Genomic DNA, 55894 nt, shown 5'->3' with positions numbered 1-55894 from the left:
CGAAGAAACTGCGGGACGAAGTCTGAAATTAGGCGCCTTCCAGCGCTTGAATGATTCCTGAGAAATCAGACGCTTTCAGGCTGGCCCCGCCTACAAGTGCGCCATCGACGTTGGAAACTGAAAATATGTCCGCCGCATTGTCGGGTTTTACCGAACCGCCATAAAGCAGGCGGACGGAACGGCCCACGCCTTCGCCAAAGCGGCGCTCTAGCCGGGCGCGCATGAAGTCGTGAACTTCCCCGATTTCTTCCAGGGTGGGAACTTTGCCGGTGCCAATTGCCCAGATCGGTTCATATGCGACGATCAGGTTCTCGCCGGTTGACTGATCCGGGATCGACCCGGACATCTGGCCGCCGATGATGTCGAGCGTATTGGCAGCTTCGCGCTGCTCAAGGCTTTCACCCACGCAAATGATCGCCTTCAGACCTGCATCCATCGCTGCGCGCGCCTTGGCCCGCACATCTTCATCATGTTCACCGTGGTCCACGCGGCGTTCGGAATGGCCCAGGATGACCGATGTTGCACCGGCATCCACCAGCATATCCGCACTGATATCTCCGGTATGCGCGCCTGATTTTGCGGCATGACAGTCCTGACCACCGACAGAGACAGCAGTGCCCTGAACGGCAATTGATGCGCGGCTGAGCAATGTTGCCGGTGGGCAAATCAGGATATCCACCGATGCCGCCGGGTGGATCTGAGACAGCGCCTTCAACTCGGTCAGCTCAGCGCCGGTCCCATTCATTTTCCAGTTTCCAGCCGCCAGCTTCTGCCGCATTTCGGTATCTCCCTGATCATCCGATGATTTTAGCATGCGGATAGCATTGTCGGCATCATCTTACAATTCTGCTCGCATGCTGATCCCGGACGGAAACATCGAAGATGGGTCCGCATGCGACGTTCAAATGAAAAGTGATGAGGCGGGCTTAGCCTTGTTGGGCGATGTTTTCGTCAAATTTGATCGACTCACCGCAGCCGCAGGCGTCGACGACGTTCGGGTTCTTGAATTTGAATCCGGATTCCAACAACGACACTTCGTAATCGATTTCGGTTCCAAACAGAAACATCTGGGCCATTGGCGCAATCATGATGCGCGCGCCGTCCTGTTCGACCACTTCGTCATGAGGATCTGCCTGATCGACATATTCCATGGTGTATTCCATGCCTGCACAGCCGCCTTTTTTGACGCCGATGCGCAAACCAGCGTGACCGCCCGAATTCATCAGGCGGGTAATCTGCTCTGCGGCTTTGGGCGTTATGGTCACAGCCTGTTTGCCGGGGATGCCGAACATGTAAATCTCCGTTGTCGCGCGTTACACCCAATCTAGGGGCCAAGGCTCTTTTGCTCAAGGCAATGTCGTGTAAAGAAATTGAATTCGCTGGAAAGCTTAGTGTTTCTGCGTCGCCGCTCTGCAAACTTGCTTTGATACGGGAGGCGGGGTTAGCATCAGTCTTATGAAGTTTTGGAACCCCGTCCGAATAGATGGCATGACATGAAGTGGTAAAAATATGAATTATTTAGAGTCGAAAGTTAAAGTAGCTTTACTTGCGGCCGCACTTTTTTCCGTAAGCGTGTGTGCGATGTCCGACGAAGCTTGGGCGGCCACGGGATCGGAACGGCACCCGGTGAATTGTGCAACGGCGGAAGGGGATCTGCGCGCAATTGCATCGGAAAAGAAACATGCGGAAGACAAACAACTGGAAAGCATTGCTGCCATAACACCTGCCGGGGCTCTGTTGGGGCTGGTCACGGGAACCGAGCAAAAAAGACTGCAAATGCTGTCAGGTGACTACGTCAAGCAACTGGGCGCCAGAGCGGCAGAGATCAAGGAAACCTGCAATCTGAATTGATCGTCGTTGTCGGAACAAAAAAGGACCGTTCTCGGGCAAGAACGGCCCATATTCTTGAGCTGGGAAGCGGGGGGCGGTCATGGCATACCCAGCCGAAGGCACCGAATACGCGAATGCCACCTTCGGGTGTTATCCGTCAGGAGTGTGACAGGGACTGCACGATAGGATGACAAAAACACCAAAGTTTCGTGACAGTCGGCTGGGGGCAAGTGCCTGATGGCTACATAAAGCCCAATTCCAGGCGCGCCTCATCTGACATCATCTCCATGCCCCAGGGCGGTTCCCAGGTCAGTTCGACATCGACTTCCTTGACGCCCGCAACAGGCTCTATGGCCTCGACAATCCAGCCGGGCATGTCGCCCGCGACCGGACATCCGGGTGCCGTCAGGGTCATGATTACCTTCACGGCGTTGTCCGGAGAAATGTCGATCGTATAAATCAGGCCCAGGTCATAGATGTTGACCGGAATTTCCGGGTCGTAAACCGTGCGGCACGCTTCGACGACTGCCTCGTACAGCGGGTGTTCAATCGTTGACGGCGCAATCAGCGGGGTGCCTTCAAACTGTTCGCTCGGGTGGGTCATCTTTGCCTCGGGTCAGTTGCCTGAGTGATTATATAGGGAATACCTGCAACAGCGTCCAGTAGGGGCGTGACGCTCGGGTGAGCGTCACTGTGTCTTAGTCATTGATGTCATGCGTGAAGGTTTTGACCTGACCATGCGGCAAGGCAAAAAGCCGGCGCAGGACAAGCCATGCGATCAACGAAAGAACCGCGAAGATCAGCGCAATCACATGCAATGACAATGTCAGACCGGGGATGGCGAGGATGAGACCGGTGATCGCGGCCCCGATTGCAAAGCCCAGAAAGATGAATCCGGGCAGAACGATTTCCAGGATCCCCAGAGCCAGCGCGGCGGCCAGCCAGATCCACCAGGTCAGCCAAAAGGGATCAGCCATCATCTACCTCCTTTGAGCATCTTGAACGCGTCACCAAAGGCTTCGAGCGCATTGGCAGGCACAACTATGGTCTGCTTGCCGGAACCGTTGCCCAGTGCATTAAGGGCTTCAACCTGTTTCAGCGCAACCTGATACTGCGCAGCCTCGATGCCATTGTCCTGAATGGCCTTGGCGACGACGCCTGTAGCGTAGGCCTCGGCCTCGGCCTGAATGCGTCGCGCCTTGGCGGTTTGCTCCGCTGCGTACAGCTCGGCATCGGCGTGCAGTTCGACGGCGCGTTTTTGGCCTTCGGCTTCGGTCACCTGCGCACGGCGGGCACGTTCCGCGTTCAGCTGTTGCAGCATGGCATCGCGGGTGGCCTGATCCAGATTCACATCCAGTATCTCGGCCCGGGTCACTTCGATTCCCCAATCATCCACTGCGGTTTCAACGCTTTCCTGAATGCGTGTGATCAACTGTGCACGGTTCGATTGCACTTCGTCCAGATCCATCTTGCCGATCTCGGCACGAACGATACCGGCAACCGTGGTGGCAATCGCTCCGTCAACGTCGCGGATACGATAGACCGTCTTTTCCGGTTCGAGAATGCGGTAGAAGACAGAGGTGTCGATTTGCACCAGCACGTTGTCCTTGGTGATCGCGTCCTGTGTCGCGTTCGGCAACTGGCGTTCAAGGATCGAGATCTTGTGGCGGGCAACGTCCAGAAACGGAACAATGAAATTGATGCCGGGGCCAAGCACCGAATGCAGTCTTCCAAACCGTTCAACCACGTATTTTTCGGATTGCGGAACGATCTTTATGCCCTTGAAAATAACGATAACCACCAGCACGGCGGCCAGCAGGTAAATGATGTTTGATGAAAGCAGTCCGATGATCTGATCTTCGGTCATTCTGTCCTCTTTTTATTGTGTACTATGGTATACATATGGGGATCGAGTCGCTCGATTTCAACTCTGGTATGGAGGGAAAGCTGGCGGATGCAAACGCCTCACTACGGGAATTCAGCATTGAGCCGAACTGCTGTGACTGCTTTGCATCCCGGCTTGTTTGCGGTATCGGGCGGGGATGAAATTGATAATCGATACAGACCCCGGCATCGACGATGCCATGGCGATTGCCTATGCCGCCGCCGCGCCTGAATTTGACCTGATCGGCCTGACCACGGTTTTCGGCAATACGCACGTTCATCAGTCCAGCCGCAATGCCCGTTTCCTGCTGGACAAGCTGGGCCTGGACCTTCCGGTGGCGGAAGGCGCGCCTTTCCCTCTGGGGGCTGACATGCACGTCCCATCGGACCATGTCCATGGTCCCGAAGGGTTTGGCGATCTGACCGAGATTCCCGAGATCGGACGGAACCATGATCTTCCCGCCGCAGAGTTTCTGGCCGAGATGGCCCGGATGCACAAAAACGAGTTGGTGGTATGTGCGGTCGGACCGCTGACCAACATTGCCAACGCCATGCGATTGGACCCGGAATTTGCCGGTAATCTCGGCCGTTTGGTGATCATGGGCGGTGCCGTCTACTGCAAGGGCAACGTCACCGACCATGCAGAAGCCAACGTCTATCACGATGCGGTTGCCGCGGATGCGGTCTTTTCCGCACCGCCCGAGACCGTGCTGGTTGGTTTGGACGTTACCCTGAAAACACTTTACGAGACCGCGGATTTCGACGCGCTGGCTCAAAAATCGCCCGGCATGGGATCTTTTCTGCGTGATATCTCTCGATTTTACCTGAAATTCTATAAAGAAATCGGCGGATTGGAAGGGTGCGGCCTGCATGATTCAACCGCAGTGATCGCCTGTTCGCACGGGGCCATGTTCGACATGGTCGAAACCGGGCTGCGTGTTGTGACGGAAGGCGACCGGATAGGTGCGACGCAACCTGACCGGGATCGTCCCGCAGTTCATGTTTGTCGTGATGTGGATGGGGCGGGTGTCGTGCGTCTGTTTACTGACCGCGTTGCATCCTTGCCCTGACGGGTTGCAAAGACCGATCGGATCGGGCAAATCCTGCCCGGTTCGGCGATCCGAGGCGATGACATGACCCAGCAATTCTCTTTCAAGCTCAAGGCCACAGACGGCAAGGCGCGCACCGGTGTCATAAGCACTCCGCGTGGCGAGGTGCGGACACCTGCCTTCATGCCGGTTGGTACCGCCGCGACGGTCAAGGCGATGATGCCGGAAAGCGTCCGGGCCACCGGGGCCGACATCCTGCTAGGCAACACCTATCACCTGATGCTGCGCCCCACGGCCGAGCGGATTGATCGCCTGGGCGGGTTGCACAAGTTCATGAACTGGGACCGACCGATCCTGACGGACTCGGGGGGGTTTCAGGTCATGTCGCTGGCCGGTTTGCGCAAGCTTACCGAAAAGGGTGTGACCTTCAAATCCCATATTGACGGATCGAAACACGAGCTGACGCCAGAAAGATCAATGGAAATTCAGCGCCTTCTGGGTTCCGACATTGTGATGTGCTTTGACGAATGCCCTGCATTGCCTGCAAATCGCGACCGGATCGCCGAGTCCATGCGTTTGTCGATGCGTTGGGCCGAGAGGTCCCGTAACGCATTCGGGGATCGTCCGGGGCATGCTCTGTTCGGAATCATGCAGGGCGGTCTCGAGCGGGACCTGCGGGAAGAAAGCGCCGAGGCGTTGAAGAAGGTTGGTTTCGAAGGCTACGCCGTTGGTGGTCTGGCAGTGGGTGAGGGGCAGGAAGCCATGTTCGACTGTCTCGATTACGCGCCTGATTTCCTGCCCATAGATAAGCCGCGTTACCTGATGGGCGTTGGCAAGCCGGATGACATAGTCGGAGCAGTGGCGCGCGGGATCGATATGATGGATTGCGTTCTGCCCTCGCGCTCGGGCCGTACCGGTCAGGTGTTCACGCGCCATGGCGTGGTGAACATCAAGAACGCGCGTCATGCGGATGATCCACGCCCGCTGGATGAAAACTGTTCTTGCCCGGCCTGTTCGAACTATTCACGTGCCTACCTGCACCATGTGTTCCGCGCCAACGAGATGATCTCGGGCATGTTGCTGACCTGGCACAACCTGCATTACTTTCAGGAAATCATGCAGGGCATGCGGGACGCGATCGCTGAAGGCTCATTCGAGGCGTGGCAGGCCGCGTTCCACGCGCAACGCGCACAGGGCGACATCGAACCCCTGTAACCTGTCCGTTCAGGTGACAATTGCGGGGTTTTCCGGTATTCTGAAACCACTTTGTTCAAAGTTGTTTTGTTTGTGACCCGGAGAATTTTTGATGTTCCGCTTTTTCCTCGGCGCAGTCATTTTTTGCGCATCCCCTGCCGTTGCTGACGTCTGGACCTTTGAGACCCCATCCGAAAACATTCAGTGTTCGGTGGGGGAAAGCGCCGAGACCTCGGACATTCGGTGTACGATCATAGAAAGATACGGCCCTCCGGCGTTGCCGCGCCCCGCGAACTGTCAATCTGACTGGGGGCATGATTTTCAGATGTTCGACACCGGTCCCGTGGAATTGCTGTGCCAGCCACTGAACCGGAGCCGGGACGGATTTGACCGTGCGGAATACGGTGTAACCGGTCGGTTCGGAGGATTTACCTGCACCTCCTCCACGAAAGGTCTGGAATGTCGCAACCTGGATGACCACGGTTTTTTTCTGTCCCGGGCAGTGCAGCAGGTGTTCTGACCCCGAAATTGCGCATTGCATATGCATGCTACACTAATTTCGGTGGATATGTTCCCGGGACATCTTGCAGTCCCGAAAACCTCGGTTCATGCTGCGACACGATACATGGCGATAAGGTTGAAAAAGGGCGATGAGGCCCCACCTTTATCGTCCAAGACAGGAGATGGCCGGATGTTGCCTCGATGAGGGACAAGCGCCATCTTGCCAACGATAAGGATAGAGCATGCAAGAGCCTCTGAATTCCTCATACCCCGTCCTGCCGCTGCGCGATATCGTGGTGTTCCCACATATGATCGTGCCGCTTTTCGTGGGCCGAGACAAATCGGTCCGCGCGCTGGAAGAGGTGATGCAGGATGACAAACAAATTCTGCTGTCCAGCCAGATTGACCCCAGCGTCGACGACCCGGATGAGAACGGTATTTACCAGTCCGGTGTTCTGGCCAATGTGTTGCAGCTGCTGAAACTGCCCGACGGCACCGTCAAGGTGCTTGTCGAAGGGCAGGCGCGCGTGCAGATCACCGAGTTTCTTGAAAACGAAGAGTTTTTCGAGGCGCGGGCGGAATATCTGACCGAAATCCCGGGTGACGTCACCACAACCGAAGCCCTGTTGCGCACCGTCGCGGACGAGTTCGAGCGCTATGCCAAGGTGCGCAAGAACATCCCCGAAGAAGCGCTGACGGCCGTGGGTGAAACCACCGAGCCGGCAAAGCTGGCCGACCTTGTGTCGGGCCATCTGGGCATCGAGGTCGAACAAAAGCAGGACCTGCTGGAAACACTCAGCGTCAGCGAGCGGCTTGAAAAAGTCTATGGCCTGATGCAGGGCGAAATGTCGGTTCTGCAGGTCGAGAAAAAGATAAAGACCCGCGTCAAATCCCAGATGGAGAAGACCCAGCGCGAGTATTATCTGAATGAGCAGATGAAGGCCATTCAGAAAGAGCTTGGCGATGGCGAGGACGGCGCGAACGAGATCGCCGAACTGGAAGCCAAGATCGCCGAGACCAAGCTGTCGAAGGAAGCGCGCGAGAAGGCGGAAGGCGAGCTGAAGAAGCTCAAGAACATGTCGCCCATGTCAGCCGAAGCAACCGTGGTGCGCAATTATCTGGACTGGATTCTGTCTTTGCCGTGGGGCACCAAATCCCGCGTCAAAAAGGATCTGGGTCGTGCGCAGGATATACTGGACGCCGATCACTATGGCCTTGAAAAGGTCAAGGAGCGGATCGTCGAATATCTCGCCGTTCAGCAGCGTTCGAAAAAGCTGAAAGGCCCGATCCTGTGCCTTGTCGGCCCTCCGGGCGTGGGCAAGACCAGCTTGGGTAAATCCGTCGCCAAGGCCACGGGGCGCGAGTTCATTCGCATTAGCTTGGGTGGGGTGCGCGACGAATCCGAGATCCGCGGCCACCGCCGGACCTATATCGGTTCGATGCCCGGCAAGATCATTCAGGCGCTGAAAAAGGCGAAAACCACGAACCCGCTCATCCTGCTCGATGAAATCGACAAGATGGGGCAGGACTTCCGTGGTGACCCGGCCTCGGCGATGCTCGAGGTGTTGGACCCGGAACAGAACAACACGTTCATGGATCACTATCTTGAGGTCGAATATGACCTGTCCAACGTGATGTTCCTGACCACGTCCAACAGCTATAACATGCCCGGGCCGTTGCTGGACCGGATGGAGATCATCCCACTGGCCGGCTATACCGAGGATGAAAAGCGCGAGATCGCCAAACAGCACCTGATCGCCAAGCAGGTCAAAAACCATGGTCTGAAAACCAAGGAATTTGAGCTGACCGATGACGCGCTGCAAAAGATAATCCGCACCTACACCCGCGAGGCCGGTGTGCGGAACCTCGAGCGCGAAATCGCCAAGGTGGCACGGAAGGCGCTGACCAAGATCATCAAGAAAGAGGCGGAAACCGTTACGGTCACGCCTGAAAACCTGGATGAATTCCTGGGCGTGCCAAAGTTCCGTTACGGTCTGGCCGAACAGGACGATCAGGTCGGTGTCGTGACCGGTTTGGCCTGGACCTCGGTCGGGGGCGATCTGCTGCAAATCGAGGCGCTGAAGCTTCCCGGCAAAGGTCGGATGAAGACGACAGGCAAGCTGGGCGATGTGATGAAAGAATCCATCGATGCGGCGTCGTCATATGTGCGGTCGATTTCTCCCAAGATCGGAGTCAAACCGCCTCAGTTCGACAAGATCGACATCCATGTGCACGTGCCGGATGGCGCAACGCCCAAGGATGGTCCGTCAGCGGGTCTGGCGATGGTGACATCGATCGTATCGGTTCTGACGGGCATTCCCGTACGCAAGGATATCGCCATGACGGGCGAGGTTTCGTTGCGCGGGAACGCAATGCCGATTGGCGGCTTGAAGGAGAAACTGCTGGCTGCGTTGCGCGGTGGTATCAAGACGGTCCTGATCCCAGAGGAAAACGAAAAGGACCTGGCGGATATCCCGGACAATGTGAAGGAAGGGCTGGAAATCATCCCGGTCAAGCACGTCTCGGAGGTTCTTGAGCATGCTCTCGTTCGTACACCGGAGCCGGTTGAATGGGACGAAGCCGCCGAGGAGGCCGCCGCAGCCGCAGCAGCCTCGTCAGAGGCGACGGGGCCATCGGCCACGGCACACTAAGTAGATTGAGCGAATGAAAAAGGCGGGGCGAATGCCCTGCCTTTTTTACAATCCAATGACGGGTTGCTTTGGATCAAGTATTTCTTCTTCGGCTATGTATTCATTGAATTTTTTTTCTGGCAGCGCTGAGCGGACGGCAAGAACGAAAATGATCGACGAAAACAGGAAGCAAAGCAGAAGGTCCCAGCCAAACGGGATCTGCTTCAACGATCCGGCTCCGAATTGCCCAAGGAATGAGATCAGCCCAAGACCTGAGAAATAAGGCACAAGCCACAGGGCCTCGGTAACGTCCATTTCGTCCAAACGTCCCCGGAACCGGATCAGCAACAGAATTTTCCCGACAATCAGCGCGATGCCAAGCCGCCAGACCGTGTCCCATCCGCTCCAATAGACGATCATCGTGGCGATGGCGAAGGCCGTCAGCGCGACAAGTCGCACGGCCGGTATTCGGATCGATCTGGGATGATCTGGCATAAGGTTTCGCAGGCAAACCACGGCTATGGGCCCGACGGCAAATGACAAAACGATGGCCGCACCGTTCAGGGCAATGACGGTGGTAAAGGGTACTGTCAGCAGGAAAACCGTTCCGATCAGAAAGTTCAGCCCCAGCGCCCACAGCGGAACCCCGAATGACGACAAAACCTGCAACCGTTTGGGCAGAAAACCGTTTTTTGAAAGGGCGAGGGCGATACGGGCGTTTGACCCGGTTGCGACCAGCCCGTTTCCAAAGGGGCCTATCACGGATCCGACATTCAGCAGGCTCAGAAACCAGACCAGCCCGACAGACATGATGATGGCGTCCAGTGGTCCTTCGCCACCAAAGCTCAATTGTGCCCATCCTTTGGACAGCATGGATGGGTCCAGCGCACCGATGAAGGCCACTTGCAAGCCAAGGTAGATGACGGCGCAAAGAACAATCGACAACACCAATGCGGCCGGAATTGCAAATTTTGGATTTCGAACTTCGCCAGCCATATCAACCACATGGCGAAAGCCGATGAATGAAAAAATAACGCCCCCGGTGGAAACGGCGGCCATGATACCCTGCGCGCCGTAGGGCGCAAAACCATCCGGTTGGGTGAAGTTTTCGAAGTTGAACCGGCTTGCGACAAGCAGAATGGACAGGACAACTGGTATGGCGATCTTGGCCCAGGTCAGCGCAGCATTGACGCGCGTGAAGAACTTGACCCCAAGCGCATTCACCGCGACGAACAGCAGCATGAAAACCAGCGCAACGAAAATACCCGCCCCGGTCAAATCACCTGTCTCGGCCGTATGCAACCAAGGCGCATACGGCGCCAGGTATTTCAGCATGGCCTCGACTTCGATGGGCGCCGTGGTGTTGTAGCCGATCCAGGCGGTCCATCCCATGGCCATCGAAACGATATTGCCATGCGAAAACTGAGGCACGCGCGCGATCCCTCCGGGAATGGGCAGCATGGCGGAAATCTCTGCGAAGGTGATGGCCAAAATGAACATGGCAACCGCGCCGATAATCCACGAGATCGTGGCCGCGGGCCCTGCATGCTGAACGGCCAGAAGGGGGCCGAATAACCAGCCCGAACCGATGATTCCTCCGACTGAAATGAAGGTCAGTCCCAGCAGGCCGATGTCGCGCTTTAACCCCGTCATGGTGACCTCAGCCTTAGTGTGTGGCCTTTAATCGGGCCAAATAGGGCACGATAGCCGCCGAACGCGCGACATGGCAAGCCCGCTGGCTCCAAGCGAAAATCCGGAAAGGGAGTGGTGGGTGATAAGAGATTTGAACTCCTGACATCTTCGATGTGAACGAAGCGCTCTACCACTGAGCTAATCACCCATGACACGCGGTCATATCTTCCCTGGCGGGGCGCTGCAAGCGAAATTGAACAATTCGCGAGGGCAAAAAACAGCGGGTAAACAAAAAACTGGATTCTGACAAAAAACTGCAAAACGCCGCTTGACGCTGCCCGACCGTGGCCATAATACACCCAAACGTTCAGCAATGAACATGCAGCGGGCGGTTGTAGCTCAGTTGGTTAGAGTACCGGCCTGTCACGCCGGGGGTCGCGGGTTCGAGCCCCGTCAACCGCGCCATCGCTGCCAACCTTGGTCCAGGATAAAGGCCATGAAATAGATGCGCGGTTGTAGCTCAGTTGGTTAGAGTACCGGCCTGTCACGCCGGGGGTCGCGGGTTCGAGCCCCGTCAACCGCGCCATTTTCTTCTCAAAATCATAAGTTCGCCAGATAGCCAGGCATTGAGCTGTTCGATTCCATGCCCATCGTTTGATTTGGTCGGCGAAAACCTGTACGTTCACTAAATGTTCTAACTTTTCTGTTGGAGACTCGGGCAAGCTCGCCTATCTCTAAACCACTTGTTTGTTGGGGGCCGAAAATGGCTGAGCTGAAGAATATAGAGGTGCGCGGCGCGCGCGAGCACAACCTCAAAGGCATCGATGTCGACATCCCTCGGGATCAGTTGGTGGTGATCACCGGGCTGTCCGGTTCGGGCAAGTCGTCGCTGGCGTTCGACACGATTTATGCCGAAGGTCAGCGCCGTTATGTCGAAAGCCTGTCCGCCTATGCGCGGCAGTTTCTCGACATGATGGAAAAGCCTGATGTCGACCATATCAGTGGACTGTCTCCGGCGATCTCCATTGAACAGAAAACGACCTCGAAGAACCCGCGTTCGACTGTGGGAACCGTCACCGAGATCTATGACTATCTGCGTCTGTTGTTCGCGCGCGCAGGTACGCCGTACAGCCCGGCCACCGGCCAGCCGATCGAGGCGCAACAGGTGCAGGACATGGTCGACCGCATCATGGCGATGGAGGAGGGCACGCGAGGTTATCTGCTGGCTCCGATCGTGCGCGACCGCAAAGGTGAGTACCGGAAGGAATTTCTGGAACTGCGCAAGCAGGGGTTCCAGCGCGTGAAGGTGGATGGTGAGTTCCATGAGCTGGATCAGCCCCCGACATTGGACAAGAAGTTCCGTCACGATATTGACGTTGTGGTCGACCGCCTGGTTGTTCGTGAAGGCATGGAAACGCGTTTGGCCGATAGCCTGCGCACCGCTCTGGATCTGGCGGACGGAATCGCGATTCTGGAAACCGCCCCACGAGAAGGAGAGCCGGAACGGATTACCTTCAGCGAGAATTTTGCCTGCCCGGTCAGCGGTTTCACAATCCCGGAGATCGAACCGCGCCTGTTTTCGTTCAATGCGCCATTCGGAGCTTGCCCGGATTGTGACGGCTTGGGGGTCGAGCTGTTCTTTGACGAGCGTCTCGTGGTGCCGGATCAGACGCTGAAACTGTATGACGGTGCCTTGGCGCCATGGAGGAAAGGCAAGTCGCCGTATTTCCTTCAGACCATCGAGGCCATCGCGCGTCATTATGAGTTTGACAAGAACACGCCTTGGAAAGACCTGCCCAGCAAAGTGCAGCAGGTGTTCCTGCGGGGCTCGGGCGATGAGGAAATCCAGTTCCGCTATGACGAGGGCGGAAGGGTGTACCAGGTGACACGCAGCTTCGAAGGCGTGATTCCGAATATGGAACGGCGTTATCGCGAAACGGATAGCGCGTGGATACGTGAGGAATTCGAACGGTACCAAAACAACCGCCCGTGCGGCACCTGCGAAGGGTATCGTCTGCGCGCCGAAGCCTTGGCCGTGAAGATCGCGGGGCTGCATGTCGGTCAGGTGGTGCAAATGTCCATCCGCGAAGCGCTTGCCTGGATCGAGGATGCTCCGAACCATCTGAGCGCTCAGAAGAACGAGATTGCCCGGGCCATTCTGAAGGAAATCCGCGAGCGGTTGGGTTTCCTGAATAATGTTGGTTTGGAATACCTTACGCTATCTCGTTCAAGTGGAACCCTGTCAGGCGGCGAAAGTCAGCGTATCCGTTTGGCAAGCCAGATCGGATCGGGCCTAACCGGGGTTCTTTATGTATTGGACGAGCCCTCGATCGGCTTGCACCAGCGTGACAATGACCGGTTGCTTGGTACACTCAAGAATCTGCGGGATCAGGGCAACACCGTGATCGTCGTCGAACATGACGAGGAAGCCATCCGCGAAGCCGATTATGTGTTCGACATTGGCCCCGGTGCGGGCGTGCATGGCGGGCAGGTGGTCAGCCACGGCACGCCCGAGCAGATCGCAGCGGATGCAGCCTCGATCACGGGGCAGTACCTGTCGGGCGTACGCGAGATTCCGGTGCCCGCCGAGCGGCGCAAGGGGAACAAGAAAAAGGTAGCGGTGGTAAAGGCTTCGGGCAACAACCTCAAGAACGTGACGGCCGAATTTCCTTTGGGCAAGTTTGTTTGTGTCACGGGTGTATCTGGCGGCGGTAAGTCGACCCTGACGATTGAGACGTTGTTCAAGACCGCCTCGATGCGCCTGAATGGCGCGCGGCAGACGCCTGCGCCGTGTGAGACAATCAAGGGTTTGGAGCATCTGGACAAGGTCATCGATATCGATCAACGCCCGATCGGGCGGACTCCGCGGTCGAATCCGGCAACCTATACCGGGGCCTTCACTCCGATCCGAGACTGGTTCGCCGGGCTGCCCGAGGCGAAAGCGCGAGGATACAAGCCGGGCCGTTTCAGCTTCAACGTGAAGGGCGGCCGCTGTGAGGCCTGTCAGGGGGACGGCGTCATCAAGATCGAGATGCACTTCCTTCCCGACGTCTATGTCACCTGCGAAACCTGCAAGGGCGCGCGGTACAATCGCGAGACGCTTGAGATCAAGTTCAAGGGCAAATCCATTGCGGATGTGCTTGATATGACGGTGGAAGACGCGCAGGAATTCTTCAAGGCCGTGCCATCGATCCGCGACAAGATGGATGCGCTGGCCCGCGTTGGTCTTGGCTATATCAAGGTGGGTCAACAGGCGACCACGCTGTCGGGTGGTGAGGCGCAGCGCGTGAAACTGTCCAAGGAACTGTCGAAACGATCAACCGGGCGGACGCTCTATATTCTGGACGAACCGACCACGGGTCTGCATTTCGAAGATGTACGCAAGCTGTTGGAAGTGCTGCATGAATTGGTCGATCAGGGCAATACCGTCGTGGTGATCGAACACAATCTGGACGTGGTGAAAACCGCCGACCATATCATCGACATCGGGCCTGAAGGCGGCGACGGCGGTGGTGAGATCGTAGCCGTCGGAGCACCCGAAGAGATCGCTCAAGTCGAACGCAGCCATACCGGTAGGTATCTGAAAACCATGCTCAACCCGGATCGGGTGGCGGCGGAGTAGGCGGCTTCAGGCTGCCTTCACTCCACCGCCTGCTCAATCTAGTTTTTCTTGGTTGGGCAGGTGCTGATGCCCAACACCGAGTATATCGGGCATGAATTCAGCAGACCGGTGACCAACGGCACGATGCCGATCCACATCCAGGTTCCGTATCCCAACAGAGCGCCCAGAATAAGCGCGGCGCCTATTGCAATCCGAAGCGTTTTGTCGAGCCCACCCATGTTTTTGGTCATCACGTAAGAATCCTTTCCAAAAGGTTGCACCCTTCGGATATCAAATATTCCGTGAGTGGAATATGACTTGGATCAACTTCGCCCACGCTTTTCAAACCGAGGCAGCATGGCGCTGAAATCGCGGCCCAGACCGTCCTCGTTTTCGACGAATTGCTCGTAAAGTGCAGTCGCGGCCTGTCCCATAGGTGTATCCGCATCCGCACTGGATGCGGCCTGTTGGCTGAGGCGCAGGTCCTTCAGCATCAACTCGGCTGCAAATCCAGGAGTATAGCCATTGTCGGCTGGGCTTTGCGGGCCAACGCCAGGGGCAGGGCAATAGGCGTTCATCGTCCAGCTGTACCCCGATGAGGTGCTGACCACATCGAACATCTTTTGGCGGTCCAGACCCAGTTTGTCGGCCAGGGCAAAGGCTTCGCACGTGGCGATCATGGTCACGCCGAGGATCATGTTGTTGCAGATCTTGGCGGCTTGGCCGGCTCCGGCTTCGCCGCAGTGTACCGCTTTCTGCCCCATGATGTCGAACAGAGGAGCAGCCTTTGCAAATGCGTCGTCTGACCCGCCGGCCATGAATGTCAGGGTGCCACCTGCCGCGCCGCCGACCCCCCCCGAAACCGGAGCGTCCACGAACAGCAGACCGGCGCCGCTGGCCCGTTCCGCGACTGCGCGTGCGCTGTCCACGTCAACTGTCGAGCAATCGATCAGCACGGCACCCTTCGCCATGGCGGGAATGATCTGATCTGCAACGGCCCGCAGGATGGCGCCATTCGGCAGCATGGTTATGACTGCATCGGCAGAGGCGACGGCTTCGGTCGCGGTTTCGGCTTGAGTCACCCCGTCAACGGCAACGCCGGCCGTGTCGAATCCGAGAACCTGATGGCCGGCCTTTGCCAGATTGGCCGCCATGGGCGCCCCCATGTTTCCCAGCCCTATGAACCCGATCTGCATCTCTCAGTCCTCCTCGAATGTCAGGGTGTCCGCACCCAATGGCTGCAACATTTTCGAGACGGCCACCAGGGGGACGTCCATATTGGAAAACTGCCAGTTCGGGTTGCGGTCTTTGTCTATGATCTGCGCGCGGATACCTTCCAGAAAGTCACCATGCTCCATCGCCCGGTGGGTAAAGCGGTATTCCATCTCCAACGCGCGCCGCATGGTAAGCGAGGGGCCACGCAGACGGTGCAGCATCTCAATCGTGCAGGCCACGGAAAGCGGTGCGTTTTTCGTTATTTTTTCCAGAGTTTTGTCTGCAAATTCCTGACCGTCATTGCGCAGGCTGATCAGGATGTCGCCCAGAGTTTCACCGGAAAAATGATTGTCGATGTCCGTCAGCGCCCCTGCCAATTCACCATTGGGTGGCGTTTCGGAATGTTCGGCCACCAGTTCGGCATTTCCAGACGCTTCCAGAATTTCGGTCAGGTCAGACCATTGCGACTGGGGGATGAAATGGTCGGCAAACCCCGCAAAGATCGCGTCCGCAGGCCCCATCCTGAGGCCCGTGGTCCCAAGGAATTCACCCAGTCGCCCCGGTGCAAGGGCCAGCATCAATGACCCGCCGACATCCGGAATCAAGCCAATCGAGCATTCGGGCATGGCAATCCTGGAGCTTTCTCCGACGACACGGTGGCTGCCATGGCAGCCGATGCCGACACCCCCGCCCATGGTAAAACCCTGAAGAAAACTGATGACTGGTTTGGGATATTCGAAGATCTGGGCATTCAGACGATATTCATCACGCCAGAACTTCTGACCATACGCATAATTGCCCTTGGTGCCCGTTTCATAAAGTTCGGCAATGTCACCCCCTGCACAAAAGGCTTTTTCTCCTTCAGCGTCCAGAACGATCAGGTCAACGGCATCGTCTTCCCGCCAGTTGCGCATCGCCGTGTCGATGGCCATGCACATGTCATAGCTCAGCGCGTTCAGGGCATGGGGACGGGTCAGGGTGATGCGACCGGCACGGCCTGTGGTGCGGATTTCAATGTCTGACATCGGGGCCTCAGCGATTGGCGAGCAGTTGGCGCGCGACGATCACGCGCATAATCTCGTTCGTGCCTTCCAAAATCTGATGCACGCGAAGATCGCGCACAAGCTTTTCGATGCCGTAATCCGCAAGATATCCGTACCCGCCATGCAGTTGCAGGCACTGATCCACCACCTTCGACCCGGTTTCGGTTACGAATTTCTTCGCCATCGCACAGAATTTCGTGGCATCGGGCGCGCCGTTGTCCAGTTTCCATGCCGCCTGACGCAGGAAGGTGCGTGCCGCCTGTAATTCGATCTCCATATCCGCCAGACGGAACTGAAGGGCCTGGAACTGATCGATGGATTGGCCGAACGCCTTGCGCTCGGACATGTATTGCAGGGTCATATCCAGCCCGGCCTGTGCAGCCCCAAGAGAACAGGCCGCGATATTGAGCCGCCCGCCATCGAGGCCCATCATCGCGTATTTGAAGCCGTCGCCTTCGGTGCCCACCAGGTTGCCTGCGGGAATTTTGCAGTCGTCGAACTGAACCTGCGCAGTGGGTTGGCTTTTCCAACCCATTTTCTGTTCCAGCGCCCCAAAGCTGAGCCCCGGCGTGCCGTCCTCGACATATACGGTCGAGATCCCCTTGGGCCCGTCCTGACCGGTGCGTACCATGCAAACATAGGCATCCGAATAGCCACCGCCTGAAATGAACGCCTTGGTACCGTTCAACGTATATCCTTCGTTGGTGCGTTCGGCGCGGGTTTTCAAGGCCGCCGCGTCAGAGCCGGAACCGGGTTCCGTCAGGCAATAGCTCAGAACCGTATTCAGGCTCAGAACATCCGGCATGATGCGCGCCTTTAGGTCATCATCTGCGAAATTGTCCAACATCTTGGCGCACATGTTGTGGATCGACAGGAAGGCGGCGACCGAGGGGCAGGCCATCGACAGCGCCTCGAAAACCAGCGTGGCATCCAAGCGGGTCAGATTTGACCCTCCGCTTTCTTCGGATACGTACAGCGCGCCGAAACCAAGCTCGCCTATCTGGGGCCACAGGGTTTTGGGAATGGTTCCGTCCGCTTCCCACTGGCGCGCAAAGGGGGCGATGTTTTCCTGCCCGAACGCGTGCGCCATGTCGAATATGGCTGTTTGCTCCTCGCTGAGTGCGAAATCCATGACGCTCCCTCCCGTCGGCAATGAATTGAACGGTTGTTTATTTCTGAATTCTTACAGAAATTTTGCAGGCGCAACAATGAGTCGGTTGAAACGGGTCACAAGCCGGAAACGTTCAGAGATCGGCGTGAAATTCCTCGATCAGGTGGCGCACGACGGCTTGGCCGGGATCATCACCGCGCGCTGATGCCTCGGCATGAATACGGCGTTGGCGCGTGGCGGAAGTGCCGTTTTCAGCAATCTGCCTGAGCCGTGCAAGCTCGGTCATCGTGCCAAGTGCTTCGGTGTCTTCTGCCAACAACCCCATGAGATCGCCGATCAGTTCGGACATGGGCTTGACCGAACGGTCGCCGAAATCGATCAGCCCTTCACCCACTCCGTAGCGCTGTGCGCGCCAGCGGTTTTCACCGATCAGGAAACGATCATATTGCCGCCAGCGCAGGTTGCGGTCTTTCAGACGGCACAGCATCCGGGTCAATGCCTGAACCAGTGCGGCCAACGACAAAGTGTGTTCCAGACGGGGTTGAACATCCATGATCCGCGTTTCCAAAGTTGGGAAACGATGTGAGGGGCGCAGATCCCACCAAATCTTGGTGGTGTCTTCGATGACCCCAAGCTCGACCAGAATGCCTGTGTTCCGTTCGTACTCGCCCCAACTGGCGAACACGGGTGGCAGCCCGGTGCGGGGCAGGTTGTCGAACACCGTCAACCGGTATGAAGACAGGCCGGTATCCTCGCCGTTCCAATAGGGCGAAGATGTGGACAACGCCAGAAGATGAGGAAGAAAGTATGACAGTTGCGGCATCAGATCGGCACGCAAGGCAGGGTCCTCGACCCCGACATGTACATGCATCCCGCAGATCAGCATCCGCCGGGCAACGCCGCCCAATGCATGTTGCAGCGCGTCATACCGTTCTTTCCGCGTGTGGTGTTGATCCTTCCAGTTGGCGAACGGGTGGCACGAGACGGCGATAGGGGACAGGTTGTATTCGGTGGCCCGTTTGGAAACGCATGACCGCAGCCGCTTCAGGTCTTCGCGCGCCGAAGCGACCGTGGCGTGTGGTCTGGTTCCAACCTCGATTTGACATTGCAGGAACTCGGGGCTGACCTGACCTTCGAAATCGCTTTGGCAGGCCGCCATCAGCGCTTCGGGGGCTTCGGACAATTGCAGGCTGTCACGATCCACCAACAGGTATTCTTCTTCGATCCCGAGTGTAAATTCCTGCTGCATTGGGCCCCTCGCAGTTGTCAGTTCCATCAGTGAATACGGAAATTTACGTTTTGCCAAGGGTTTGACAGGCTTGCCCTTGCAGAGAAACGGTTCGCAACGGTAAGGAACATTGCATCACAGATCGCGGAGCCAGCGCCTTGAAACCCAGAAAATTCCCGAAGATCAACGCGGCCCTTGAAGAATTGGGGGTGAAACTGGTCGACAGAGTTACGGAACAGGATGAACGGGCGCGGCTGGAAGCCTTCGAAGCGGCGGGAGGGTTGACGCGCCCCGCCTATGCGTTGTCGCCAGGGATGGAAGGGTTCGACATCTCTCAACTTGTGGCGGAATACGGGCGTCACAAAGCTGCCCTGGAGGCGCTGAAAGATTCCGCACGCAACCAGACCGGCTATCGTACCGGCAATGGTTACTATGACAGCCCGGATGCGGATGCGTTATATCTGATGATCCGACGCTTTCAGCCCAAACGTGTGATCGAGGTCGGTTGCGGCAATTCCACCCGTGTGACCCGTCAGGCAATCATCGATGGCAATCTGGATACCACCATTACCGCGGTTGATCCGTACCCACGCGCCGATATCGCCCATGTGGTCGACCGGTTCGAGCAGAAACGTCTTGAAGATACAGACCCGGCCCTGTTCGCAGAGCTGGAGGCCGGAGACATTCTGTTCATCGACTCCAGCCATGTTGTGCGGATGAGCAATGACGTCGCCCATCTGTTCTGCCGCATTATACCGTCGCTGAACCCCGGGGTGGTGATCCACGTTCACGATGTTTTTTTGCCCTACGAATATCCCAAGCGCTTCTTCTATGATTGCCCGGGCTGGGGAGAGCAGTACGTATTGCACAGCTTGCTGCAATCTGGCGCGTATTCAATGCTTTGGCCGGGATATTACCTGCAACAGGATCGGCCTGATGCCGTTGTTGCCTTGCCGTTTCTGGCCGAGGGGCGGGCGCAAAGCATCTGGGTGCAGTTCAAAGAAAACTGAAACCAAAGTGATCCATTGCGGCAAAAGGTCCGTAACCCTTTCCATAACACGCTGGAGAGGAGAAGACAGCTATGTTCCGTCGTACATTCATGGGCGCAGCCGCCGCACTTGCATTCGCTATGCCGCTCAAGGCTCAGGCCGCTGATATCGTAGACACCGCCGTTGCCGCCGGGTCGTTCAACACTCTGGTCGCCGCCGTTCAGGCTGCAGGCTTGGTTGACACCCTGAAAGGAGACGGTCCGTTCACAGTATTTGCACCCACAGACGAAGCCTTTGCTGCGCTTCCTGAAGGCACTGTCGAGACGCTTTTGAAACCAGAAAACAAAGATCAGTTGGTCGCGATTCTGACCTATCACGTGGTACCAGCCAAGGTTATGTCCGGTGATATCGCGGGCAAACGCGCCAAGGTTCTGACTGTTCAGGGCGACCGGCTGAGCGTCAACGCCAAAAACGGCGTGAAAGTGAACGACGCCAAGGTCGTACAGGCCGACATCGAAGCCAGCAATGGCGTCATCCACGTCGTGGATGCCGTGATCCTGCCGGAATAAACGCCGTCTTCCAAAGACAAGAAAGCCCCGGCGATCGACTGGGGCTTTTGCTTTTCAGCCCGGGTGGATCAGACCAGTCGAACCTGCGTGCCGACTTTTACCAGCGGATACAGCTCTTCTACATGCTGGTTGTACAGGCCAATGCAACCTGACGAGCTCTGACGACCGATCTTGCGGGTGTCGTGCGTGCCATGGACAAGATAGGCAGGCCAACCCAGATACATGGCGCGGGTTCCCAGTGGGTTGCCGGGATCGCCACCTTCCATCCGAAGAGGCAGCGAAGGATCACGTTCGCGCATCGATGCCGTAGGTGTCCAGCTTGGGAATTCGGTTTTGCGCACTACTTTCGTGTACCCGCGTTTGGTAAGCTCTTCGCTCATGGGTACGGAACTTGGGTACAGTTTGTATGTGCCGTCAGGCCCCCAGTAATGGACGGCGCGGCTGGTGATATCGGCCAACAGGCATCCAACGCCCAATTCATCGAAATGGTCCTGCCAGTTCTGCTGCGAGAAGGACGATATATTGCGCCGGACTGGCAATTGCGTACTGATCGCGTCTTCCGTTTCAGGGAAAGCATCCGTGCTTTGTGCCCGAACAAGGGCAGGTGTTGCCACCAAAGAGGCCACGCCCAGCAAGGCAGAGCGACGGGTCATACGGGATTGGGACAAGGTTGCCTCCGATAAGTTCACTGCTCAGTACATCGTTCACGCCAAAATATGGGTGTTGGGTGAATTTTTCCAGAGTGAACCACTTGAATTTCCTGTGACCGATTGGACGAAAGCAGGTTTTCGGCGGAAAGATGCAAAAAGCCCGGCCATTGAACGGGCCGGGCTTCAAGCGTCAGGAAACTGTGGGATCAGTCCATTGCTTTGAAGTTGAACTCGCCACCTTCCTTGATGCCCGACGGCCAGCGTGCGGTCACGGTTTTGGTGCGGGTGTAGAACTTGAAGCTGTCCGGGCCGTGCTGGTTCAGATCGCCGAACATGGATTTCTTCCAACCGCCGAAGGTGTGATAGGCCAGCGGAACCGGAATCGGAACATTGATGCCGACCATTCCGATGTTCACACGACTGGCAAAGTCACGTGCGGTATCGCCATCGCGGGTAAAGATCGCGGTGCCGTTGCCGTATTCGTGATCCATCGCCAGTTTAAGGGCCTCTTCGTACGAACCCGCGCGCACGGTGGACAGAACCGGGCCAAAGATTTCCTGTTTATAGATGTCCATCTCGGGCGTCACGTGGTCGAACAGGTGCGGGCCGACAAAGAAGCCGTCCTCATAGCCTTGCAGGCTGAAGTCGCGGTTGTCGACAACCAATTTCGCACCCTGTTCGACGCCTGAATTGATCAGGCCCAGAATGCGCTGTTTGGCGGCGGCGGTCACAACCGGGCCCATGTCGACATCATCGCCGGCAGTGTAGGGGCCAACCTTCAGCTTTTCGATGCGCGGCACCAGTTTTTCGATCAGTGCGTCCGCGGTCTCTTCACCCACGGGAACAGCAACCGAAACGGCCATGCAACGTTCGCCAGCCGCACCGAAACCGGCGCCAACCAGCGCGTCCGCTGCCTGATCCAGATCGGCGTCGGGCATGACGATCATGTGGTTCTTGGCACCGCCGAAGCACTGTGCTCGTTTCCCATTCGCGGTTGCGCGGCTGTAGATATACTGTGCAATCGGGGTTGAACCCACAAAGCTGACGCCCTGAATGATCTCGCTGTCGAGGATGGTGTCGACCGCTTCCTTGTCGCCGTTTACGACCTGGAAAACGCCTTTGGGCAGGCCGGCTTCGACGAACAGTTCAGCCAGCATCAGGGGCACGGACGGGTCGCGTTCGGACGGTTTCAGAACAACGGCGTTACCGCAGGCCAGAGCAGGGCCAACGTGCCAGAGCGGCATCATGGCTGGAAAGTTGAACGGCATGATCGAGCCGACAACACCCAAAGGCTGGCGCATGGAATACATGTCAATTCCGGGGCCTGCGCTGTCGGTGAACTCACCCTTCAGCATCTGAGGTGCGCCAATGCAGTATTCGATCACTTCCAGACCACGCTGCAAATCACCCTTGGCGTCGGGGATGGTTTTGCCGTGCTCGCGGCTCAGCGCTTCGGCCAGTTTGTCCATGTCGCGGTTCATCAGGCCGACCATGGCCATCATGACGCGCGCGCGCTTCTGCGGGTTGGTTGCGCCCCATGCGGGCTGGGCGGCGGCGGCGGCCTCGATCGCGGCGGTGGTTTCCGCTGCACTGGCCATCGGGCACTTGTATTGAACTTCACCCGTTGCCGGGTTGTAGACGTCGTCGAAACGACCGGACGTTCCGGCGACCATTTCGCCGTTCAGGAAATGGGTCAGGTCTTGCATCAATAGCTCCTCCATAGATTTGCGCGCAGAATAGGCTTGCAGAAATCCCGCGAACAGAGGCAATGTCTCAAAAGAGTTTTGCAAAAATGCAAAAGGGATCAAAATGACCCCAAATTGGGATGATATGCGGATTTTCCTGGCTGTTGCGCGCGAGAAAAGCCTGTCTTCCGCTGGTCGTATCCTGAAGATCGACCCTGCCACCGTCGGTCGACGCATTGCGCGCCTGGAGGCGACGCTGGATTCCACATTGTTCACCAAGTCGCAGCAAGGCTATGTTCTAACCCCGGCTGGACAGCGGCTGTTGGAACACGGGCTGCACGCAGAAGAAGCGATGCGCGCGGCGGCCGGGGCGGTAACAGGGCCAACAAAAACGCTAAGCGGGCAAATCAGGATTGGCGCGCCGGACGGCAGTGCCAACTATCTGCTGCCGCAGGTGTGTGCCAAAATCAGCGACGCAAACCCTGATCTGGACATTCAGATCCTTGCGCTTCCGCGTGTGATCAACCTGTCCCGTCGCGAGGCGGATATGGCCGTTACGGTCAGTGCGCCGACCGCCGGTCAGCTGCTGGTGAAGAAAATCAGCGACTACAAGCTGCACATGGTCGCGACCGAAGAGTATCTGAAGCGACATGATCCGATCCGGAGCATTACTGACCTGAAGGGCCACAGGTTGATCGGCTATATCCCTGATATGATCTTTGACCGGGAACTCGACTACCTGAATGACATTGGCGTTGACCGTGTCGCTCTTGCATCGAATTCGGTATCGGTTCAACTGCGGCAGGTCTGCCTGGGAACAGGGGTTTGCGTGGCGCATGATTTCACGTTGCCGTTCCACCCGGGGCTTCGGAAAATCCTGACGGATCAAGTGAGTTTGACGCGCAGCTTCTATCTGGTCAGGCATCAGGGTGACCAGCGCAACGAGCGGTTGAACCGCTTTGCGGATGCCCTGACACGCGGTATTCGCGATGAAGTGCTTCGTTTGGAAGCAGGCCCCGACGCTTGACAGGTCGCGGCAATCGCGCAACGCTTTGGAATAAGTGTTATTATTCCGGAGGTATTCTTCATGCTAGTTCAGGCCATCCTGAAGTCCAAAGCGACAGATGGTGTCGTGACCGTGGCGTCAACGGCGACAGTCTCAGAGGCCTCGAAGATTCTTGCGGACAAGCGCATCGGTACGGTCGTTGTTTCCGACGATGGTGGCAATACCGCGGTCGGCATCCTTTCGGAACGCGACATCGTCCGGGAATTGGCGGCCAGCGGCAGTGGTTGTCTGAACCAACCGGTAAAGTCTTATATGACCCAGGACCTCGTCACGGCGACGCGCCAGACCACCGTGGAAGACATCATGTCCCGTATGACAGAGGGGCGCTTTCGCCACATGCCGGTGGTTGAAGATGGAAAACTCGTAGGCATTGTCACTTTGGGTGATGTGGTGAAGGCTCAGCTTTCCGAACTTGCGATGGAAAAAGACGCCCTTGAAGGCATGATAATGGGGCACTGACGACAAGGGTTGCCCAAGCAATCACTTGCACCTGCAGCAAAGTTATGTTTGCTTGCGCAGAAATTTTGTTGCGCAGGAGGGCGCGATGCGGGTTGGATTGTATCCTGGAACCTTTGATCCCATCACCATGGGGCACATCGATATCATCCGTCGAGCGGCAGCTTTGGTGGACAAACTGGTTATCGGTGTGGCCATCAACCGGGACAAGGGCCCTCTGTTCTCGCTGGAAGAGCGCGTGGCCATGATCGAAGCGGAATGCGCCAGGCTGTCCGAGCAGACCGGAACCGAAATCATCGCGCATCCCTTCGAAAACCTGCTGATTGATTGTGCGCGGGATGTAGGCGCGCAAATCATCGTGCGTGGCCTGCGTGCGGTTGCCGATTTTGAATACGAGTTTCAGATGGTCGGCATGAACCGGGCTCTGGACGATTCGATCGAGACCGTGTTCCTGATGGCCGAAGCGCGCCATCAGGCGATCGCGTCCAAGCTGGTGAAGGAAATCGCCCGGCTGAACGGGGACGTGTCGAAATTCGTCACGCCCCGTGTCAATGATGCGTTGAAAGAAAGGTTAGGCTAGGGCACCCATTGCGGCCGCTGTATCCAGCATCCGATTTGAAAAACCCCATTCATTGTCATACCACGCCAGCACACGAACCAGCGTGCCATCAGTGACTTTGGTTTCAGCCAGTGACACGGTCGAGCTGTGCGGGTCGTGATTGAAGTCGATGGAAACCAGAGGGCGGCTTTCCGCGGCAAGAACGCCGGGGATTTTGGCAGCGGCATCGACGAACAGTTGGTTGACCTCTTCTTCGGTCGTGGGGCGTGAAACCTCGGCCACAAGATCAACGACCGAGACATTCGGGGTTGGAACGCGGATGGCCTGACCGGTCAGTTTTCCTTTGAGTTGCGGCAGCACCAGGCCCACGGCAGCGGCCGCGCCGGTTGTCGTGGGGATCATTGACAGCGCCGCCGCTCGGGACAGGTAGGGATCTTTTCCCACTGTATCATGCACCGGCTGGCTGGCAGTGTAAGCGTGAACCGTGGTCATGTTGCCGTGCTTGATACCAAGGCTGGCATCCAGAGCCGCAGCAACAGGGGACAGGCAGTTGGTGGTGCAGGATGCGTTTGAGACCACCAGATCATCGGCGGTCAGCTCGCCATCGTTGACACCAAAGACGATGGTTTTCACACCGCCGTCACCTCTGGCCGGGGCAGAGATCAGAACTTTCCTGGATCCGTTCTTGAAGTGACGTTCCGCCGCTTCGCGCGTACGAAACACACCCGTACATTCCAGAACGACGTCAATGTCAGACCAAGGCAGATCCTCGGGGTTGCGCTCGCTGCTCAGTCGAATTGGACCACGACCCACGTCCAGTCCCGCGTCGCTGAGTGTAACCGGGTTGGGGTAGCGGCCGTGAACGCTGTCAAATTCAAACAGGTGCGCGTTCATTTCGGGTTTGCCAAGATCGTTGATCGCGACGATCTCGACGTCCGTACGTCCGCTTTCCATCACCGCGCGCAGAACTCCGCGCCCGATCCGTCCAAATCCGTTGATCGCCAGTTTCAAGGTCATGGTCTGCTCCGTCCAAATGTCTCAGCAAGATGAGTTAGCGCTAACAATGACAGATCAAGCGAAATGTCAAGGAAAACCTCAGTCACCGCCAGAAAGCGAGCCAGTCCAGAAAGTCGTAAAGTTTCTTTCCAAGGAAAAGCAGATGTTCGGTGCCGTACAGCGCCACATCCAGCATGATACCGCCGAGCAGAAGAAGGCCGAGCCAGATAGCGATTTGGTTGGTCATGGCTGTCCCGAACGTAAAATGCCCGCTCAGATAACCTGAGCGGGCATCAAGGTACAAGCGAAGTCCGAAGGGTCAGTTAAGGCGGCCCATCGCAACAGCTACGTCAGCCATACGGACCGAGAATCCCCATTCATTGTCATACCAGGCCAGAACGCGGACCATGCGGTCATCGACGACGCGGGTCTGATCCGGTGCAAAGATCGAGCTTTCCTCGGTGTGGTTGAAGTCGGTCGACACCAGCGGAGCCGGCTCATATCCCAGAACGCGCTGCATCGGGCCCTTGGCGGCCTCTTCGACGATCGCGTTGATTTCCGCCGTGCTTGTGTCGCGTGAGGCACGGAACGTCAGGTCCACCGCCGAAACATTCGGGGTGGGGACGCGAATGGCGGAACCGTCCAGACGGCCTTTTAGGTTTGGCAGAACTTCACCCAGCGCCTTGGCGGCGCCGGTCGAGGTCGGGATCATCGACATTGCAGCAGCGCGGGCGCGGTAGAGGTCGCTGTGGCGACGGTCCAGTGTCGGCTGGTCGCCCGTGTAGGCGTGGATGGTCGTCATGATGCCGTGTTCGATACCGACGCCCTCGTCCAGCACCTTGGCCAGCGGGGCGAGGCAGTTGGTCGTGCACGAACCGTTCGAGACCATGTTGTCATTGGCGGCCAGCGTGTTGTGGTTGACGCCGAAAACAATGGTCTTGTCCACGTTCTTGCCCGGAGCCGACAGCAGTACCTTGCCAGCGCCACGTTCCAGATGCGTTTTGGCCTTCAGGCCATCGTTGAACTTGCCGGTGCATTCGAGAACGACGTCACAGCCTTCCCAGTCCAACTCGGTCATGTCGTAGGTCGAGAACATCTGCATCGGGCCGCGACCCAGATCCATGGTATTGCCGTCAATGGTGATGTCGCGCGGAAAACGCCCGTGAACACTGTCATATTTCAGCAGATGCGCCGAGGTTTCCAACGGGCCAGTTGCGTTGACTTTGATCACTTCGATGTCGTTGCGCCCGGACGCGGCGATGTGCGACAGGGTGCAGCGGCCAATACGGCCAAAACCATTGATACCGACCTTGATGGTCATATGACGTCTCCAGATGCGCTTGCTTTGAGGGCCATATAACGGCGAAAAGGGAATCTCAAAAGGGCAAAAACGGCATATTTTTAAGGTGTTAGCGCAAACCTGCGCCGGTTGCGCTAACGCTTGCGCTAGCCGTTGGATCAGGTAGGGTCCGGTTGGCGACAGCAGATTGAAGGGAAACGCGATGAGTGGTCTTTTGGCCCTGTTGGATGATGTGGCGGGCATTGCCAAAGTTGCGGCGGCATCAGTGGATGATGTGGTCGCGGCGGCAGGCAAAGCGGGGGCCAAAACCGCCGGTGTGATCATTGATGACGCAGCAGTGACGCCGAAATACGTGCAAGGTTTCGCCCCGGCGCGCGAGTTGCCGATCATCTGGCGCATTGCGCGCGGGTCGATCTTCAACAAGATCATACTCTTGCTGCCCGTCGCCTTGTTGCTGGCCAATTTTGCGCCGTGGCTGATCACGCCCTTGTTGATGCTTGGCGGGTCATATTTATGTTTTGAAGGGGCCGAGAAGATTTTTCATGTTCTGTTTCCTCATGGCAGCCATGTGATCGAGGACGACATGAAAAACCGCGATCCGGGCCACCTTGAGGAGCAAAAGGTCAAGGGCGCCATCAAGACTGATTTCATTCTGTCTGCCGAGATCATGACCATTGCATTGGCAGCGATCGAAGCCCCGAACCTGTGGATGCAGGCCGCGACGCTGGCCGTTGTCGGGATCGGCGTGACGGTGGCCGTTTATGGGTCCGTCGCGTTGATCGTGAAAATGGATGATGTGGGGCTTTATCTGGCGCAGAACGCGCCAACACCTATCGGTCGCGGTCTAGGCCGAGGGTTGGTCAAGGCAATGCCCGGAGTGATGAAAACCCTGTCGATTGTGGGAACTGCGGCGATGCTGTGGGTGGGGGGCTCGATCGTCATCCACGGGATGGAGGTTCTGGGCTTTGGCTGGCTGGGCCATCATATCCATGATTGGGCCTATGCCATTGGGCATTCCGTGTCTGATCAATGGGTTGGTGCGGTTGAGTGGCTATCCAAGGCCACGATGGATGGCGTATTTGGTTTGGCGTGGGGATTGGTTTTGATCCCGGTGGCGACCAAGATAATCATGCCGCTGTTCAGCAAATCCGAAACGCATTGAAACCAAAATGAAAAGGGCGGCCAAGGCCGCCCTTTACTCGATCAGAAGGGACTGTCTTACAGTCCCAACAATTCCTTGACCTTGGCCACGGTTGCTTCGGCCGTGATGCCGAAATGCTTGTACAGCTCACCGGCAGGGGCCGAGGCACCAAAGCTGGACATGCCGATGAAGCCTGCCTTGGCTTCGCGGCCACGCTCGCCCAGCAGCCAGCGATCCCAGCCACCGGCGCGCACGGCGGCCTCGATGCCGACGCGGACCGGACCGGCAGGCAGTACCCGCTTGCGATAGGCTTCGTCCTGCTGTGCGAACAGCTCCATGCAGGGCATCGAGACGACGCGGGTGCCGATGCCTTCGGCTTCGAGCATCGCTTTGGCTTCCATGCCCAGCGAAACCTCTGAACCAGTTGCAATCAGGATTGCCTGACGCTTGCCCTCGGCCTCGGCCAGAACATAGGCGCCTTGTGCGGTCAGGTTCTTGGTCTTGTGATCCTTGCGCACGGTTGGCACGCCCTGGCGGGTCAGCGACAGGACCGAGGGGCTGTCCTTGAAGGTCAGCGCCAGTTCCCAGGCTTCGGCGGTTTCGATCGTATCGGCGGGGCGGAACACATAGGTGTTCGGCGTCGCGCGCGAGATGGCCAGATGTTCCACCGGCTGGTGGGTCGGGCCGTCCTCGCCCAGACCGATCGAGTCATGGGTCATTACGAAAACCGACGGGATCTTCATCAGTGCCGCCAGCCGCATGGATGGGCGGGCATAATCGGTGAAGGCCATGAAGGTACCGCCATAGGGGCGGATACCGCCGTGCAGCGCCATACCGTTCATCGCTGCGGCCATGCCGTGTTCGCGAATGCCGTAGTGGATATAGCGGCCCTTGCGGTTTTCCGGCAGGAACACGCCCATATCAGCCGATTTTGTGTTGTTCGATCCGGTCAGGTCGGCCGAGCCGCCAACAGTCTCGGTCATGATCGGGTTCACGACGTTCAGAACTTTTTCGGACGAGGCGCGGGTGGCCAGTTTCGGCTGTTCTTCAGACATCTGTTTTTTGAACGCACGAATGGCGCCAGCCAACCGCTTGGGGGCCTCAAATGCATAGGCGCGTTTGAATTCGGCCTGCTTCCTCTCGGAAAGCTGGGCAAAACGTTCTTCCCAAGCAGCACGTTCGTCTGTGCCGCGTGCACCAATGGCTTCCCAAGCGGATTTGACGTTGGCTGGAACTTCGAATGTGTCGTGCGGCCAGCCATAGGCCTCTTTCGCGGCTTTCAGCTGTTCCTGATCCGTCAGTGCGCCATGACCTTTCGAGGTGTCCTGCGCAGCATGACCCAGGGCGATATGGGTTTCACAGGCGATCATGGTTGGTTTCTTGGACTTTTTCGCCTGAACTATGGCCGCATCGATGGCTTTGGGGTCATGACCGTCGATCTCAATCACGTGCCAGCCAGAGGCCGCAAACCGGCGGACCTGATCGGTGCGATCGGCGATATCGACAGTGCCGTCGATGGTGATGTTATTGTTGTCCCAGAAGACGATCAGTTTGCTCAGCTCATGACGGCCGGCCAATGTGATCGCTTCCTGACTGACACCTTCCATCAGACAGCCGTCGCCCGCGATCACGTAAGTATAGTGATCCACGACCTTCTTGCCGTAATGCGCGCGCTGGATTTCCTCGGCCATGGCAAAACCCACGGCGTTCGAGATACCCTGACCAAGCGGGCCGGTCGTGGTTTCAACACCGTCGATCAGAAAGTTTTCAGGGTGGCCCGCGGTCTTGGCGCCCAACTGGCGGAAATTCTTGATCTCTTCCAGCGTCACGTCGGCATGACCGGTGAGATAGAGAAGTGAATAGACCAGCATCGAACCGTGACCAGCCGACAGGATGAACCGATCGCGGTCCGGCCAGTTCGGGGCCGAGGCGTCGAATTTCAGGTGCTTTTCGAACAGAACGGTCGCGACATCGGCCATGCCCATCGGCATGCCGGAATGGCCGGAATTTGCGGCGGCGACGGCGTCAAGGGTCAGGGTGCGGATGGCCGCCGCTTTGTCCCAGTGTTCGGGGTTGGCTTTGCGCAGCGCAGTCAGGTCCACGGGCGTTGTTCCTTTGGATAAAAAGCAGATTGCGCGCTCAATACCATTCAGCACCCAAAGTGCAAGCGGAACCGGGCTTTGGCAACGCCCGATAGGTGAAGAGCGCGGCCCAAGTGATTGAAACCAAACAGTGGGTATTTTCTGTCGCATTCCGTTAGACTGTCGGCAAGCGGGATTCGGTTTTGATTCGGATCACTTCGCGACAGAATGAACCTTGATAAAGAGGTGACAGGGGCATGAGCCAGTTAGAGGAACTACAGCACCGCATTGTTGCTGCGATGGACCGTATCAGTGCGGGCGTCGAAGGGTTGGGCGGTGCGTCCCGGAACGCTGAAGTAAATGAGGGGCTTCAGGCCGAACTTGAAGACGAAAGAGTTGCCAATGCGCAGCTTCAGGAGCGACTGAAGACCCTGAAAGAGCAGCACGAAAAACAAGTGGACGCGCTGCGTGCTGATCTGGAGGAGCTGCGCACGGAACCAGCGGATGCCCCAGACGCGGATGCGCTGCGCGCAGAGCTGGAGGAAGCCCGGGCGAAAATCGCGTCTGTCGAAGCGGCCCGCGCCGAGCTGGCCGAGGCCAAGGCGGCCTTGGACAACAGTGCCGAACTGGACGCGTTGAAGGCCGAGAACGAAAGGCTGCGCGCCGAACTTGACGGCATCGAAGATCCTTCGGCGGTGAAAGCCGAACTTGAGCAATTGCGTGAATTGCTTGCTCAGGCAAAAGAAGTCGAGGCGGAAAACAGCCGCCTCAAGGCAGAGCTTGAAGATACGGTACGGGTCGATGATCTGAGCGCCGAGCTTGAGATGCTGCGGGCCGAACGGGCCAGCCATGGCGCTGCGATGTCCCGCCTGGATGACGATCTGCAACGTATGCGCAAGGCGAACGAGCAGTTGCGGAATTCGGTCGAAGAGTTGCGTTCCGCGGCCGCAGAAGGGCTGACGGACGCTGAATTGCTGAACCGCGCCACCGTTGCCGAGCTTGAGGCGACGCGTGCGGCGCAGGCTTCGGATGCCGCCGAAGCGCAGGCCGTGTTGGCACGGTTGGAACCTCTGCTGTCGCAGGCAAAACTTGTAGAAGGTGAGGTAGAGTAATGCCCGAGGTAACCATTCATATTGGCGGGCGGGGTTTTGACGTGTCCTGCCGGGACGGGGAAGAACCCTTTCTGCACGCGGCCGCCAAAATGCTGGATGACGAAGCGCAGGTTCTGTCCGATCAGATTGGGCGGATGCCGGAAGCGCGCATGTTACTGATGGCCGGTCTGCTGTTGGCTGACAAGACGGCGGCGACGGAAGACAAGGTCAAGTCGCTGGAGGCCAGGCTGGCCGAGGCCGAGGCCGAGCTTCAATCACTGAGAAATGCGCCCGCGCCGGAACCTGAACGTATTGAAGTCGCGGTGGTGCCGCCATCCGTCACGGATACGCTGGCCGAGCTGGCAGCACGTGCGGAAGCGCTGGCTTCGGTCGTCGAGGAGAAGAAGGCACAATGACATATCTGCGCAATTTCTTCTGCGGTGCTTTGCTTGTTTTCCCGGCAACAGCGGCACTCGCCGAAATCGACATTCTGTCTGTCACCTTTACCTGCGAGAACGGCGTGCCGTTGCCGGTGACCTATTTCAACGCGCCCGACGGTTCAGGCGCGGCGGCGACGATGGTGGACAATACTCTGGTCGCGATGCGCCAGGTCGAAAGCGGATCGGGCATCCGCTATGAGTCTCTCGGAGCCGAAGGAACCTATATCCTGCGCTCAAAAGGCTGGAACGCGTCAATCAGCTATTTGGCGGCGGGCGCCGCCAATGAGCAGGCGATTTATCGGGACTGTTCCAGCCGGTAGGCAGGATTACGCGTTTGCTTCGCGGATTTTGTCGGCTGCTTCCTTGTTGTAGCCGACACCGTTTTCATCAAAAAGCGTGTCCAGCTCACCCGAAAGGGTCATCTCGGTGATGATGTCGCAACCGCCTACGAATTCGCCTTTGACATACAGCTGCGGCACGGTCGGCCAGTCGGAATAATCCTTGATGCCCTGACGCACATCTTCGTCGGCCAGCACGTTCACGTCGGTGTATTCGACGCCCATATAGTTCAGAACGCCGGCCACGCGCGAGGAAAACCCGCATTGCGGCATTTCCTTGGTGCCTTTCATATACAGCACCACGTCATTGGCTTTGACGGTTTCGTCGATCTGGGTTTTCACATCGGTCATTTTGCGTTTCCTGTTCGTTTCTCCAACGGGAGAGTCATATGTTCGCCTCGAAAGAAGCCGAGAAGCTTATTCCGGCACTTTAGTGGTCAGCGCCAGCGCGTGCAGCTCACCATCTGGGCCATCCATCTTGCCTTTCAGCGCGGCATAAACGGCACGCTGTTGCTGAACCCGGTTTTTGCCGCGAAAGCTTTCATCCACCACCATGGCAGACATATGAACACCGTCACTTCCGCCGACCTGAATCTCGGCGTCGGGAAAGGCTTCGCGCAGCAGGTGTTCGATTTCGTGGGCGCTCATCGGCATGTAGGTAACTCCAGAAGGTCTTTCCCAAGATGTAGAGCGCATGAACCGGGCGTGCAAGAGCACTGGCACATGCAAAAACAACCAATCCCGCACCGGGTCACGACGCCGGTTTCGATTGGCATTCGCGTTGCGTTGTCAGGCGACAGCTTCGGCAAAGCTGTTGCGGTAAATCGCGGCAAGTTCATCAAGCGAGGCTTCCGAACTGCCGATCTTCACCGTATCGCCGGTGAAACGACCAACCGCATTCAGAGGAACGCCGGCCTGACCGGCCGCAATCATCAATGCCTCGGCCTGATCGAAATTGCACGCAACAAGATAGCGGGCCTGGTCTTCACCGAACAGGAATTCAGTCGGGGCGTCGTCAAGACATACGCCAACGCCTGCGGCTTCTGCCAGTTCGAAGGCAGCCAGAGCGATGCCGCCATCGCTGAGGTCGGTGCAGGCCTTGATCATCTCGCGGTTGGCGCGGATGAAATCACCGTTGCGCTTTTCGGCATCCAGATCGACATGCGGGGCGTCGCCGTCTTCGCGGTTGAACACCTCGGCCAAAAGGGCGGATTGACCCAGATGCCCCTTGGTTTCACCGATCACCAGCACGACGTGGCCTTCGCGCACTTCGTTGCCGATGACCTCGTCCGAGTGCTGCAACAGGCCGACTGCGCCAATGGTGGGGGTCGGTAGAATGGCCTGTCCGTCGGTCTCATTGTACAGCGAGACGTTGCCCGACACGATCGGCATATCCAAGGCGCCGACTGCGGCGCCGATGCCCTGTATGGCGCCGACAAACTGGCCCATGATTTCGGGCTTTTCGGGATTGCCGAAGTTCAGGTTGTCCGTGGTGGCCAGCGGCTTGGCTCCGACGGCGGTCAGGTTGCGATAGGCTTCGGCCACGGCTTGTTTGCCGCCCTCAAGAGGGTTTGCGCGCACATAGCGCGGGGTCACGTCGGATGTGAAGGCAAGCACCTTGTCGGTCCCGTGGACGCGGACCAGGCCCGCACCCAGACCCGGCGTGCGGACGGAATCCGCCATCACCATGGTGTCGTATTGTTCATAGACCCACTGCTTGCCTGCGTAGTTGGGCGAAGCGAGCAGGGCGCGCAGCCCGTCAATCGGGTCGATCTGGGGCACTTCGGCCAGTTCCTCTGCCTGTGGCGTAGGCTCCCATGGGCGGTCGTATTCCGGCGCGGTGGAAGACAGTTTGGACAGAACCAGATCGGCTTTGACTTCACCGTTATGCATGATCAGGAAGCGGTCTTCGGCAATGGTTTCGCCGACGATCGCGAAATCGAGATCCCATTTTTCGAACACGGCGCGGGCCTCTGCCTCAAGCTCGGGCTTGAGGACCATCAGCATACGCTCCTGAGACTCGGACAGCATCATTTCATAGGCTGTCATGTTTTCTTCGCGCTGAGGAACGTTCTCCAGATCAAGACGCACGCCAAGGCCACCCTTGTCACCCATTTCAACGGCCGAGCAGGTCAGGCCCGCCGCGCCCATGTCCTGGATCGAGATCACCGCACCGGTCTGCATCAGTTCCAGCGTCGCCTCCATCAGGCGTTTTTCGGTGAAGGGGTCGCCGACCTGAACGGTGGGGCGCTTTTCTTCGATCGTGTCGTCGAATTCGGCGGATGCCATGGTTGCGCCACCCACACCATCACGCCCGGTTTTTGCGCCCAGATAGACGACGGGCATACCCACGCCCGACGCGGCCGAATAGAAAATCTTGTCACTGTCAGCCAGACCGGCCGCAAAGGCGTTCACAAGGCAGTTGCCATTGTATGCGGGGTGAAAGCGCACTTCGCCACCGACGCAAGGCACGCCGAAGCAGTTGCCATAGCCACCGATGCCCTCGACCACGCCGTTGACCAGTTGACGGGTCTTGTGATGGCCGGGTTCGCCAAAGGACAATGCGTTCATGGACGCAATGGGACGCGCGCCCATGGTAAAGACGTCGCGCAGGATGCCCCCCACGCCGGTCGCCGCACCCTGATAGGGTTCGATATAAGACGGGTGGTTGTGGCTTTCCATTTTGAAAACCACGGCCTGACCGTCGCCAATGTCCACCACGCCTGCGTTTTCACCGGGTCCGCAGATCACCTGGGGCCCAGAGGTGGGCAGGGTGCGCAGCCATTTCTTCGAAGATTTGTAGGAACAGTGCTCGTTCCACATGGCCGAGAAAATGCCGAGCTCGGTGAAAGTAGGTTCACGCCCGATGATCTCGAGGATCATGTCATATTCCTCGGGCTTGAGCCCGTGTGCGGCAATCAGATCGGGTGTGATGGCGGGCTCTTGCATCTTCTGTCCTGTGTCCAAGTGGGCCGAGATTGCGCGCCTTGTAGGGCAAGCGCGCGCGTGTGGAAAGGGTCAAGACGGCGCAGGTTGCGTCTTTCAAAGAAAAACGGAACCGGCATCACTGCCGGTTCCGGATGAATGCGCCCCGAAATGGGTGCATGCAGCTGGCGTGGGCCGCGAGGGTTACGCCGATCCCTGGTCCTTGTTGAGCTGCGCTGCGGCTGCGGCGCCAACAGCCGTCTTCTGTTCCGGGGTCAGGTTTTCATTGTCGTCCAGACCCGGAATTGCAACGCGCACCTCGCGGCGGGCAAAATCGATGCCGTTTTCCTTGAAGGCCGCCTTGACCCGGTTGAAGATCTCCTTGCGCAATGTGAACTGCTTGCCGGGCTTGGCCATGAACTTGCCACGGATGATCATGCCGACATCGTCAAAATCGAACACACCTTGCGATTTGAACGGTTGCAGGAAGCCATCCTTGTGGGTCTCGTCCTCCATCATCTCAGCACCGATCTTCTTGAAGATCTTCTTGACCTTGTTGGGATCGGTGTCGAACGGCACGGTGAATTTCAGTTTCATGATCACCCAGTCGCGGCTGAAATTTGTCAGCTTCTGAATCTCACCGTAGGGAATCGTGTGTACGGGGCCGCGATGGTGACGCAACTGCATCGAGCGAACCGAGATTTTCTCGACAGTTCCCATTGTGCCGCCGACATCGACATATTCTCCGACGCGGAAGGCATCGTCGATCAGGAAGAAAACCCCGCCCACGATGTCAGCAACCAGCTTCTGCGCACCAAAGCCGATCGCCAATCCCAGAACACCGGCACCGGCCAAAAGCGGCGTGATATTGATGCCCAATGCGCCCAGCGCCAGCAGGCCAAAAATCACGGCAATCGTAATCTGGGCGGTGATCCGCATCAGAGGCAGAACCGTCGCCAGACGAGAGCCGCCGGCACCGCCGCCTTCACCGCCTGCCTCTTCGTCCAGGGCCTCGGCCGCAGTCTGTTCCCTGGCCAGTCGGCGGTTGATCCAGAGCGAGACGACCTCGTTCAGGATATAGCCGATGGCGATGATCAGCAGGAATTCGATCACAGCCCCGCCGACTTCGGCACCGACACCGGCCGAAGCGACGTTGCGCAGGTCAAGATGCCATGCGCGTGCAATCATGAAAACCACGACCAAGCCGGCGATAACGCGACCAATCCGGATATAGCTGCGTTTCGCGGAACGGTAGGCGCGTTCGGCAAGAGGGCCTTCGCCCGACATTGGCGGTTGCAAATGCCGCACAAGACCGCGGATCAGCGTATCCAGCGCAGGGGCAATCAACAACCAGAACATCGTCGTGAAATGCGCACCGCTGGTCAGCAATCTCAGTGTTGCCGGATCACGCTGCGCGACCAGGAACTCGACCAGCAGCCAGATTGCCACCGAAACGCCGATGGCAAAATAGGGGTAATAATGCGCAACTTCTTCATCGAATTTCGTGTGATCCGGGTCTGTCCCAAGCATCATCTGCGACAGTCCTTCGCGCGCGGTCCACGCGATTACGGCGATATAGACGTGAATTGCAGCGTTCAGCCAGAAGCCGATGCGGGTATCGTCACCCGTGATGCCATTGAGCGCGTTGAACCGAACGACGAACAGCGTGAACCCGATCAGGATCAACAGGCCGATCAGGTTGCGGTGCAGGTACTTTGCCCAGTGGTCGTCGATATTGACCAGCCGAAATTGCGGCTTTTCCGGTGCCAGAACAAACCGGGACGCTGCTGCACCCAATCGCGGCACCCAGATAAGATAGAATACAAACGGTGCAGCATAGGTGATCTGTTCCGTGGTCAGAAGACCGCGGCCAACCGCGCGGATCACGACATAGAAAATGATCAGCCCGGCGATTTCGCGGCAGAACCGACGAAACAGGTATCTGACGGCGCCCCAAAGGTCGGCCTCGTCCGCCGCTTCGGTCGCTTCATGCCAGCGACGTGTCAGGAAGATGAACAGCTTTTCCGCAATGAAACCGACAACAAGTACAGAAAGGACAAGCCCCATAAGTGTAAAGACACCGGTCGTTCCGAATGTATCGCTAAAATTGCTGAACGCGGTAATCTGCGCGGTGATAATGTTGGGAGCAGTGGTCAGAACATGTGTCCAGGATGCGACCATGGCTGCCCAAATCTCGCTTATCTCGGTCAACGGGTCTTCTACGTCCGCCTTTTCGGCGGCTTGTTTTTCCGCCACGGCATCAAGACGCTCCAATAGAATTGCGCGAACCTGATCATCGGACATGCGTGCAACAAGATCGTCGACCTGTTCGGGTGTCAGGTCTTCCGGAATGGCCACTGTAGAAGTTGAGCCGGCGTCCTGTGCATATAGTGGCACTGCCATAAACAATGCGGAGACGAGCGCCAAAACCAGGCGGAGTGGGTGGAACATGTATTTTCCCTCAAACACGAAATTGTATCGTTTTTGGGGATCATATGCCTATGCGTGTATTTTTCCCAGAGCTTTCGCTGACTTAATGCAGGGTCCAGCCAAAAAAAAGGCCGAGCTATAAGCTCGGCCGTAGTCCAACAGGGAGGTATGAAGATGATGAGCGTTTCAGCATCACCGCCTTCGAGTGCTCATTTAGGGGTCAGTTTGTGAACGTTCAAGGCAATTAACTCTGTGATCACTTCATGTCCGTTATGCTATTTGCGCATAGCTACAGTTTTCCCATCTGTTTCAGCTGCTTACGCTGTGCGATGATTTCGTCCTGCACGAAGTCCCGAAACGCGCCAACGCGTTTTGAATGCCGTAATTCTTCCGGGTAGGCCAGATAAACCGGAACATCTGCGGTTTCGATGTCTGACAGGATGGGCACGAGGTGCGGAAAATCCTGAGTGACATAATCGGGCAGAACACCGATGCCCAGATTGTGCAAAACGCCCTGAAGCACACCAAAATAGTTGTTCACAGTCAGCAAGGACCCGGGATTATAGGTCATCAGGTGGCGCACCATGGCGGCACTGGCTCCAACCTGCGGCGCCGCAGGGGTCTGACAAATCAGACGGTGGTCCTTGATCTCTTCCAGGGACTGCAACATGCCGCCGTGGTTTTCGATATAATCCTGGGTTGCATACAACATCATCTGAACGGTCATAAGGCGCTTGCGCACCAGATCAGCCTGGCTGGGCTCTTTCATGCGGATGGCGACGTCCGCTTCGCGCATCGGAAGATCCAGAACGCGTTCTTCAAGCATCAGGTCGATGTTCAGGTCCGGGTATTGCTCATATAGTTTCGGCAAGCGCGGTGCCAGCCAGAGTGTTCCAAAGCCGAAGGTCGTTGTGACACGCAAAACACCAAAGACTTCTTCCTCGCTGTCCCGAATACGTGCGGCTGCGGCATCCAACCGTTTCGACATGGCGGATGTGGCGTCAAACAACAACTCGCCCTGTTCGGTGAGAATCAGTCCCCGCGCGTGACGGTGGAACAGGGTGGCATCCAGAGACTCTTCCAATGCGCGGATCTGTCGGCTTACGGCGGATTGAGACAGGTTCAGCTTGTCTCCGGCGTGCGTAAGGCTGCCCGCATCGGCCACCGCGTGAAATATTCTAAGCTTGTCCCAATCCATCACCGCAACTTTCGTTATCTTTCAGAAGCCCTATATGAAATAGGTAACAAGTTCTACATTCAAAGGACGAAATCGTTACATATCAGTGGATAAATTCTATACAGGTCAGAAATTATGACCTAAAATGAACCCAAGTAAAGCACACTGATCTGACGAGGGGAGACGTCTGATGAGCCAGCCACAGATAACGCTGAACGACCGGTTCGATCTTGAGAAAAACCCGGTTCTTCTGAATGGAACGCAGGCGCTTGTGCGCTTGATGCTGATGCAAAAGGCCAGAGACCGGCAAGCGGGCCTTAACACCGCAGGATTGGTCACCGGATACCGCGGGTCGCCTTTGGGGGCAGTGGATCAGCAAATGATGCGGGCCCAAAAGCCTCTGGCCGAAAGCGATATCACGTTTCAGTTCGGTTTGAACGAAGACCTGGCGGCTACCGCGCTTTGGGGCAGCCAGCAGGCGGGTCTGCGCGGCGACGGCAAATTCGATGGGGTCTTCGGGCTTTGGTATGGCAAGGGACCGGGCGTTGACCGGTCCGGTGACGTCATGCGCCACGCAAACATGGCAGGGACAGCCAAACATGGCGGTGTGCTCATGGCGATGGGCGATGACCATACCGGCGAAAGCTCGACGGTGCTGCATCAGTCGGAATGGTCGCTGGTCGACATGTACATGCCGATCGTCAGCCCCGCTGGCGTTCAGGAAATCCTCGACTATGGAATTTATGGATTTGCACTCAGCCGTTTCGCGGGTGTCTGGGTGGGTCTGAAGACGATGAAAGACACGATCGAAGTCACTTCGGTCGTGGATGGAAGTCCGGACCGGATGCAAATGGTCATCCCTGAATTCGACATGCCGGAAGGGGGGTTGAACATCCGGTTGGGCGACACGCCGCACATGCAGGAAACGCGCGTCATCGATTACAAAAGGTTCGCGGCCGAAACGTTTTCACACGCCAACAAGCTGGACAAACGGATGTGGGGCAAACCCGGCGCCAAGATCGGCTTTGTCGCGGCGGGCAAAAACTGGTTGGACCTGACACATGCGCTTTCGCTTCTGAATATCGACGAAGCCGAGGCCGAGCGTCTGGGGATTACCACGTACAAGGTGGGGCAGACTTTCCCGCTGGATATGGCCGGATTCCACGACTGGGCCGAGGGGCTGGACCTGATCGTGATAGTCGAGGAAAAGCGCAAGCTGATCGAGGTTCAGGTCAAAGAGGCCATCTTTGACGACCGGCGCGGACGGCGGGTCTATGGCTGGTACAAAGGCGGTGCCGGGACATTGCACCGCGAAGAACTGTTCCCGACGCGCGGTGCGCTTGACCCGATCATGATCGCTGAAAAGCTGGGCGAGATCCTGATTGAAGAGGGGCGCGAGACCGATGGTATCCGGGCCGGGCTGGCGTCTTTGTCAGAAGCGCGCCGGGCCGACAACGCACAGGAAATAGCAACGCGGCTTCCGTATTTCTGTTCCGGCTGCCCGCATAACAGCTCGACAAGGGTACCGGAAGGCAGCCGCGCCTATGCCGGTATCGGCTGTCACTACATGGTTCAATGGATGGATCGCGAGACGACCGGTTTCACTCAGATGGGTGGGGAAGGCGCCAACTGGATCGGTGAGGCTCCGTTTTCAACGACCAAGCACGTATTCCAGAACCTTGGCGATGGCACGTACAACCATTCCGGCGTTCAGGCGATCCGGGCTGCGTTGTCCGCAGGAACGAACATCACCTTCAAGATCCTGTTCAACGACGCGGTTGCCATGACCGGCGGGCAGGAGAATGAGGGCGACCTGACCGCCGAACGGATCGTTGCCGAGGTCAAGGCAATGGGTGTCCGAGAGGTGGCTCTGGTTTACGATGAAAAAGAGGACGTCAACTTCAAGGCTCTGCCCGCCAGCGTTCAGACATACGAGCGTGCCGACCTCATGCAGGTGCAGGAGAAGTTTCGCGAGATCGAGGGCGTATCGGTCATCGTCTATGTACAAACCTGCGCTGCCGAAAAGCGCCGCCGCCGCAAGCGCGGGACATTCCCCGATCCCGACAAGCGTGTGTTCATCAACACCGATGTCTGTGAAGGCTGCGGCGATTGCGGTGTACAGTCAAACTGCGTGTCGATCGTTCCCAAACAGACCGAGCTAGGCCGCAAGCGGGCCATTGATCAATCGAGCTGCAACAAGGATTACTCGTGCTTGAACGGTTTCTGCCCGTCTTTCGTGACGCTTGAGGGCGCGAAAATTCGCAAAGAGGCGACGACCGAAATTGATCTGCCAGATTTGCCAACACCAGATCTGCCGAAGATCACCGGCACGCACAACGTCGTGATTACCGGCGTTGGCGGTACGGGTGTCGTCACCATTGGCGCCATCCTTGCGCAGGCGGCGCAGATTGACGGAAAAGGCGCGGGCATGATGGAAATGGCGGGGCTGGCGCAGAAAGGCGGCGCAGTCCACATACACTGTAGATTGGCCAACCGCCCCGAGGATATCAGCGCGATTCGCGTCGCCACTGGCGAGGCCCACGCGCTGATCGGCGGCGATCTGGTGGTCTCGGCCGGCGCAAAGACGTTGGGCCTGACGCGCACTGGACGTACGGGGGCCGTCGTGAACAGCCATGAAACGGTGACGGGCGACTTCACGCGTGATACCGAGTTCCGCATTCCGGCGGATCAGCTGGAACTGGCCCTGCAAGCGCGGCTGAAAGAAGATGTCTCGCTGTTTGATGCGACCGAACTGGCGCGCGCGGTGATGGGGGATTCAATCTATTCCAACATGATGATCTTCGGCGCGACCTGGCAGCGCGGGCTGTTGCCGGTCAGCCATCAGGCGATCTTTGAGGCCATCGAATTGAACGGCACGGCGGTCGAACGCAACAAACGTGCGTTTGATATTGGACGTTGGGCGGTTCTGCACCCGGAAGACGTGCAATCCATCCTTGCGCCGACCGTGGCTGAGATGCCTAAGACACTGGATCAGATCATCGCGTTTCGCGCGCAGCACCTGACGGAATATCAAAGCGCCCGGCTGGCCAGGCGGTACCGCAAGCTGGTGGACAGTGTCGAGGACGCGCATGTGCGCGAAGCGGTGGCAAAAGGGTATCACAAGCTGTTGTCGTACAAGGACGAATACGAGGTTGCGCGCCTTCTGCTGACCAGTCGGGAAAAAGCGGCGGCCGAGTTTGATGGTGATTTCAAGATGACCTTTCACCTTGCCCCGCCGATATTCGGCGGATCAGGCAGCAATGGCAGGCCGAAAAAGCGTGCCTTCAGCGAATCCATCCTGACTGCATTGAAGCTGTTGACCAAACTCAAGGCATTGCGCGGCACACCACTGGACATTTTTGGGTATTCATCCGAACGCAAGATGGAGCGCGCCCTGATCCGACAGTATGAAAAGGACATGCGCGAGGTTCTGCCCCTGGTGTCGCAGGACACCCGTGATGCGATTGCCGCCCTGGCCCGTTTGCCGCTGGATATCCGCGGATTTGGGCCGGTACTGCGGGAAAATGAGGCCAAGGCTGCGAAACGGCGAGAAGAGCTGCTGGCCGTCATCCGCAGCGGTGGGCCTGAATTGCAAGCTGCGGCAGAGTAATTCGTCACAAGGGTGTCACGATAGCTGGTCAAACCTGTTGCTTGTACTTATTTTGCGGGCAGCAAAACGGAGCCCTTCATGTCTTCTCGTCGTCATGTCGTTCGTGACATCTCGTATGCGCATTCCGCCGAAACCAAGGGGGGGCGGTTGGTCATCAGGCTGATGGAGAACACCACGGGACGGTTGCGTCTGATCAAACGGGCCGACGGATACGAACAAGAAGTCGCAAAGGGTCGGGATTTTTGGTCGGTCATGGTCGATCGCTATGGATTGACCTTGGATGTCGTTCGTGGCGCACTGGCGAATATCCCCAAGGAAGGTCCGCTTATCCTGATTGCAAACCATCCATATGGAATTCTGGATGGGCTGATGATGGGGCATATATTGTCCCAGACCCGTGGTGATTTCCGGATTCTCGCAAATCGCGTTTTCCGCAAGGCCGAAGACCTGAACCGTATCGTTTTGCCTGTTTCGTTTGATGAAACGAAAGAAGCGGTGAAACTGAATCTGGATACGCGGAAGACCGCATTGAATTACCTTGGCGATGGCGGCGCGATCGGGATTTTCCCTGGGGGTACGGTCAGCACCGGCGTCAATCCGTTCGCGCATCCCATGGATCCGGGTTGGCGCGGTTTCACGGCCCGAATGGTGGCCAAATCTAATGCCACCGTCGTTCCGGTGTTCTTCGACGGGCACACGTCACGTCTGTTTCAGATTGCTAGCCATATGCACAACACCCTGCGCATGGGGTTGCTGATCAAGGAATTCAAAAAACGTGTCGATACTCCGGTCAAAGTGGTGATTGGCACGCCTATCGGGCGCGACATTCTGGATCCGCTGGGCAAGGATACGCGCAAGATGATGGATTTCCTGCGCAAAGCGACGTATGAGCTGTCTCCGACACCGCTGAAGTCTTATGACTATGGCTATGAATTTGAGGAACGGCATCGCGCCTGAAGGGGCTAATGGCAGTAGGTATCTTTGATTCCGGATTGGGCGGTCTTACCGTCCTGAGCGCCGCGCAGACACGTCTGCCTGACGTTGATTTCCTGTATTACGCGGACAGCGCGCATGCCCCGTACGGTGTGCGCGATGCCGAGGACATCTATCAGCTGACCCGAAAGGCCGTGCAGGACCTTTGGGATCGCGGCTGCAACTTGGTGATTCTGGCCTGCAACACCGCCAGCGCGGCGGCGCTGCGCCGGATGCAGGAAGAGGGCGTGCCCGAAGGCAAACGTGTGCTTGGTGTCTTTGTTCCCTTGATCGAGGCCCTGACCGAACGGCAATGGGGCGACAATTCCCCCCCACGCGAAGTGGCGGTCAAGCATGTCGCCTTGTTCGCCACGCCAGCCACTGTATCCAGCCGGGCCTTTCAGCGCGAGCTGGCGTTCCGGGCAATTGGCGTGGATGTCGAGGCGCAGGCATGTGGTGGCGTCGTGGATGCCATTGAAGACGGTGACATGATCCTGGCCGAGGCGCTGGTGCGCAGCCATGTGGAAGCCCTTAAGCGCAAGATGCCTGAACCGCAGGCGGCCATACTGGGCTGTACGCATTACCCGCTAATGGCTGACGTATTTCAGGCGGCATTGGGACCTGATGTGCAGGTCTACAGCCAGGGGGCGCTGGTTGCGGAAAGCCTTGCGGATTATCTGCATCGCCACCCCAACATGCTGGGTAACGGCCCGGGAGGGTTCCTGACGACGGGGAAACCCAATGTGGTGAGCGATCGGGCGACACAGTTCCTCCGACGACAAATCACATTCGAGGCCGCCTGACTTCGGTCAAGGACGCGGCCGCTCTGCTTTCATTAATTCAAGACCGTCGCATCGGCGGTCGTAACATGTGACACACGTTGAGAAGAGGTCTGACATGACCCATAAAATCGCAATTCTGGGCGCTTCGGGCTATACCGGTGCGGAACTGGTGCGGCTGATCGCCGAACACCCCAACATGGAAATCGTCGCGCTGGCCGCAGAACGCAAGGCGGGGATGACCATGGCGCAGGTTTTCCCGCATCTGCGCCACATGGACCTGCCGGATCTTTGCAAGATTTCCGAGATCGATTTTTCCCGGATCGATCTGTGCTTTTGTGCCCTTCCGCACAAGACCAGCCAGGAAGTGATCAGTGCTATGCCCAAGGATCTGAAGATCATCGATCTGTCTGCTGACTTCCGGCTGACTGACCCGGATGAATATGAAAAGTGGTACGGAAACCCGCATACCGCTCTCGAGCAGCAGGAAGAGGCCGTTTATGGCCTGACCGAGTTCTATCGCGACGAAATCCGGGGCGCGCGGCTGGTGGCGGGCACAGGGTGCAACGCGGCAACCGGTCAATACGTTCTGCGGCCGCTTGTTTCTGCCGGGGTGATTGATCTGGACGATATCGTGCTGGATCTGAAATGCGCAGTATCCGGGGCAGGGCGGTCGCTGAAGGAAAACCTGCTGCACGCCGAACTGAGTGAGGGCACCAACGCCTATGCCGTCGGCGGGACCCACAGGCATCTGGGCGAGTTCGATCAGGAGTTTTCCACACTGGCCGGTCGTACGGTTCATGTGCAGTTCACTCCGCACCTGATCCCTGCAAACCGGGGCATTCTGGCCACCACCTACGTGAAAGGGGACCCGAATAGCATCTATGAAACGCTTGCAAAGGCTTATGCGGATGAGCCTTTCATTCAGATGCTGCCGATGGGCGAGACACCATCGACCCACCACGTGCGCGGGTCCAACTTCTGTCATATCGGTGTTGTGGCAGACCGGATCGAACGGCGCGCGATCGTGATCGCGGCGCTGGATAACCTGACAAAAGGTAGCAGTGGCCAAGCCTTGCAGAACGCCAATCTGATGTTAGGTGAGACTGAAACCCGGGGCCTGATGATGGCACCGTTATTTCCGTGAGGACGGTATGAAAACGCTCAAGAAACGTCGCCGAGTACAAGTCATTCTGGTAGCTGTCGTTGCCTTGGTGGCATCGACTGCGTTGATTGGCTATGCCATGCGCGACGGGATCAACTTTTTCCGCTCGCCAAGCCAGGTGATTGCCGAACCACCCAAGCCGACCGAGGTCTTTCGGATTGGCGGCCTGGTCGAAGAAGGTTCAATCATCCGTGGGCAGGGCGAAACCGTACATTTTGTCGTCACCGACGGCGGCGAAAGCGTAAAGGTATCTTTCACTGGGGTTCTGCCTGATCTGTTTTCGGAAAATCAGGGCATGGTCGGCACCGGGCGTTACGTGAACGGTGTGTTTGAAGCCACTGAAATTCTTGCCAAACATGACGAAACCTATATGCCGAAAGAAGTCGTGGACGCGTTGAAAGAGCAGGGCGTGTACAAAGAGGCTGAAGAAAGCTGACCTGACCCACATTCGTGTTGAGGGCGTTGCGCGCGGGATGCGGGCAGCGCCCTCGGTCGTTCAGGCTTGTTAATTCTTTTTCGGGATCGTCAGCGCCATTCAACGAAATGAGGGCGCTATGCAAACGGTTCGGCAGATTGCCAATGAAATTGTGCGCCGGGAAGGCGGGTACGTGAATGACCCGGACGATCCGGGCGGGGCAACCAAGTTCGGTGTCACGATCCATACGATGCGCCGGCTTGGATTGGATCTGACGGGGGATGGGCTGGTTGACGTGGCGGATGTCCGGGCGCTTACTCAGCGCGAGGCGGTCGATATCTTTGTTCAGCACTACTTTGAAGAGCCACGCATCGCACTGTTGCCGGATGTTCTGCATGCCCCTGTCTTCGACATGTACGTCAATGCCGGTGCGCAAGCAGTAATAATCCTGCAACGGCTTTTGCGTGATATGGGGTTTGACTTGGTGGCAGATGGCGTGATCGGCGCGAAAACGGCGCAGGCGTGCGAAGACGCTGCCCAACCAGATCCCAACGCGTTGCGCGATGCGTATGGCGTGGCGCGGCGGAACTATTACTTTCGGCTGGCCGACAAACGACCGGCATCCAGAAAATACGCGCGCACCCGATCCGGTGGCAAAGGAGGCTGGATCAAACGGGCCGAAGAGTTTCTGTCGCCACGCTATCGTCTGACGGAAAGTGAATTCAAGGAAAGGGTTGCGGCATGGGGTTGATCTCGGGGGTATTGGCGCTGCTGTTCGGGGGCGGTCGCAACGCTGTGCGTGAGACGGTTGAAATATACCGGGAAAACGCCGAGTCCCGTGCCGAGCGCGCGACAGAGTTGCAAAGTCAGGCAATGATGCAGTTCGGCCGAGAGTTCGTGGTTCCTCAAAAAGGCCTGTTCGACCGCGTCATGGATGGCGTGAACCGGTTGCCGCGCCCGGCGTTGGCACTAGGAACGCTGGGATTGTTTGTTGCCGCGATGGTGGATCCGCTGTGGTTCGCTGAATGCATGCAGGGCATTGCGCTGGTGCCGGAACCTCTTTGGTGGTTGCTGGGCGTGATTGTCTCTTTCTATTTTGGCGCGCGCCATCAGAGCAAAATGCAGGATTTTCAGCGGGATATAGGCGCAGCCATGCAGCGCCTGCCGACGGTCATGGGGAACATAGAAACGGTGCGGGCCATGCGCAGCGACAGCCCGGGCGTCGCCGACCCCGGCCCTGATGCCAACCTGATACAGAACGCCTCGCGTCCTGATGCGAATCCAGCATTGACCGATTGGCGCAAGCTTCGGGGGCTTTGACCCGCGACACTATGTGCCCTCGGATCGTGCGAAAGTTAATGGCCCCCGGTTCGGCCTCGCAGTATATTCCGGGGCATGATTACAGAGCTTGGCCACTTCGCCCTCATCCTCGCCTTTTTCGTCGCCATCGTGCAAAGCGTGGTGCCTCTGATCGGTGCGTCAAAAAACTGGACCGGCTGGATGGCTTTTGCCGAGCCTGCGGCCATCGTCCAGTTTCTGCTGACTGCATTTTCCTTCGGTGCGCTGATCTGGGCTTTCATCGTGTCGGACTTTTCGCTGCGGATCGTGGTCGAAAACAGTCATTCGGCCAAGCCGATGATCTACAAGATCAGCGGGACGTGGGGAAACCACGAAGGATCGATGCTGCTTTGGGTGCTGATTGTCACGCTGTTCGGAGCGATGGCGGCATTCTTTGGGGGCGGGTTGCCCCCAAGCCTGAAGGCGCGTGTGCTTGCGGTTCAATCTGCCATTGCCGTGGCGTTTTTTGCTTTCATTCTGTTTACCTCGAACCCGTTTGACCGGCTGGCAATTGCGCCGTTTGACGGGCGAGATCTGAACCCGCTGTTGCAGGATCCCGGTTTGGCCTTCCACCCGCCATTTCTGTATCTCGGTTATGTGGGGCTGAGCATGGCGTTCAGTTTTGCCATCGCGGCGCTGATCGAAGGGCGTATCGATGCGGCATGGGGCCGCTGGGTTCGCCCATGGACGCTGGCCGCCTGGGTGTTTTTGACGATCGGCATCGCACTGGGGTCCTGGTGGGCCTATTACGAGCTGGGCTGGGGCGGTTTCTGGTTCTGGGATCCGGTTGAGAACGCCTCTTTCATGCCGTGGCTGCTGGCGGCAGCGCTGCTGCATTCGGCAATCGTTGTTGAAAAGCGCGAGGCGCTGAAAAGCTGGACCATCCTGCTGGCAATCATTGCCTTCGGGTTTTCGCTGATCGGAACATTCATCGTTCGTTCGGGGCTGCTGACCTCGGTTCACGCCTTTGCCAATGACCCGGAACGCGGGGTGTTCATCCTGTTCATTCTGGTGGTTTTCATCGGTGGGGCGCTGACTTTGTTTGCCGCGCGGGCGCAGGCGATGGAGGCCAAGGGTGTTTTCGGCATGGTCAGCCGCGAAAGCGCGCTGATCGTAAACAACGTCCTGCTGGCGGTCAGTTGTTTCGTGGTCTTTGTCGGTACGATGTGGCCGATGGTGGCCGAGATGATGTTTGATCGCAAACTCTCGGTCGGGGCGCCGTTTTTCAACGCTGCATTCTCTCCTTTCATGGTTTTGCTGGGATTGATCCTTCCCATCGGGGCCATGTTGCCGTGGAAACGCGGGCGGATTGGAAAAACGGCCTGGTCGCTGCGCTATGCCTTTGGTCTGGCCTTGGCGATTGCCTTGCTGGTTTGGGCGATGCAGACCGGCCGCAGCGCTTTGGGGCCGGTGGGTCTGTTCCTTGGGGCGTGGATTACATTTGGCGCCATCGTTGATTTGTGGAGCCGTACGGGGCGCAACGGCAGCCTGAAACGCTTGTTCCGCCTGCCAGGTGCGGATTGGGGTAAAGCCGTCGCTCATACCGGGCTGGGTGTTACCATCTTTGCCATTGCAGGCCTGACTGCATGGGAGGACGAGGATATTCGCGTCGCCCAACCCAACCAACCTTTCGAAGTGGGACAGTTCACGCTGACGCTGCAAGATGTCCGTCGGGTCGAGGGGCCGAACTATTTTTCGACCACGGCGGATGTTCTGGTTGAAAAGAATGGTCGTCCGATCGGGACATTGCACCCGGAAAAACGGGACTACCCCGTTGCGCGGATGCCCACGACCGAAGCGGCGATCGATTATCGTTTCCTCGGGGACCTTTACGTCGTGATCGGCGATCAACAGGCAGATGGTGGCTGGGTGATGCGAACCTATATCAAGCCGCTTGCAAACTGGATCTGGGGCGGCTGTATCCTGATGGCGCTTGGCGGTGTCCTGAGCCTGTGTGACAGGCGCTTCCGTGTGGCCGCAGGCGCAAGAAAAACCCCGGTCGGCGGAGTACCTGCGGAATGAAACGCCTTGTTCTGATTCTGATGATGCTCGCAACACCCGTCTTTGCGGTGCAGCCTGACGAGGTTCTGGATGATCCGGTACTGGAACAGCGTGCGCGGGATCTCAGCGCCGGACTGCGTTGCCTCGTGTGCCGCAATGAGAGCATCGACGAAAGCAACGCGGATCTCGCGCGTGATCTGCGCGTGTTGTTGCGGGAACGGTTGGTGGCTGGGGATACGGACGAACAGGCGATCGCGTTTATCGTTGATAGGTATGGCGAATACGTACTTCTGAAACCGACTGCCAGCGGCTCGAACCTGTTTTTGTGGCTGGCCGGGCCAATCATGCTGTTGATCGCGGCCGCGGTTGGGTTGAACTTTCTCCGTACCCGGGCCAAGGCCCGTGCTTCGGTGGACTCTGCCGCGTTGAGTGAGGACGAAAAAGAACGTCTGCGTCAAATTCTTGAAGACTGACGCGTGGTTCTGCTTTTCCCGTCCCGTCCGGGCCAGTAAGTGTGCAAAAACACATGGCGCGACGGGAGGGTTTTCATGAATTACGAAACGGTTGCTCTGGAGATTGCAGACGGTCTGGCGGTTCTGACGCTGAACAGGCCGGACAAGATGAACGCGCTGACCACCCAGATGCGGGCAGAGATTACGCACGCCATGAAAGATGCAGCGATCAAGGCGCGCTGTGTCGTCATCACCGGTTCGGGCCCTGCGTTTTGTTCCGGGCAGGATCTGGGCGATGCGTCTTCAACCGGCAAGATCGATCTGGAACGGTCGCTGCGCGATGAATATGAACCGATGCTGGAGACGATCCACAATTGCCCGGTGCCCACGATTGCCGCGGTGAACGGACCGGCGGCCGGGGCAGGCGCGAACCTTGCCCTTTGTGCCGATGTGGTGATTGCCACCGAAAGCGCCTACTTCCTACAGGCATTTGCCCGTATCGGTCTGCTTCCCGATGCCGGGGGAACATGGTTCATGCCCCGTCAGATGGGGTTGGCCAAAGCAATGGGCGCGGCCTTGTTTGCCGAAAAGATCACGGCAAAGCAGGCGGATGAATGGGGCATGATCTGGGAAGCCGTGCCGGATGACGCTTTCGCCGATCATTGGCGCAAGAGGGCAGAGTATCTAGCAAAAGGCCCCACGGCCGCCTATGGCGCGATCAAGCAAGCCATTCGCCGAACGTATGAAAACACTCTGCAACAGCAGCTTGCGACCGAGGCGCACCTGCAAGGCGAATGTGGCCGTTCGAGGGACTTTGCCGAAGGTGTCGTGGCCTTCATGGAAAAACGCCCTCCGAAATTCGAAGGGCGCTGATCAGGCTGACATCATGCGCGGCGGCGGCGGCGTGTGCGGCGTTCCGGTGCCGCATCGTCATCCGTCCCGTCCGAGGCGGATGTGAACGGACCCAGCGTATCAGTGATCTGATCGAGCGTCGGGCGTTCGCCGCGAGGCATGGTATCCAGCGCCTCACGCATCTTGCGCAGGTGGTCGGGCATGGTTCCGCAGCACCCGCCAATGATGGTCGCGCCGGCATCCCGCGCCATGGCGGCATACTGCCCCATAAGTTCGGGCGTGCCGTCATAATGGATGTGACCATCCACGTATTTCGGAATTCCTGCATTGCCCTTCGAAATCAGCGGGCGTTCAGTGCCTTGCGCGGCAAATCCCAGTACTGTGCGCAGAATGTCGGATGCGCCGGTGCCGCAGTTCGCACCGAAAGCGATGGGAGGATTCGGCAGAGTTTCGACCAGCTGGGCCAGATCGGCCGATGTGACACCCATCATCGTGCGTCCGGCCGTGTCAAAGCTCATTGTGCCGCACCAGGGCATGTCGGTCAGGGCAAAGGCTTCGGCGGCGGCGCGAAACTCTTCGGGGGCGCTGATGGTTTCCACCCACAGAACATCCACCCCACCTTCTTTCAGCGCTTCCGCCTGTTCGTGGAACATTTCCACGGCTTCCGCGTGCGACAGGCTGCCGACCGGTTCCATGATTTCACCAGTCGGGCCAACCGATCCTGCAACGACGACAGGTCGTCCGGCCTTGTCGGCGATTTCGCGCCCCAGCTCGGCGCCGATGCGGTTCAGCTCGCCCACGCGGTTGTGCGCGTCATGCAATTTCAGCCGTGCCGCCGTGCCGCCGAATGTGTTGGTCAGGAACAGGTCGCTGCCTGCATCAACCGACCCCTGATACAGAGCCCGGATCTTGTCCGGGGCATCCACGTTCCAGAGTTCGGGAGCGTCACCAGATTGCAGGCCCATGTTGAACAGATTCGTTCCCGTGGCACCATCGGCCAGAATGGCGTCATTGGATTCCAGAAGCTTGCTCAGCGCGTTTGTCATAGGGTTGTTCCAGGAAAAGGCGCAAAACGCCGTTAAAAAAAGAGACGCCCCGTGTCTCATGACCAAGGCGTCAAATCAAATTCATAAAACTCATGAAGATCATGAGTCGGACGCCCTAGGCTCAGTTGGTCTCGCTCAGGACCTGCGCCTTGGCTTCCGGCAGAAGCTCGGCCATTTTTGCGCGGATTTCCTCGTCCGAGGACAGGTTGCCCAGATCGCCCGAAACCTTGCGAACGACATCTTCGTGCCCGGCTTCCTCGAAGTCGGAAATCACGACCGTCTTTGCATATTCTTCGGCGTCGGCACCGGATTTACCCAGTTTTTCAGCAGCCCACAGACCCAAAAGCTTGTTGCAGCGGGCTTGTGCCTTGAACTGCATCTCTTCGTCATGGGCAAACTTGGCTTCAAAGGCGTTTTCGCGTTCGTCGAACGTCGTCATAGGGCAAGGACCTCTTGGGTTATGTCTTCTTTCCTGATGATATGACTATACGACGTCCCATGCGCAAGGGATTTGCGCTGCGTCAAAGCCTCTCGGGTACATGAACTTGCGGGAAATGGGTGCTTGGACTATGAGGACGCCAACGTGAGGGGACTCAATCCCTCTGTGCAGAGTGGAAAGGTCGCTTATGGCGCGTCGCAAGAAAATCTACGAAGGCAAGGCCAAGATTCTGTACGAAGGCCCCGAACCGGGAACGATCGTCCAGTATTTCAAGGATGACGCCACCGCCTTCAACGCGGAAAAGAAGGACGTGATCGACGGCAAGGGTGTGCTCAACAACCGCCTGTCGGAATTCTTCATGACCGGCCTGACCCAGATTGGCATTCCGAACCACTTCATTCGCCGCCTGAACATGCGTGAACAGCTGGTTCGCAACTGCGAAATCGTTCCGCTGGAAGTGATCGTGCGCAACTATGCCGCCGGATCGATGTCCAAGCGCCTGGGCATTGCAGAGGGCACGCAACTGCCGCGCCCGATCGTCGAGTACTGCTATAAGGACGATTCGCTGGGTGATCCGTTGGTCACCGAAGAACACATCGCCGCGTTTGGCTGGGCCAGCCAGCAGGACATGGACGATATCCTCAGCCTTGCCTTGCGCGTGAACGATTTCATGAGCGGTGTGATGCTGGCGGTGGGCATTCGTCTGGTCGACTTCAAGATCGAGATCGGCCGCGTGTTTGAAGGCGATTATCAGCGCCTGATCGTTGCTGACGAAATCAGCCCCGACAGCTGCCGCCTGTGGGATATCGAAACCGGTCAGAAGCTGGACAAGGACGTGTTCCGCCGTGATTTGGGCAGTTTGACCGACGCCTATTCCGAAGTTGCACGCCGACTGGGTGTCCTGCCCAGCAACAATGTCACCAAGCCGACGCTGATCAACTAGGAACGGCCGGACCACAAGTTTGCCAAAGCGCCGCGACCGTGTTTGCGGCGCTTTTTCGTTCGCGGTTGAAATTGACAGTTTCTCGTTTCCCCAGCATGTTTGCCTCGGGCAGGCACAAAAGGTTCAGGATGGGTGTCAAATGGCGGAACTGTTTGATCAGACAGTGTTTCTGAAGTTTCTGGCCGCCGTGCTTGCAATCTTCAATCCGCTTTACAACATCCCGATTTTTCTGAGCATGACGAAAAACTGCACCGCGGCAGAACGGCGGCATGTTGCGGTTGTTGTCATGATCTCGGTTACGGTTATTGCGCTGACCGCTGTCGTGATCGGGGAAGAGGTGCTTGGGGTTTTTGGCATTGATGTGCCGGCTTTCCGGATTGCCGGAGGGATCATCATCTTCGGAATCGGGATGTCGATGTTGAAGGCCGAGGACCGGCCGCCGGGCGATCAGGCCGCGATGGATGACGGGCACGAGCGGAAACTGAATTTTGCGGTCGTACCGCTGGCGATACCTTTGACCATCGGGCCGGGCACGATCGCCATCACGATCGTTTTTTCGCACCAACTGTCAAGCGGCGCCGAAATCGTGACGCTGGGTTCGGCGATCCTGATTGCCTGCGCGATCGTGGGGCTGGGATTGTTGTTTGCAGATCAGATCTCGCGCCTGTTGGGTGAGACAATGATCAACGTCCTGACCCGGATCATGGCCATCCTGCTGGTCGCCGTCGCGGTCGAGATGGTTCTGACTGGCACGTTCCATGCAATTGACGCGCATTACCCGGGATTGGCCAAAGAAGGCGGATAGTTGGATTGCTGCGGCAAACTGCTTTGCAAACAGGGTTGTCGAAAGCCATTTGGCGCGCTATCCCCCGCGCAACGAAATGGGCCTCGGATTGCGGCCCGCAGGTGGAGTTGCCAAAATGAAAGCACGGGTTCATGTGATGCTCAAGAACGGGGTGCTGGACCCGCAGGGCGAAGCGGTTCGGCACGCATTGGGCGCAATGGGCTTTGATCAGGTCGAAGGTGTGCGTCAGGGCAAGGTGATCGACCTTGAACTGGCCGACGGCGCGACCGAAGCAGATGTGACCGAGATGTGCGAAAAGCTTTTGGCCAACACTGTTATCGAACGCTACGAGATCGAACTGGTCTGATGGAATGCGGGCCGCGCGTCTGATCACCTACCGTCAGCCGCTTGAGGTAATGACGATCCCGGATCCCGCACCGGCGGCAGACGGCGTGGTCGTGCGGGTGCTGGCCTGCGGCGTGTGCCGGTCTGACTGGCACGCGTGGTCTGGTTCGGACCCGGACGTCATCCTGCCCATGACGCCAGGGCACGAGTATTGCGGCGAGGTGGTTTCCGTCGGCGCGCGCGTCACCCGGTGGCGTGTCGGGGATAGGGTGATTGCGCCTTTCATTCTGGCCTGTGGCCGGTGTCCGGATTGTGCGCAGGGTCATCAGACGATCTGCGCGGATCAGGTTGTGCCGGGGTTCACCTGTGACGGCGCTTTTGCGGAATATGTCGCGGTGGCCCATGCTGACGCGAACCTGACATCCTTGCCGGACAGCATCGCGCCGGACATCGCGGCCGCTTTGGGATGCCGCGTGACGACGTCGTGGCAGGCATTGGTCGGTCGGGCACAGGTTCAGGGCGGTGAATGGATTGCCGTCTTCGGCGGCGGCGGTGTCGGAATATCCACTTTGCTGCTGGGCAAGGCGCTTGGCGCACGTGTGGTAATTGTCGACATCACGGATGACAAACTGAACTATGCCAAGGCTCTGGGCGCTGACGCGGTGGTCAATGCGGCAACCTGCGATGCGCCCCAGGCGGTGAAGGATATCACCGGTGGCGGTGCCCATGTCGCGATTGAGGCGCTTGGCGTCGAAGCTACGACCGTTTCCGCGATGCGTTCCCTGCGCAAAATGGGGCGCATGGTGCAGATCGGGATGCCTGCCGGAGATCACACCCAGATGGCGTTGCCGATGAATGTGCTTTACTCTGGCCAGCTTTCCGTCTTTGGCACACGCGGAATGCCAAGCTGGCGCTATCCGTCTTTGTTGTCGCTGATCGCGGGCGGTGGAATTGACCTGAGCCCGTTGGTCACGCGAAAAATATCTCTCAACCAGGTGAGCGCCGAGCTTGCCGCCTTTGACCATCCAACTCCTCCGGGCGTTGCGGTCGTCACCGATTTTGTCTCGTAGGAGGGCCCGCCATGCGCGCAGCCGTAATCGTTTTCCCCGGATCAAACTGTGACCGAGACCTCGCGGTCGCCTTTGAGCAGGCCGGTTTTCAGGTCGACATGGTCTGGCACAAGGATGCGGCGCTGCCGGACGGTGTTGATATCGTGGGCGTTCCGGGCGGGTTTTCTTACGGTGACTATCTGCGGTGCGGTGCAATCGCTGCGCAGTCGCCGATCTGCAAGGCCGTGGTCAACCACACCGAACGCGGCGGCTATGCGGTCGGGATCTGCAACGGATTTCAGGTTCTGACGGAAACAGGTATCCTGCCGGGGGCGCTGCTGCGCAATGCCGGGCTGAAATACATCTGCAAGACTGTGGGCCTGAAGGTCGAAACCAGCGACAGCGTCTTTACCGGTGGCTATAACGCAGGCGACGTGATCGGTATTCCGATTGCGCATCACGACGGCAACTATTTCGCGGATGACGCAACGCTGGCGGCGTTGAGAGATCAGGACAGGATCGCATTCACCTATACCGAGAACCCCAACGGCTCGGTCGGTGATATCGCGGGGATCCTTTCCGAAAACCGTCGTGTTCTGGGTATGATGCCGCATCCCGAGCGCGCGGCCGATCAAGGGCATGGCGGCACCGACGGGGCGGCGCTGTTCCGCGCATTGTCAGGTGTGTTTGAAGCGGCGTGACTTGAGGTCACGCGCGCCCGCGCGTAACGTCTGATCATGAACTCGGACGTGCGATCAGGCTGGTCAAAGCTGCTGAAACCCTTTCGCGGCGCCCCGTTGGGGTGGCGGCTGCGGCTGGCTGTTATTGTATTGATGGTGGCAACAATCGCAACGGTTTGGATCACCAACCGCTTGTTGACCGACAGGTTCACC

Annotated in this window: 55 protein-coding genes and 3 tRNA genes (1 of these 58 running past the window's edge); 33 read left to right on the top strand and 25 right to left on the bottom strand. The window is 57.9% G+C overall.

Annotated elements, in window-relative coordinates; genetic code table 11:
- Positions 1-28: 28 nt before the first annotated feature.
- On the bottom strand, positions 29-778 hold the full coding sequence (gene tpiA, locus GOW09_RS05085; RefSeq protein ID WP_171116146.1) for a triose-phosphate isomerase: 750 nt from the start codon (positions 776-778) through the stop codon (positions 29-31).
- Between the two features lie 148 nt (positions 779-926).
- A complete protein-coding gene (locus GOW09_RS05080) occupies positions 927-1292 on the bottom strand; it encodes an iron-sulfur cluster assembly accessory protein (RefSeq protein ID WP_171116144.1) in 366 nt (121 codons plus the stop codon).
- 289 nt (positions 1293-1581) lie between these two features.
- Between GOW09_RS05080 and GOW09_RS05075 the strand changes: the two genes are divergently transcribed.
- Positions 1582-1851, top strand: coding sequence for a hypothetical protein (locus tag GOW09_RS05075; protein ID WP_253284171.1), 270 nt, complete (start codon positions 1582-1584; stop codon positions 1849-1851).
- A gap of 220 nt (positions 1852-2071) precedes the next feature.
- Here the strand turns inward: GOW09_RS05075 and GOW09_RS05070 are convergent, their stop codons facing one another.
- The 3 genes from GOW09_RS05070 to GOW09_RS05060 form a co-directional block, all read right to left on the bottom strand.
- Positions 2072-2434: an SUF system Fe-S cluster assembly protein gene (locus GOW09_RS05070; RefSeq protein WP_152457849.1), complete on the bottom strand. Its 363-nt coding sequence runs from the start codon at positions 2432-2434 to the stop codon at positions 2072-2074.
- Between the two features lie 94 nt (positions 2435-2528).
- Complete coding sequence (locus GOW09_RS05065) at positions 2529-2807, bottom strand: NfeD family protein (RefSeq protein WP_171116140.1); 279 nt, start codon at positions 2805-2807, stop codon at positions 2529-2531.
- Complete coding sequence (locus GOW09_RS05060) at positions 2807-3697, bottom strand: SPFH domain-containing protein (RefSeq protein WP_171116138.1); 891 nt, start codon at positions 3695-3697, stop codon at positions 2807-2809. The genes GOW09_RS05065 and GOW09_RS05060 overlap by 1 nt, the downstream gene beginning before the upstream one ends.
- A 175-nt stretch (positions 3698-3872) precedes the next feature.
- Between GOW09_RS05060 and GOW09_RS05055 the strand changes: the two genes are divergently transcribed.
- The 4 genes from GOW09_RS05055 to lon all read left to right on the top strand — a co-directional run bounded on the left by GOW09_RS05055 (position 3873) and on the right by lon (position 9109).
- The gene (locus GOW09_RS05055; protein WP_171116136.1) at positions 3873-4784 is read left to right on the top strand and encodes a nucleoside hydrolase; all 912 of its coding nucleotides are present in this window, start codon (positions 3873-3875) and stop codon (positions 4782-4784) included.
- Positions 4785-4847: 63 nt separating this feature from the next.
- Positions 4848-5978 (top strand): tRNA guanosine(34) transglycosylase Tgt, encoded by a 1131-nt coding sequence (gene tgt / locus GOW09_RS05050; protein ID WP_171116134.1) that lies wholly within the window; start codon positions 4848-4850, stop codon positions 5976-5978.
- Between the two features lie 91 nt (positions 5979-6069).
- On the top strand, positions 6070-6477 hold the full coding sequence (locus tag GOW09_RS05045; protein ID WP_171116132.1) for a DUF6636 domain-containing protein: 408 nt from the start codon (positions 6070-6072) through the stop codon (positions 6475-6477).
- A 223-nt stretch (positions 6478-6700) separates the two neighbouring features.
- Entirely contained in the window at positions 6701-9109 is a 2409-nt protein-coding gene (lon, locus tag GOW09_RS05040; protein ID WP_171116130.1) for an endopeptidase La, read from the top strand.
- 45 nt (positions 9110-9154) lie between these two features.
- Here lon and GOW09_RS05035 read toward each other — a convergent pair whose 3' ends face one another.
- Positions 9155-10741, bottom strand: coding sequence for an APC family permease (locus tag GOW09_RS05035; RefSeq protein WP_171116128.1), 1587 nt, complete (start codon positions 10739-10741; stop codon positions 9155-9157).
- A 112-nt stretch (positions 10742-10853) separates the two neighbouring features.
- Positions 10854-10928, bottom strand: a tRNA-Val gene (locus GOW09_RS05030).
- Between the two features lie 180 nt (positions 10929-11108).
- Between GOW09_RS05030 and GOW09_RS05025 the strand changes: the two genes are divergently transcribed.
- The 3 genes from GOW09_RS05025 to uvrA all read left to right on the top strand — a co-directional run bounded on the left by GOW09_RS05025 (position 11109) and on the right by uvrA (position 14342).
- Positions 11109-11185: transfer RNA gene (locus GOW09_RS05025), tRNA-Asp, on the top strand.
- Between the two features lie 44 nt (positions 11186-11229).
- Positions 11230-11306: transfer RNA gene (locus GOW09_RS05020), tRNA-Asp, on the top strand.
- Positions 11307-11483: 177 nt separating this feature from the next.
- Positions 11484-14342 carry an excinuclease ABC subunit UvrA gene (gene uvrA, locus GOW09_RS05015; RefSeq protein WP_171116126.1) on the top strand — a complete coding sequence of 953 codons (2859 nt, stop codon included), beginning with the start codon at positions 11484-11486 and terminating at the stop codon, positions 14340-14342.
- 38 nt (positions 14343-14380) lie between these two features.
- On the opposite strand, the gene GOW09_RS05010 is transcribed toward uvrA, so the two are convergent.
- From GOW09_RS05010 to GOW09_RS04990, 5 genes are all read right to left on the bottom strand, one after another.
- Positions 14381-14572, bottom strand: a complete 192-nt coding sequence (locus GOW09_RS05010; RefSeq protein WP_171116124.1) for a DUF2892 domain-containing protein — start codon at positions 14570-14572, stop codon at positions 14381-14383.
- A gap of 72 nt (positions 14573-14644) precedes the next feature.
- Positions 14645-15517 carry a 3-hydroxyisobutyrate dehydrogenase gene (gene mmsB / locus GOW09_RS05005; protein ID WP_171116122.1) on the bottom strand — a complete coding sequence of 291 codons (873 nt, stop codon included), beginning with the start codon at positions 15515-15517 and terminating at the stop codon, positions 14645-14647.
- A 3-nt stretch (positions 15518-15520) separates the two neighbouring features.
- A complete protein-coding gene (locus GOW09_RS05000; protein ID WP_171116121.1) occupies positions 15521-16561 on the bottom strand; it encodes an enoyl-CoA hydratase/isomerase family protein in 1041 nt (346 codons plus the stop codon).
- Between the two features lie 7 nt (positions 16562-16568).
- Complete coding sequence (locus GOW09_RS04995) at positions 16569-17711, bottom strand: acyl-CoA dehydrogenase family protein (RefSeq protein WP_152457861.1); 1143 nt, start codon at positions 17709-17711, stop codon at positions 16569-16571.
- 112 nt (positions 17712-17823) lie between these two features.
- Positions 17824-18939, bottom strand: coding sequence for a carboxylate-amine ligase (locus GOW09_RS04990; RefSeq protein ID WP_171116118.1), 1116 nt, complete (start codon positions 18937-18939; stop codon positions 17824-17826).
- A 137-nt stretch (positions 18940-19076) separates the two neighbouring features.
- On the opposite strand from GOW09_RS04990, the gene GOW09_RS04985 reads away from it, so the two are divergent.
- Both GOW09_RS04985 and GOW09_RS04980 read left to right on the top strand, forming a co-directional pair.
- A complete protein-coding gene (locus GOW09_RS04985; RefSeq protein WP_171116116.1) occupies positions 19077-19928 on the top strand; it encodes a class I SAM-dependent methyltransferase in 852 nt (283 codons plus the stop codon).
- Between the two features lie 71 nt (positions 19929-19999).
- Positions 20000-20476: a fasciclin domain-containing protein gene (locus GOW09_RS04980; protein WP_152457864.1), complete on the top strand. Its 477-nt coding sequence runs from the start codon at positions 20000-20002 to the stop codon at positions 20474-20476.
- A gap of 68 nt (positions 20477-20544) precedes the next feature.
- Here the strand turns inward: GOW09_RS04980 and GOW09_RS04975 are convergent, their stop codons facing one another.
- On the bottom strand, positions 20545-21129 hold the full coding sequence (locus GOW09_RS04975; protein WP_171116564.1) for a L,D-transpeptidase: 585 nt from the start codon (positions 21127-21129) through the stop codon (positions 20545-20547).
- Positions 21130-21332: 203 nt separating this feature from the next.
- Positions 21333-22832, bottom strand: a complete 1500-nt coding sequence (locus GOW09_RS04970; protein ID WP_152457866.1) for a CoA-acylating methylmalonate-semialdehyde dehydrogenase — start codon at positions 22830-22832, stop codon at positions 21333-21335.
- A 103-nt stretch (positions 22833-22935) separates the two neighbouring features.
- Here GOW09_RS04970 and GOW09_RS04965 point away from each other — a divergent pair, with 103 nt between their 5' ends.
- The 3 genes from GOW09_RS04965 (at position 22936) to coaD (ending at position 24913) form a co-directional block, all read left to right on the top strand.
- Positions 22936-23838 carry a LysR family transcriptional regulator gene (locus tag GOW09_RS04965; RefSeq protein WP_171116114.1) on the top strand — a complete coding sequence of 301 codons (903 nt, stop codon included), beginning with the start codon at positions 22936-22938 and terminating at the stop codon, positions 23836-23838.
- A gap of 60 nt (positions 23839-23898) precedes the next feature.
- Positions 23899-24336 carry a CBS domain-containing protein gene (locus GOW09_RS04960; protein ID WP_171116112.1) on the top strand — a complete coding sequence of 146 codons (438 nt, stop codon included), beginning with the start codon at positions 23899-23901 and terminating at the stop codon, positions 24334-24336.
- Positions 24337-24421: 85 nt separating this feature from the next.
- A complete protein-coding gene (gene coaD / locus GOW09_RS04955; protein ID WP_171116110.1) occupies positions 24422-24913 on the top strand; it encodes a pantetheine-phosphate adenylyltransferase in 492 nt (163 codons plus the stop codon).
- Here coaD and gap (GOW09_RS04950) read toward each other — a convergent pair.
- The 3 genes from gap (GOW09_RS04950) to gap (GOW09_RS04940) form a co-directional block, all read right to left on the bottom strand.
- The gene (gap, locus tag GOW09_RS04950) at positions 24905-25909 is read right to left on the bottom strand and encodes a type I glyceraldehyde-3-phosphate dehydrogenase (RefSeq protein ID WP_171116109.1); all 1005 of its coding nucleotides are present in this window, start codon (positions 25907-25909) and stop codon (positions 24905-24907) included. The genes coaD and gap (GOW09_RS04950) overlap by 9 nt on opposite strands.
- A gap of 82 nt (positions 25910-25991) precedes the next feature.
- Positions 25992-26135, bottom strand: coding sequence for a hypothetical protein (locus GOW09_RS04945; protein WP_171116107.1), 144 nt, complete (start codon positions 26133-26135; stop codon positions 25992-25994).
- A 72-nt stretch (positions 26136-26207) separates the two neighbouring features.
- Positions 26208-27209: a type I glyceraldehyde-3-phosphate dehydrogenase gene (gap, locus tag GOW09_RS04940; RefSeq protein WP_171116104.1), complete on the bottom strand. Its 1002-nt coding sequence runs from the start codon at positions 27207-27209 to the stop codon at positions 26208-26210.
- Positions 27210-27390: 181 nt separating this feature from the next.
- On the opposite strand from gap (GOW09_RS04940), the gene GOW09_RS04935 reads away from it, so the two are divergent.
- Positions 27391-28350, top strand: a complete 960-nt coding sequence (locus tag GOW09_RS04935; RefSeq protein ID WP_171116102.1) for a DUF808 domain-containing protein — start codon at positions 27391-27393, stop codon at positions 28348-28350.
- 56 nt (positions 28351-28406) lie between these two features.
- On the opposite strand, the gene tkt is transcribed toward GOW09_RS04935, so the two are convergent.
- Positions 28407-30431 carry a transketolase gene (tkt, locus tag GOW09_RS04930; protein ID WP_171116100.1) on the bottom strand — a complete coding sequence of 675 codons (2025 nt, stop codon included), beginning with the start codon at positions 30429-30431 and terminating at the stop codon, positions 28407-28409.
- 236 nt (positions 30432-30667) lie between these two features.
- On the opposite strand from tkt, the gene GOW09_RS04925 reads away from it, so the two are divergent.
- From GOW09_RS04925 to GOW09_RS04915, 3 genes are read left to right on the top strand one after another with little or no spacing between them, the layout of a single operon-like run.
- Complete coding sequence (locus tag GOW09_RS04925) at positions 30668-31522, top strand: hypothetical protein (RefSeq protein WP_171116098.1); 855 nt, start codon at positions 30668-30670, stop codon at positions 31520-31522.
- Positions 31522-31917: a cell division protein ZapA gene (locus GOW09_RS04920; RefSeq protein ID WP_171116096.1), complete on the top strand. Its 396-nt coding sequence runs from the start codon at positions 31522-31524 to the stop codon at positions 31915-31917. Before GOW09_RS04925 ends, GOW09_RS04920 begins: the two co-directional genes overlap by 1 nt.
- Positions 31914-32261, top strand: coding sequence for an MliC family protein (locus GOW09_RS04915; protein ID WP_152457876.1), 348 nt, complete (start codon positions 31914-31916; stop codon positions 32259-32261). The genes GOW09_RS04920 and GOW09_RS04915 overlap by 4 nt, the downstream gene beginning before the upstream one ends.
- Positions 32262-32267: 6 nt before the next feature.
- Here GOW09_RS04915 and grxD read toward each other — a convergent pair whose 3' ends face one another.
- The 5 genes from grxD to GOW09_RS04890 all read right to left on the bottom strand — a co-directional run bounded on the left by grxD (position 32268) and on the right by GOW09_RS04890 (position 38832).
- Positions 32268-32630: a Grx4 family monothiol glutaredoxin gene (gene grxD, locus GOW09_RS04910; RefSeq protein WP_171116094.1), complete on the bottom strand. Its 363-nt coding sequence runs from the start codon at positions 32628-32630 to the stop codon at positions 32268-32270.
- Positions 32631-32696: 66 nt separating this feature from the next.
- Positions 32697-32933 carry a BolA/IbaG family iron-sulfur metabolism protein gene (locus GOW09_RS04905; protein ID WP_170354080.1) on the bottom strand — a complete coding sequence of 79 codons (237 nt, stop codon included), beginning with the start codon at positions 32931-32933 and terminating at the stop codon, positions 32697-32699.
- Positions 32934-33068: 135 nt separating this feature from the next.
- On the bottom strand, positions 33069-35228 hold the full coding sequence (gene purL, locus GOW09_RS04900; RefSeq protein ID WP_171116092.1) for a phosphoribosylformylglycinamidine synthase subunit PurL: 2160 nt from the start codon (positions 35226-35228) through the stop codon (positions 33069-33071).
- A gap of 180 nt (positions 35229-35408) precedes the next feature.
- Positions 35409-37655, bottom strand: coding sequence for a mechanosensitive ion channel domain-containing protein (locus GOW09_RS04895; RefSeq protein WP_171116090.1), 2247 nt, complete (start codon positions 37653-37655; stop codon positions 35409-35411).
- A 268-nt stretch (positions 37656-37923) separates the two neighbouring features.
- The gene (locus GOW09_RS04890) at positions 37924-38832 is read right to left on the bottom strand and encodes a LysR family transcriptional regulator (RefSeq protein ID WP_171116088.1); all 909 of its coding nucleotides are present in this window, start codon (positions 38830-38832) and stop codon (positions 37924-37926) included.
- A gap of 169 nt (positions 38833-39001) precedes the next feature.
- Here GOW09_RS04890 and GOW09_RS04885 point away from each other — a divergent pair, with 169 nt between their 5' ends.
- From GOW09_RS04885 to GOW09_RS04840, 10 genes are all read left to right on the top strand, one after another.
- Entirely contained in the window at positions 39002-42421 is a 3420-nt protein-coding gene (locus GOW09_RS04885) for an indolepyruvate ferredoxin oxidoreductase family protein (protein ID WP_171116085.1), read from the top strand.
- Positions 42422-42499: 78 nt separating this feature from the next.
- Positions 42500-43378, top strand: coding sequence for a lysophospholipid acyltransferase family protein (locus GOW09_RS04880; RefSeq protein ID WP_171116083.1), 879 nt, complete (start codon positions 42500-42502; stop codon positions 43376-43378).
- 8 nt (positions 43379-43386) lie between these two features.
- The gene (locus GOW09_RS04875; RefSeq protein WP_171116081.1) at positions 43387-44196 is read left to right on the top strand and encodes a glutamate racemase; all 810 of its coding nucleotides are present in this window, start codon (positions 43387-43389) and stop codon (positions 44194-44196) included.
- A 94-nt stretch (positions 44197-44290) separates the two neighbouring features.
- Entirely contained in the window at positions 44291-45319 is a 1029-nt protein-coding gene (gene argC / locus GOW09_RS04870) for an N-acetyl-gamma-glutamyl-phosphate reductase (protein ID WP_171116079.1), read from the top strand.
- Between the two features lie 7 nt (positions 45320-45326).
- Positions 45327-45773 (top strand): cytochrome c maturation protein CcmE, encoded by a 447-nt coding sequence (gene ccmE, locus GOW09_RS04865; protein WP_171116077.1) that lies wholly within the window; start codon positions 45327-45329, stop codon positions 45771-45773.
- Between the two features lie 118 nt (positions 45774-45891).
- Positions 45892-46503, top strand: a complete 612-nt coding sequence (locus GOW09_RS04860) for a holin-associated N-acetylmuramidase (RefSeq protein WP_171116075.1) — start codon at positions 45892-45894, stop codon at positions 46501-46503.
- Entirely contained in the window at positions 46494-47072 is a 579-nt protein-coding gene (locus GOW09_RS04855; RefSeq protein ID WP_171116073.1) for a holin family protein, read from the top strand. The genes GOW09_RS04860 and GOW09_RS04855 overlap by 10 nt, the downstream gene beginning before the upstream one ends.
- Positions 47073-47147: 75 nt before the next feature.
- On the top strand, positions 47148-49112 hold the full coding sequence (locus GOW09_RS04850; RefSeq protein ID WP_171116071.1) for a heme lyase CcmF/NrfE family subunit: 1965 nt from the start codon (positions 47148-47150) through the stop codon (positions 49110-49112).
- A complete protein-coding gene (locus GOW09_RS04845) occupies positions 49109-49564 on the top strand; it encodes a cytochrome c-type biogenesis protein (protein WP_171116069.1) in 456 nt (151 codons plus the stop codon). The genes GOW09_RS04850 and GOW09_RS04845 overlap by 4 nt, the downstream gene beginning before the upstream one ends.
- A 75-nt stretch (positions 49565-49639) precedes the next feature.
- Positions 49640-50416, top strand: coding sequence for an enoyl-CoA hydratase-related protein (locus tag GOW09_RS04840; RefSeq protein ID WP_171116067.1), 777 nt, complete (start codon positions 49640-49642; stop codon positions 50414-50416).
- Positions 50417-50427: 11 nt separating this feature from the next.
- Here GOW09_RS04840 and bmt read toward each other — a convergent pair whose 3' ends face one another.
- Positions 50428-51441, bottom strand: a complete 1014-nt coding sequence (bmt, locus tag GOW09_RS04835; RefSeq protein ID WP_171116065.1) for a betaine--homocysteine S-methyltransferase — start codon at positions 51439-51441, stop codon at positions 50428-50430.
- 121 nt (positions 51442-51562) lie between these two features.
- Positions 51563-51880 (bottom strand): DUF1476 domain-containing protein, encoded by a 318-nt coding sequence (locus tag GOW09_RS04830; protein ID WP_152457893.1) that lies wholly within the window; start codon positions 51878-51880, stop codon positions 51563-51565.
- Between the two features lie 187 nt (positions 51881-52067).
- On the opposite strand from GOW09_RS04830, the gene purC reads away from it, so the two are divergent.
- From purC to GOW09_RS04800, 6 genes are all read left to right on the top strand, one after another.
- Entirely contained in the window at positions 52068-52823 is a 756-nt protein-coding gene (gene purC, locus GOW09_RS04825) for a phosphoribosylaminoimidazolesuccinocarboxamide synthase (protein ID WP_117869044.1), read from the top strand.
- Positions 52824-52962: 139 nt separating this feature from the next.
- Complete coding sequence (locus GOW09_RS04820; RefSeq protein ID WP_171116063.1) at positions 52963-53628, top strand: MarC family protein; 666 nt, start codon at positions 52963-52965, stop codon at positions 53626-53628.
- Positions 53629-53743: 115 nt separating this feature from the next.
- Complete coding sequence (purS, locus tag GOW09_RS04815; RefSeq protein WP_117872765.1) at positions 53744-53974, top strand: phosphoribosylformylglycinamidine synthase subunit PurS; 231 nt, start codon at positions 53744-53746, stop codon at positions 53972-53974.
- A 4-nt stretch (positions 53975-53978) separates the two neighbouring features.
- Positions 53979-55022, top strand: a complete 1044-nt coding sequence (locus GOW09_RS04810) for a zinc-dependent alcohol dehydrogenase family protein (RefSeq protein ID WP_171116061.1) — start codon at positions 53979-53981, stop codon at positions 55020-55022.
- 11 nt (positions 55023-55033) lie between these two features.
- The gene (gene purQ, locus GOW09_RS04805) at positions 55034-55702 is read left to right on the top strand and encodes a phosphoribosylformylglycinamidine synthase subunit PurQ (RefSeq protein ID WP_171116059.1); all 669 of its coding nucleotides are present in this window, start codon (positions 55034-55036) and stop codon (positions 55700-55702) included.
- 132 nt (positions 55703-55834) lie between these two features.
- Positions 55835-55894 carry the start of an ATP-binding protein gene (locus GOW09_RS04800; RefSeq protein WP_371807735.1) on the top strand. 1623 nt of this gene lie beyond the right edge of the window, so the window shows 60 of its 1683 coding nt (coding positions 1-60); its start codon is at positions 55835-55837; its stop codon lies off the right edge, out of view.

This window comes from Ruegeria sp. HKCCA5463 (genome assembly GCF_013034175.1).
Classification (GTDB): domain Bacteria; phylum Pseudomonadota; class Alphaproteobacteria; order Rhodobacterales; family Rhodobacteraceae; genus Ruegeria.
Note: the sequence above shows the minus strand (reverse complement) of the source record. Positions and strands in the feature narration are given on the sequence as shown.

Coding starts and splice junctions, on each gene's coding strand:
- GOW09_RS05075 (WP_253284171.1), top strand. CDS start 1,582: ATGTCCGACGAAGCTTGGGCGGCCACGGGATCGGAACGGCACCCGGTG.
- GOW09_RS04905 (WP_170354080.1), bottom strand. CDS start 32,933: ATGCCGATGAGCGCCCACGAAATCGAACACCTGCTGCGCGAAGCCTTT.
- grxD (WP_171116094.1), bottom strand. CDS start 32,630: ATGACCGATGTGAAAACCCAGATCGACGAAACCGTCAAAGCCAATGAC.
- GOW09_RS04845 (WP_171116069.1), top strand. CDS start 49,109: ATGAAACGCCTTGTTCTGATTCTGATGATGCTCGCAACACCCGTCTTT.
- bmt (WP_171116065.1), bottom strand. CDS start 51,441: ATGACAAACGCGCTGAGCAAGCTTCTGGAATCCAATGACGCCATTCTG.
- GOW09_RS04895 (WP_171116090.1), bottom strand. CDS start 37,655: ATGTTCCACCCACTCCGCCTGGTTTTGGCGCTCGTCTCCGCATTGTTT.
- gap (WP_171116104.1), bottom strand. CDS start 27,209: ATGACCATCAAGGTCGGTATCAATGGTTTTGGCCGTATTGGCCGCTGC.
- GOW09_RS04885 (WP_171116085.1), top strand. CDS start 39,002: ATGAGCCAGCCACAGATAACGCTGAACGACCGGTTCGATCTTGAGAAA.
- tgt (WP_171116134.1), top strand. CDS start 4,848: ATGACCCAGCAATTCTCTTTCAAGCTCAAGGCCACAGACGGCAAGGCG.
- GOW09_RS04980 (WP_152457864.1), top strand. CDS start 20,000: ATGTTCCGTCGTACATTCATGGGCGCAGCCGCCGCACTTGCATTCGCT.
- lon (WP_171116130.1), top strand. CDS start 6,701: ATGCAAGAGCCTCTGAATTCCTCATACCCCGTCCTGCCGCTGCGCGAT.
- GOW09_RS05035 (WP_171116128.1), bottom strand. CDS start 10,741: ATGACGGGGTTAAAGCGCGACATCGGCCTGCTGGGACTGACCTTCATT.
- GOW09_RS04860 (WP_171116075.1), top strand. CDS start 45,892: ATGCAAACGGTTCGGCAGATTGCCAATGAAATTGTGCGCCGGGAAGGC.
- GOW09_RS04995 (WP_152457861.1), bottom strand. CDS start 17,711: ATGGATTTCGCACTCAGCGAGGAGCAAACAGCCATATTCGACATGGCG.
- GOW09_RS04830 (WP_152457893.1), bottom strand. CDS start 51,880: ATGACGACGTTCGACGAACGCGAAAACGCCTTTGAAGCCAAGTTTGCC.
- uvrA (WP_171116126.1), top strand. CDS start 11,484: ATGGCTGAGCTGAAGAATATAGAGGTGCGCGGCGCGCGCGAGCACAAC.
- argC (WP_171116079.1), top strand. CDS start 44,291: ATGACCCATAAAATCGCAATTCTGGGCGCTTCGGGCTATACCGGTGCG.
- GOW09_RS04880 (WP_171116083.1), top strand. CDS start 42,500: ATGTCTTCTCGTCGTCATGTCGTTCGTGACATCTCGTATGCGCATTCC.
- GOW09_RS05055 (WP_171116136.1), top strand. CDS start 3,873: ATGAAATTGATAATCGATACAGACCCCGGCATCGACGATGCCATGGCG.
- GOW09_RS04960 (WP_171116112.1), top strand. CDS start 23,899: ATGCTAGTTCAGGCCATCCTGAAGTCCAAAGCGACAGATGGTGTCGTG.
- mmsB (WP_171116122.1), bottom strand. CDS start 15,517: ATGCAGATCGGGTTCATAGGGCTGGGAAACATGGGGGCGCCCATGGCG.
- GOW09_RS04855 (WP_171116073.1), top strand. CDS start 46,494: ATGGGGTTGATCTCGGGGGTATTGGCGCTGCTGTTCGGGGGCGGTCGC.
- GOW09_RS05080 (WP_171116144.1), bottom strand. CDS start 1,292: ATGTTCGGCATCCCCGGCAAACAGGCTGTGACCATAACGCCCAAAGCC.
- GOW09_RS04920 (WP_171116096.1), top strand. CDS start 31,522: ATGCCCGAGGTAACCATTCATATTGGCGGGCGGGGTTTTGACGTGTCC.
- GOW09_RS04945 (WP_171116107.1), bottom strand. CDS start 26,135: ATGACCAACCAAATCGCTATCTGGCTCGGCCTTCTTCTGCTCGGCGGT.
- GOW09_RS04890 (WP_171116088.1), bottom strand. CDS start 38,832: ATGGATTGGGACAAGCTTAGAATATTTCACGCGGTGGCCGATGCGGGC.
- GOW09_RS05000 (WP_171116121.1), bottom strand. CDS start 16,561: ATGTCAGACATTGAAATCCGCACCACAGGCCGTGCCGGTCGCATCACC.
- purQ (WP_171116059.1), top strand. CDS start 55,034: ATGCGCGCAGCCGTAATCGTTTTCCCCGGATCAAACTGTGACCGAGAC.
- GOW09_RS04935 (WP_171116102.1), top strand. CDS start 27,391: ATGAGTGGTCTTTTGGCCCTGTTGGATGATGTGGCGGGCATTGCCAAA.
- GOW09_RS04840 (WP_171116067.1), top strand. CDS start 49,640: ATGAATTACGAAACGGTTGCTCTGGAGATTGCAGACGGTCTGGCGGTT.
- GOW09_RS04970 (WP_152457866.1), bottom strand. CDS start 22,832: ATGCAAGACCTGACCCATTTCCTGAACGGCGAAATGGTCGCCGGAACG.
- GOW09_RS05065 (WP_171116140.1), bottom strand. CDS start 2,807: ATGGCTGATCCCTTTTGGCTGACCTGGTGGATCTGGCTGGCCGCCGCG.
- GOW09_RS04925 (WP_171116098.1), top strand. CDS start 30,668: ATGAGCCAGTTAGAGGAACTACAGCACCGCATTGTTGCTGCGATGGAC.
- GOW09_RS04850 (WP_171116071.1), top strand. CDS start 47,148: ATGATTACAGAGCTTGGCCACTTCGCCCTCATCCTCGCCTTTTTCGTC.
- gap (WP_171116109.1), bottom strand. CDS start 25,909: ATGACCTTGAAACTGGCGATCAACGGATTTGGACGGATCGGGCGCGGA.
- GOW09_RS05010 (WP_171116124.1), bottom strand. CDS start 14,572: ATGACCAAAAACATGGGTGGGCTCGACAAAACGCTTCGGATTGCAATA.
- purS (WP_117872765.1), top strand. CDS start 53,744: ATGAAAGCACGGGTTCATGTGATGCTCAAGAACGGGGTGCTGGACCCG.
- coaD (WP_171116110.1), top strand. CDS start 24,422: ATGCGGGTTGGATTGTATCCTGGAACCTTTGATCCCATCACCATGGGG.
- GOW09_RS04975 (WP_171116564.1), bottom strand. CDS start 21,129: ATGACCCGTCGCTCTGCCTTGCTGGGCGTGGCCTCTTTGGTGGCAACA.
- GOW09_RS04915 (WP_152457876.1), top strand. CDS start 31,914: ATGACATATCTGCGCAATTTCTTCTGCGGTGCTTTGCTTGTTTTCCCG.
- GOW09_RS05070 (WP_152457849.1), bottom strand. CDS start 2,434: ATGACCCACCCGAGCGAACAGTTTGAAGGCACCCCGCTGATTGCGCCG.
- GOW09_RS04875 (WP_171116081.1), top strand. CDS start 43,387: ATGGCAGTAGGTATCTTTGATTCCGGATTGGGCGGTCTTACCGTCCTG.
- purL (WP_171116092.1), bottom strand. CDS start 35,228: ATGCAAGAGCCCGCCATCACACCCGATCTGATTGCCGCACACGGGCTC.
- GOW09_RS04990 (WP_171116118.1), bottom strand. CDS start 18,939: ATGCAGCAGGAATTTACACTCGGGATCGAAGAAGAATACCTGTTGGTG.
- tpiA (WP_171116146.1), bottom strand. CDS start 778: ATGCGGCAGAAGCTGGCGGCTGGAAACTGGAAAATGAATGGGACCGGC.
- ccmE (WP_171116077.1), top strand. CDS start 45,327: ATGAAAACGCTCAAGAAACGTCGCCGAGTACAAGTCATTCTGGTAGCT.
- GOW09_RS04965 (WP_171116114.1), top strand. CDS start 22,936: ATGACCCCAAATTGGGATGATATGCGGATTTTCCTGGCTGTTGCGCGC.
- GOW09_RS04820 (WP_171116063.1), top strand. CDS start 52,963: ATGGCGGAACTGTTTGATCAGACAGTGTTTCTGAAGTTTCTGGCCGCC.
- purC (WP_117869044.1), top strand. CDS start 52,068: ATGGCGCGTCGCAAGAAAATCTACGAAGGCAAGGCCAAGATTCTGTAC.
- GOW09_RS05060 (WP_171116138.1), bottom strand. CDS start 3,697: ATGACCGAAGATCAGATCATCGGACTGCTTTCATCAAACATCATTTAC.
- GOW09_RS04810 (WP_171116061.1), top strand. CDS start 53,979: ATGCGGGCCGCGCGTCTGATCACCTACCGTCAGCCGCTTGAGGTAATG.
- GOW09_RS05045 (WP_171116132.1), top strand. CDS start 6,070: ATGTTCCGCTTTTTCCTCGGCGCAGTCATTTTTTGCGCATCCCCTGCC.